The 49,042-nt window shown below is 72.7% G+C and carries 38 protein-coding genes and 7 pseudogenes (1 of these 45 only partly in view); 22 read left to right on the top strand and 23 right to left on the bottom strand.

Going from position 1 to position 49,042, the window contains the following annotated elements; genetic code table 11:
- From ACF07S_RS24645 to ACF07S_RS24625, 5 genes and pseudogenes are all read left to right on the top strand, one after another.
- Window positions 1–183 (top strand): annotated as a pseudogene (locus ACF07S_RS24645) (glucose-6-phosphate isomerase); the annotation flags it as partial.
- Window positions 184–189: 6 nt separating this feature from the next.
- Window positions 190–1,074: a phosphogluconate dehydrogenase (NAD(+)-dependent, decarboxylating) gene (gene gnd / locus ACF07S_RS24640; RefSeq protein ID WP_391975125.1), complete on the top strand. Its 885-nt coding sequence runs from the start codon at window positions 190–192 to the stop codon at window positions 1,072–1,074.
- Window positions 1,075–1,079: 5 nt separating this feature from the next.
- Window positions 1,080–1,664: a histidine phosphatase family protein gene (locus ACF07S_RS24635; protein WP_391975124.1), complete on the top strand. Its 585-nt coding sequence runs from the start codon at window positions 1,080–1,082 to the stop codon at window positions 1,662–1,664.
- An 82-nt stretch (window positions 1,665–1,746) separates the two neighbouring features.
- Window positions 1,747–1,959 (top strand): annotated as a pseudogene (locus tag ACF07S_RS24630) (MFS transporter); the annotation flags it as partial.
- A gap of 273 nt (window positions 1,960–2,232) precedes the next feature.
- Complete coding sequence (locus ACF07S_RS24625) at window positions 2,233–4,626, top strand: ATP-binding cassette domain-containing protein (RefSeq protein ID WP_391975123.1); 2,394 nt, start codon at window positions 2,233–2,235, stop codon at window positions 4,624–4,626.
- 4 nt (window positions 4,627–4,630) lie between these two features.
- On the opposite strand, the pseudogene ACF07S_RS24620 reads toward ACF07S_RS24625, so the two are convergent.
- A pseudogene (locus ACF07S_RS24620) lies at window positions 4,631–5,068 on the bottom strand (PPOX class F420-dependent oxidoreductase); the annotation flags it as partial.
- Window positions 5,069–5,187: 119 nt separating this feature from the next.
- Between ACF07S_RS24620 and ACF07S_RS24615 the strand changes: the two are divergent.
- Window positions 5,188–6,417 carry a serine hydrolase domain-containing protein gene (locus ACF07S_RS24615; RefSeq protein ID WP_391975122.1) on the top strand — a complete coding sequence of 410 codons (1,230 nt, stop codon included), beginning with the start codon at window positions 5,188–5,190 and terminating at the stop codon, window positions 6,415–6,417.
- A 7-nt stretch (window positions 6,418–6,424) separates the two neighbouring features.
- Here ACF07S_RS24615 and ribA read toward each other — a convergent pair whose 3' ends face one another.
- Window positions 6,425–7,084, bottom strand: a complete 660-nt coding sequence (gene ribA / locus ACF07S_RS24610; RefSeq protein WP_391965785.1) for a GTP cyclohydrolase II — start codon at window positions 7,082–7,084, stop codon at window positions 6,425–6,427.
- A 41-nt stretch (window positions 7,085–7,125) separates the two neighbouring features.
- Here ribA and ACF07S_RS24605 point away from each other — a divergent pair, with 41 nt between their 5' ends.
- Window positions 7,126–7,920: a creatininase family protein gene (locus tag ACF07S_RS24605; RefSeq protein WP_391975121.1), complete on the top strand. Its 795-nt coding sequence runs from the start codon at window positions 7,126–7,128 to the stop codon at window positions 7,918–7,920.
- A gap of 164 nt (window positions 7,921–8,084) precedes the next feature.
- On the opposite strand, the pseudogene ACF07S_RS24600 reads toward ACF07S_RS24605, so the two are convergent.
- The 5 genes and pseudogenes from ACF07S_RS24600 to ACF07S_RS24580 form a co-directional block, all read right to left on the bottom strand.
- Window positions 8,085–9,065: pseudogene (locus ACF07S_RS24600) on the bottom strand (lysylphosphatidylglycerol synthase transmembrane domain-containing protein); the annotation flags it as partial.
- A complete protein-coding gene (locus ACF07S_RS24595; RefSeq protein ID WP_391975120.1) occupies window positions 9,062–10,072 on the bottom strand; it encodes a hypothetical protein in 1,011 nt (336 codons plus the stop codon). The gene ACF07S_RS24595 and the pseudogene ACF07S_RS24600, both read right to left, overlap by 4 nt.
- Window positions 10,069–11,280 carry a glycosyltransferase family 4 protein gene (locus ACF07S_RS24590; RefSeq protein WP_391965782.1) on the bottom strand — a complete coding sequence of 404 codons (1,212 nt, stop codon included), beginning with the start codon at window positions 11,278–11,280 and terminating at the stop codon, window positions 10,069–10,071. Before ACF07S_RS24590 ends, ACF07S_RS24595 begins: the two co-directional genes overlap by 4 nt.
- Entirely contained in the window at window positions 11,277–11,675 is a 399-nt protein-coding gene (locus ACF07S_RS24585) for a 6-pyruvoyl tetrahydropterin synthase family protein (RefSeq protein ID WP_391975119.1), read from the bottom strand. Before ACF07S_RS24585 ends, ACF07S_RS24590 begins: the two co-directional genes overlap by 4 nt.
- Window positions 11,676–11,807: 132 nt before the next feature.
- Window positions 11,808–12,785 (bottom strand): zinc-binding alcohol dehydrogenase, encoded by a 978-nt coding sequence (locus tag ACF07S_RS24580; protein ID WP_391975118.1) that lies wholly within the window; start codon window positions 12,783–12,785, stop codon window positions 11,808–11,810.
- A gap of 107 nt (window positions 12,786–12,892) precedes the next feature.
- Here ACF07S_RS24580 and ACF07S_RS24575 point away from each other — a divergent pair, with 107 nt between their 5' ends.
- Complete coding sequence (locus ACF07S_RS24575; RefSeq protein WP_391975117.1) at window positions 12,893–13,654, top strand: CDP-alcohol phosphatidyltransferase family protein; 762 nt, start codon at window positions 12,893–12,895, stop codon at window positions 13,652–13,654.
- A 59-nt stretch (window positions 13,655–13,713) separates the two neighbouring features.
- On the opposite strand, the pseudogene ACF07S_RS24570 reads toward ACF07S_RS24575, so the two are convergent.
- Window positions 13,714–13,875 (bottom strand): annotated as a pseudogene (locus ACF07S_RS24570) (MFS transporter); the annotation flags it as partial.
- Between ACF07S_RS24570 and ACF07S_RS24565 the strand changes: the two are divergent.
- Window positions 13,874–14,317: pseudogene (locus ACF07S_RS24565) on the top strand (ATP-binding protein); the annotation flags it as partial. The pseudogenes ACF07S_RS24570 and ACF07S_RS24565 overlap by 2 nt on opposite strands.
- A 109-nt stretch (window positions 14,318–14,426) precedes the next feature.
- Here ACF07S_RS24565 and ACF07S_RS24560 read toward each other — a convergent pair.
- Window positions 14,427–14,969, bottom strand: coding sequence for a hypothetical protein (locus ACF07S_RS24560; RefSeq protein WP_391965778.1), 543 nt, complete (start codon window positions 14,967–14,969; stop codon window positions 14,427–14,429).
- Between the two features lie 218 nt (window positions 14,970–15,187).
- Between ACF07S_RS24560 and ACF07S_RS24555 the strand changes: the two genes are divergently transcribed.
- On the top strand, window positions 15,188–15,793 hold the full coding sequence (locus tag ACF07S_RS24555) for an HD domain-containing protein (protein ID WP_391965777.1): 606 nt from the start codon (window positions 15,188–15,190) through the stop codon (window positions 15,791–15,793).
- Window positions 15,794–15,828: 35 nt separating this feature from the next.
- Here ACF07S_RS24555 and ACF07S_RS24550 read toward each other — a convergent pair whose 3' ends face one another.
- Window positions 15,829–16,146, bottom strand: coding sequence for a hypothetical protein (locus ACF07S_RS24550; protein ID WP_391975116.1), 318 nt, complete (start codon window positions 16,144–16,146; stop codon window positions 15,829–15,831).
- A gap of 307 nt (window positions 16,147–16,453) precedes the next feature.
- On the opposite strand from ACF07S_RS24550, the gene ACF07S_RS24545 reads away from it, so the two are divergent.
- The 3 genes from ACF07S_RS24545 to ACF07S_RS24535 are packed head-to-tail and all read left to right on the top strand — an operon-like array spanning window position 16,454 to window position 19,016.
- Window positions 16,454–17,338, top strand: a complete 885-nt coding sequence (locus ACF07S_RS24545; protein ID WP_391965775.1) for an ABC transporter substrate-binding protein — start codon at window positions 16,454–16,456, stop codon at window positions 17,336–17,338.
- Entirely contained in the window at window positions 17,335–18,264 is a 930-nt protein-coding gene (locus ACF07S_RS24540) for an amino acid ABC transporter permease (RefSeq protein ID WP_391975115.1), read from the top strand. The genes ACF07S_RS24545 and ACF07S_RS24540 overlap by 4 nt, the downstream gene beginning before the upstream one ends.
- The gene (locus tag ACF07S_RS24535) at window positions 18,261–19,016 is read left to right on the top strand and encodes an amino acid ABC transporter ATP-binding protein (protein ID WP_391965773.1); all 756 of its coding nucleotides are present in this window, start codon (window positions 18,261–18,263) and stop codon (window positions 19,014–19,016) included. Before ACF07S_RS24540 ends, ACF07S_RS24535 begins: the two co-directional genes overlap by 4 nt.
- Window positions 19,017–19,153: 137 nt before the next feature.
- Here ACF07S_RS24535 and ACF07S_RS24530 read toward each other — a convergent pair whose 3' ends face one another.
- The 4 genes from ACF07S_RS24530 to ACF07S_RS24515 all read right to left on the bottom strand — a co-directional run bounded on the left by ACF07S_RS24530 (window position 19,154) and on the right by ACF07S_RS24515 (window position 25,810).
- Window positions 19,154–20,044 (bottom strand): NlpC/P60 family protein, encoded by an 891-nt coding sequence (locus tag ACF07S_RS24530; RefSeq protein WP_391975114.1) that lies wholly within the window; start codon window positions 20,042–20,044, stop codon window positions 19,154–19,156.
- Window positions 20,045–20,196: 152 nt separating this feature from the next.
- Window positions 20,197–24,102, bottom strand: coding sequence for a helix-turn-helix domain-containing protein (locus tag ACF07S_RS24525; RefSeq protein WP_391975113.1), 3,906 nt, complete (start codon window positions 24,100–24,102; stop codon window positions 20,197–20,199).
- 212 nt (window positions 24,103–24,314) lie between these two features.
- Entirely contained in the window at window positions 24,315–24,764 is a 450-nt protein-coding gene (locus tag ACF07S_RS24520; protein WP_391965770.1) for a hypothetical protein, read from the bottom strand.
- A gap of 125 nt (window positions 24,765–24,889) precedes the next feature.
- On the bottom strand, window positions 24,890–25,810 hold the full coding sequence (locus tag ACF07S_RS24515) for a hypothetical protein (RefSeq protein WP_391975112.1): 921 nt from the start codon (window positions 25,808–25,810) through the stop codon (window positions 24,890–24,892).
- Between the two features lie 839 nt (window positions 25,811–26,649).
- On the opposite strand from ACF07S_RS24515, the gene ACF07S_RS24510 reads away from it, so the two are divergent.
- A complete protein-coding gene (locus tag ACF07S_RS24510) occupies window positions 26,650–29,421 on the top strand; it encodes a glycosyl hydrolase (protein WP_391975111.1) in 2,772 nt (923 codons plus the stop codon).
- Window positions 29,422–29,829: 408 nt separating this feature from the next.
- On the opposite strand, the gene ACF07S_RS24505 is transcribed toward ACF07S_RS24510, so the two are convergent.
- The 3 genes and pseudogenes from ACF07S_RS24505 to ACF07S_RS24495 form a co-directional block, all read right to left on the bottom strand.
- Window positions 29,830–30,228 (bottom strand): hypothetical protein, encoded by a 399-nt coding sequence (locus ACF07S_RS24505; RefSeq protein WP_391965767.1) that lies wholly within the window; start codon window positions 30,226–30,228, stop codon window positions 29,830–29,832.
- 223 nt (window positions 30,229–30,451) lie between these two features.
- Window positions 30,452–30,580 (bottom strand): annotated as a pseudogene (locus ACF07S_RS24500) (esterase family protein); the annotation flags it as partial.
- 191 nt (window positions 30,581–30,771) lie between these two features.
- Window positions 30,772–31,206, bottom strand: coding sequence for a hypothetical protein (locus ACF07S_RS24495; protein WP_391965766.1), 435 nt, complete (start codon window positions 31,204–31,206; stop codon window positions 30,772–30,774).
- A 125-nt stretch (window positions 31,207–31,331) separates the two neighbouring features.
- Here ACF07S_RS24495 and ACF07S_RS24490 point away from each other — a divergent pair, with 125 nt between their 5' ends.
- The 5 genes from ACF07S_RS24490 (at window position 31,332) to ACF07S_RS24470 (ending at window position 38,821) form a co-directional block, all read left to right on the top strand.
- Window positions 31,332–31,850 (top strand): hypothetical protein, encoded by a 519-nt coding sequence (locus tag ACF07S_RS24490; RefSeq protein WP_391965765.1) that lies wholly within the window; start codon window positions 31,332–31,334, stop codon window positions 31,848–31,850.
- Window positions 31,820–33,247, top strand: coding sequence for a hypothetical protein (locus tag ACF07S_RS24485; RefSeq protein WP_391975110.1), 1,428 nt, complete (start codon window positions 31,820–31,822; stop codon window positions 33,245–33,247). The genes ACF07S_RS24490 and ACF07S_RS24485 overlap by 31 nt, the downstream gene beginning before the upstream one ends.
- Entirely contained in the window at window positions 33,244–34,668 is a 1,425-nt protein-coding gene (locus ACF07S_RS24480) for a VWA domain-containing protein (protein ID WP_391965763.1), read from the top strand. The genes ACF07S_RS24485 and ACF07S_RS24480 overlap by 4 nt, the downstream gene beginning before the upstream one ends.
- 86 nt (window positions 34,669–34,754) lie before the next feature.
- Window positions 34,755–35,879: an AAA family ATPase gene (locus ACF07S_RS24475; protein WP_391975109.1), complete on the top strand. Its 1,125-nt coding sequence runs from the start codon at window positions 34,755–34,757 to the stop codon at window positions 35,877–35,879.
- Entirely contained in the window at window positions 35,876–38,821 is a 2,946-nt protein-coding gene (locus ACF07S_RS24470) for a hypothetical protein (protein WP_391975108.1), read from the top strand. The genes ACF07S_RS24475 and ACF07S_RS24470 overlap by 4 nt, the downstream gene beginning before the upstream one ends.
- A 343-nt stretch (window positions 38,822–39,164) precedes the next feature.
- Here ACF07S_RS24470 and ACF07S_RS24465 read toward each other — a convergent pair whose 3' ends face one another.
- From ACF07S_RS24465 to ACF07S_RS24455, 3 genes are all read right to left on the bottom strand, one after another.
- Window positions 39,165–40,133, bottom strand: a complete 969-nt coding sequence (locus ACF07S_RS24465) for a hypothetical protein (protein WP_391975107.1) — start codon at window positions 40,131–40,133, stop codon at window positions 39,165–39,167.
- Entirely contained in the window at window positions 40,127–41,143 is a 1,017-nt protein-coding gene (locus tag ACF07S_RS24460) for a hypothetical protein (RefSeq protein WP_391975106.1), read from the bottom strand. Before ACF07S_RS24460 ends, ACF07S_RS24465 begins: the two co-directional genes overlap by 7 nt.
- A gap of 702 nt (window positions 41,144–41,845) precedes the next feature.
- Window positions 41,846–42,649: a MerR family transcriptional regulator gene (locus ACF07S_RS24455; RefSeq protein WP_391975105.1), complete on the bottom strand. Its 804-nt coding sequence runs from the start codon at window positions 42,647–42,649 to the stop codon at window positions 41,846–41,848.
- An 81-nt stretch (window positions 42,650–42,730) separates the two neighbouring features.
- Between ACF07S_RS24455 and ACF07S_RS24450 the strand changes: the two genes are divergently transcribed.
- From ACF07S_RS24450 to ACF07S_RS24440, 3 genes are all read left to right on the top strand, one after another.
- The gene (locus ACF07S_RS24450; protein WP_391965756.1) at window positions 42,731–43,525 is read left to right on the top strand and encodes an SDR family oxidoreductase; all 795 of its coding nucleotides are present in this window, start codon (window positions 42,731–42,733) and stop codon (window positions 43,523–43,525) included.
- A gap of 358 nt (window positions 43,526–43,883) precedes the next feature.
- Window positions 43,884–44,072, top strand: coding sequence for a hypothetical protein (locus ACF07S_RS24445; protein ID WP_391975104.1), 189 nt, complete (start codon window positions 43,884–43,886; stop codon window positions 44,070–44,072).
- A gap of 72 nt (window positions 44,073–44,144) precedes the next feature.
- On the top strand, window positions 44,145–44,717 hold the full coding sequence (locus ACF07S_RS24440) for a hypothetical protein (RefSeq protein ID WP_391975103.1): 573 nt from the start codon (window positions 44,145–44,147) through the stop codon (window positions 44,715–44,717).
- Here ACF07S_RS24440 and ACF07S_RS24435 read toward each other — a convergent pair.
- The 3 genes from ACF07S_RS24435 to brxD form a co-directional block, all read right to left on the bottom strand.
- Entirely contained in the window at window positions 44,683–46,362 is a 1,680-nt protein-coding gene (locus tag ACF07S_RS24435) for a competence protein CoiA family protein (protein WP_391975102.1), read from the bottom strand. The genes ACF07S_RS24440 and ACF07S_RS24435 overlap by 35 nt on opposite strands.
- A gap of 84 nt (window positions 46,363–46,446) precedes the next feature.
- Entirely contained in the window at window positions 46,447–48,654 is a 2,208-nt protein-coding gene (locus ACF07S_RS24430; protein ID WP_391975101.1) for a DEAD/DEAH box helicase, read from the bottom strand.
- On the bottom strand, window positions 48,654–49,042 hold the final stretch of the coding sequence (brxD, locus tag ACF07S_RS24425) for a BREX system ATP-binding protein BrxD (protein WP_391975100.1). The gene runs 961 nt beyond the window's last position; 389 of the gene's 1,350 nt are visible here — the last part of the coding sequence; its start codon lies beyond the right edge, outside the window; it ends in the stop codon at window positions 48,654–48,656. The genes ACF07S_RS24430 and brxD overlap by 1 nt, the downstream gene beginning before the upstream one ends.

The raw sequence follows: 49,042 nt of genomic DNA, 5'->3' as shown, positions 1-49,042 counted from the left end.
GAGCACAAGGTGTTCGTCCAGGGCGCGGTCTGGAACATCGACTCCTTCGACCAGTGGGGCGTCGAACTCGGCAAGGTACTCGCCAAACGCGTCGAGCCCGCCCTCACCCGGGATGCCGACGTCCCCGGCCTCGACCCGTCCACGGCCGCACTGGTGGCCGCCTACCGCGAACTCAGGAAGTGAACTGACATGCAGATCGGTCTTGTTGGTCTCGGCAAGATGGGCGGCAACATGCGCGAGCGCATCCGCAACGCCGGCCACACCGTCATCGGATACGACACCAACCCCGAACTCTCCGACGTCGACCACCTCTCCGATCTCGTCGACCGGCTCGACGGGCCGCGCGCGGTGTGGGTGATGGTCCCGGCCGGCGCCGTCACCCAGCACGTCGTCGACCAGCTCGCGAGCCTGCTCAAGCCCGGCGACACCGTCGTCGACGGCGGCAACTCCCGCTGGACGGACGACGAGAAGCACGCGAGGGAACTCGGCGCGCGTGGCATCGGCTTCGTCGACGCGGGCGTCTCCGGCGGCGTGTGGGGCCTGAAGAACGGCTACGCCCTCATGGTCGGCGGGGACGAGGAGCACGTGGACCGGCTGCGCCCGATCTTCGACGCGCTGAAGCCGGAGGGCCCGTACGGCTTCGTCCACGCGGGCAAGGTCGGTGCCGGGCACTTCGCGAAGATGGTCCACAACGGCATCGAGTACGCCATGATGCAGGCCTACGCCGAGGGCTGGGAGCTGCTGGAGAAGGCCGACTCGGTGACCGACACCCGGGAGGTGTTCCGCTCCTGGCAGGAGGGCACCGTCATCCGCTCCTGGCTGCTGGACCTCGCGGTCCACGCCCTCGACGAGGACGAGCACCTGGAGCGGCTGCGGGGCTACGCCGAGGACTCGGGCGAGGGCCGCTGGACCGTGGAGGCCGCCATCGACAACGCCGTGCCGCTGCCGGCGATCACCGCGTCCCTGTTCGCGCGGTTCGCCTCCCGCCAGGAGGACTCGCCGCAGATGAAGATGATCGCGGCGCTGCGCAAGCAGTTCGGCGGTCACGCCGTCGAGTCGGCGAAGAAGGCGTAACGGGCGTGGGGGATCTGATACTGGCCCGCCACGGCGAGACGGAGTGGAGCAGGGCGGGCCGGCACACCGGGCGCACCGACCTGCCGCTGACCCCGGGCGGCGAGGCCCAGGCCGGCTCGCTCGCCCCGCTGCTGACGGGCCGGACCTTCGGGCTGGTCCTCACCAGCCCGCTGGTCCGCGCCCGGCGCACCGCCGAGCTGGCGGGTCTGACCGGGGCCGTGCCGGAACCGGATCTGCGGGAGTGGGACTACGGCGGCTACGAGGGCATCACCACCGCCGAGATACACCGCACCCGGCCGGACTGGGACCTGTGGACCGACGGGGTGCCGCCCGGCCGGGAGTTCCCCGGCGAATCGCCCGAGCAGGTCGGGGAGCGCGCGGACCGGGTGCTCGCCCGGCTGGCCGGGGCGCTGGAGGAGGGGGACGTGATGCTGGTGGCCCACGGCCATCTGCTCCGGGTGCTGACGGCCCGCCGGCTGGGCCTTCCCCCCGCCGCCGGGCGGCTGTTCCGCCTGGAGACGGGCACCCTGAGCCGGCTGTCGCTGGAACACGGCAGGCCCGTGGTCGCGGAGTGGAACGCCCGCCCGTGAACCGCGGGCGTCAGCCGCCCGCGTGCGGCTGCGCCGCGTGCCGGGCGGCCAGGCGGACCGGGGCGTTGCGGGCGCCGTGGCCGCGGTGACCGGGGTCGCCGTCACGTTCGCGGCGCGGATCGCCGGCCCGGACGGCGACGACTGGTTCGCGGTGGCCCTGTTCACGGCGGCCCTGTGCGTGCCGCCGGTCCTCGCGGCGGTCACGGCCCGGGAGACCCGCCGTGTCCCCACCGAACGGCTCGGCGAGGGGACGCGCGGGAAAGCCGCGGCCCGCCCGGAGAAGGTGACGGCCTGACCCGCCGGACAGCGGGAACGACGCGGCGCGGCCGCCCGCGGGAGCGCGGGCGGCCGCGCCGCTCGCGCAAGCGGGCAGGAATGGAGAAGCGCGGGTGGCCGCCGCGCGCCTAGCCTGGCCCCGGTACGACGCCGCGGCCGGGCGTGTCCGCGTCGGGCGGACGGCGGCCGTGGCCACGCACCACGGCCGGACGCGGCAGCCGCGTCCGGCCGGACCGGACCGGGGAACGCCGGCGGCGACCGCGACGGCGGCCCGCCCGACGGATGGAGAACGATGAGCATGGCCACGAGGGCGGACCAGGAGCCGGCCGCGCCGCACGCCGCCGACAGCCACGATCTGATCCGCGTGCACGGCGCGCGCGAGAACAACCTCAAGGACGTCAGCGTCGAACTCCCCAAGCGCCGGCTGACCGTGTTCACCGGCGTGTCCGGCTCGGGCAAGAGCTCGCTCGTGTTCGACACGATCGCCGCCGAGTCGCAGCGGATGATCAACGAGACGTACAGCGCCTTCCTCCAGGGCTTCATGCCGACGCCGGCACGGCCCGACGTCGACGTGCTGGACGGGCTGACCACCGCGATCACCGTGGACCAGCAGCGAATGGGTGCCGACCCCCGCTCGACGGTCGGCACCGCCACCGACGCCAACGCGATGCTGCGCATCCTCTTCAGCAGGCTGGGCAAGCCCCACTTCGGCCCGCCCGGCGCGTTCTCCTTCAACGTCGCCTCGGTCCGGGCGAGCGGCGGGTTCACGGTCGACCGCGGTGCGGAGAGGACCAGGACCGAGAAGGTGTCCTTCAGCCGCACCGGCGGCATGTGCACGCACTGCGAGGGCCGGGGCACGGTCTCCGACATCGACCTCGCCCAGCTCTACGACGACTCCAGGTCGCTCTCGCAGGACCCGTTCACCATCCCCACCTACACCGGGGGCGGCTGGGTGGTGCGGGTCATCGCCGAGTCGGGCTTCTTCGACCCGGACAAGCCGATCCGCGAGTACACCGGGAAGGAGCGGCACGACTTCCTGTACCGCGAGCCGACCAAGGTGAGGATCAACGGGATCAACCTCACCTACGAGGGGCTCATCCCCAAGCTCCAGAAGTCGATGCTCAACAAGGACCGGGAGGCGATGCAGCCGCACATCCGGGCGTTCGTGGACCGCGCGGTCACCTTCACCACCTGCCCCGAGTGCGACGGCACCCGGCTCACCGCGGCGGCGCGGTCGTCGAAGATCGGGGAGATCTCCATCGCGGATGCCTGCGCGATGGAGATCAGGGACCTGGCGGAGTGGGTCCGCGGCCTCGGCGAACCGTCGGTGGCACCGCTGCTCACCGCGCTGCGGCACACCCTCGACTCGTTCGTGGAGATCGGCCTCGGCTATCTCTCGCTGGACCGGGCCTCGGGCACCCTGTCGGGCGGTGAGGCGCAGCGGGTCAAGATGATCCGTCACCTCGGCTCCTCGCTCACCGACGTCACCTACGTCTTCGACGAGCCCACCACCGGCCTGCACCCGCACGACATCCAGCGGATGAACAACCTGCTGCTGCGGCTGCGGGACAAGGGCAACACGGTGCTGGTCGTGGAGCACAAGCCGGAGGCGATCGCGATCGCCGACCACGTCGTCGACCTCGGTCCCGGCGCCGGTACGGCCGGCGGCACCGTCTGCTTCGAGGGCACCGTCGAGGAGCTGCGGGCCAGCGGCACCGTCACCGGCCGCCACTTCGACGACCGTGCCTCCCTCAAGGACACGGTGCGCGAGCCCACCGGCAAACTGCCGATCCGGGGCGCGACGGCGAACAACCTCCAGGGCGTCGACGTCGACATCCCGCTCGGCGTGCTCACCGTCGTCACCGGCGTGGCGGGCTCCGGCAAGAGCTCGCTGGTACACGGGTCCATCCCGGCCGACGAGGGGGTGGTCGCGGTCGACCAGACCCCGATCCGCGGCTCGCGGCGCAGCAACCCGGCGACGTACACCGGACTGCTCGACCCGATCCGCAAGGCGTTCGCCAAGGCCAACGGCGTGAAGCCGGCGCTGTTCAGCGCCAACTCCGAGGGCGCCTGCCCCACCTGCAACGGCGCCGGGGTCCTCTTCACCGACCTGGGGATGATGGCCGGTGTCTCCACCACCTGTGAGGACTGCGAGGGCAGGCGGTTCCAGGCGTCCGTGCTGGAGTACCGCCTCGGCGGCCGCGACATCAGCGAGGTCCTCGCGATGCCGGTGACCGAGGCCGGGGAGTTCTTCGGCACGGGGGACGCGCGGACGCCCGCCGCGCACCGGATCCTCGAGCGGCTGGCGGACGTCGGGCTCGGTTACCTCACCCTCGGCCAGCCGCTCACCACGCTGTCCGGCGGTGAACGGCAGCGGCTCAAGCTGGCCACCCACATGGGCGACAAGGGCGGTGTCTACGTCCTGGACGAGCCGACCACCGGTCTCCACCTCGCCGATGTCGAGCAGCTGCTCGGGCTGCTGGACCGGCTGGTCGACGCCGGCAAGTCGGTGATCGTCATCGAGCACCACCAGGCGGTGATGGCGCACGCCGACTGGATCATCGACCTGGGCCCCGGAGCCGGCCACGACGGCGGCCGGATCGTCTTCGAGGGCACCCCCGCCGACCTCGTCGCCGGCCGTTCCACCCTGACCGGCGAGCATCTCGCGGAGTACGTCGGCGGCTGAGGCACGCGCCGCGCGGGATGCCGTACGCCCGTTCCACCCGCAGCCGCAGCACCAGCCGCCGGTCGCGGACCATGGCGGCGCGGTAGTCGTCCCAGTCGGGGTGCTCGCCGTTGACGTCGCGGTACAGCCGGACGAGTTCCTCCACCGTCCCGTCGTGCGGATCTGCGGCCACGGGCGACAGCTCGGCGGTGCCCTCCGCCACCGTGTAGGCCCACCGGTCCCCGGTGGTGACGTGGTACGAGGCCCGGGAGTCCCGCCGCAGGTTGCGGGTCTTGGCCCGGTCGTCCGTGAGCGAGACCCGGATGATCCGCTCGTCCGGGTCGTAGGCGTGGACGACGTTCGACAGCTGGGGCCGTCCGTCGCGTTTCAGCGTGACGAGCACTCCGCCGCCCTCCTCCGAGAGCAGGCCGAGCAGTGCGTCCTGTGCGGCGTCCTGAGTCATGACAGGGTCAACAAGCCGTACCGGGCCGGCGTTCCCGATGCGCGCCGCGCGATGAGGTCTGAGACGGTTTCCCCTGGGTATGCCGGACTCAGCTCGACGAACGTGACCCGAGGAGAGCGATGGCAGTACTGCGGCAGGAGGCCGGTCCCGAGGAGGCCGGGCTGGACGCGGAGGCGCTGGGGCGTCTCGACCGGCATTTCGCCCGCCTGGTCGACGAGGGACGGCTGCCCGGCTTCCTCGTGGCCGTGGCCCGGGGCGGACGCGTCGCGCACCTCACGACGTACGGGGCGCGGGACGTCGCCGCCGGGCTGCCCGTGGAGAGCGACACCCTGTGGCGGATCTACTCCATGACCAAGCCGGTGACCGCCGTGGGCGCGCTGATGCTGGTGGAGGAGGGGCGGCTGTCGCTGGACGACCCGGTCGGCCGTCATCTGCCGGCGTTCGCGGAGCCGCGCGTGTACGAGAGCGGCTCGGGCGACCGGGTACGCACCCGTCCGGCCTCCGCCCCCCTGCTCGTACGGCATCTGATGACGCACACGGCCGGGCTGACGTTCGCCTTCTACCACGCCCATCCCGTCGACGCGCTGTACCGGGCGGCCGGGCTGGAGTCCTCGGTGGTGCCGGGGTCGGACCTGGCCGCCACCACCGAGGTGTACGCGAGTCTGCCCCTGCAGTTCGATCCGGGCACGCAGTGGAACTACTCGGTCGCCTCCAACGTGCTGGGGCGGATCATCGAGGTCGTGTCGGGGCAGCCGCTCGACGCCTACCTCACCGAGCGGATCTTCCGTCCGCTCGGGATGACGGACGCCGGGTTCGAGGTCGGCGACGAGCAGGCGGGGCGGCTCGCGCAGCTGTACGGGGAGACGGAGGGCGGCGGCATCGAGCCGATCGCGGGACTGCCGCTGCGGGGGCGGCCCCGGTTCCTGTCCGGCAGCGGCGGCATGGTGGCCTCCGCCCACGACTGGCACCGGTTCATGGAGGTGCTGCGCCGGCGCGGCGAACTCGACGGCACCCGCCTGCTCGCCCCGGGGACCGTGGATCTGATGACCCGCAACCACCTCCCGGGCGGCGCCGATCTGCGCGCCTTCGGGAGCCGGCCCGCACACGACGAACCCGGCAACGAGGGCGTCGGCTTCGGGCTCGGCGTGTCCGTCGTCATCGACCCCTCCCGCACCCAGGCCCCGTCGGCCCCGGGCAGTTACGGCTGGAGCGGGGTGGCCACCACCACCTTCTGGGTCGACCCGGGCCGCGACCTGACCGTGCAGTTCTGCACGCAGGTGCGGCCCCGGTCCTCCCACACCGTCTTCCGGGACCTCAAACGGCTGGTGCACGAGGCGGTGGTGCGCTGACAGGACGTCAGGACAGGTGCGCGACCGCGTCCAGGTGCGGCAGGTGGTGGTCGAGGCGCTCCCGCTTGGTGCGCAGATAGGTGATGTTGTTCTCGCACGGCGGGATGAGCAGCGGCACCTGCTCGGCGACCTGGACGCCGTGCCGCAGCAACGCCTCGCGCTTGCGCGGGTTGTTGGACATCAGCCGCACCGACCGTACGCCGAGGTCCTGGAGGATCCCGGCGGCGACACCGTAGTCGCGGGCGTCCACCGGCAGCCCGAGCGCGAGGTTGGCCTCGACCGTGTCCAGGCCCTCCGCCTGCAGGGCCATCGCGCGCAGTTTGCCGAGCAGGCCGATGCCCCGGCCCTCGTGCCCCCTCAGGTAGACGATCACGCCCGCCCCTTCGGCGACCACCGCGCGCAGCGCCGACGCCAGCTGGTCGCCGCACTCGCAGTGCCGGGAGCCGAAGGCGTCCCCGGTCAGGCACTCGGAGTGCAGCCGGGTCAGCACACCGTCCGTGCCGGGGTCGCCGTACACCAGGGCGACTTGTTCCTCACCACGGTCGTGGTCCAGGTAGCCGATCGCCTGGAACTTCCCGTACGCGGTGGGCAGCGGCGCGTTGACGACGCGTTCCACACCGGTCCGCCGCTGAGGCTTCCTGCCGAGTACGCCTATTTTTTCTGTCATGATTCCCGAGTTCCTAAGCAGAGACGAAAGGCCGTGAGGACATGGGTGGTTCACACGAGCGGTCGGCGGCATACGGCCCGGTGCACGGTCTGTTGCCGGCGGACACTACAGAGGATGTACGGAATCGGGGCGCCGGCGTCTCACGGCAGATCGCGGTCCTTCCCGTGGGGAGTTTCGAGCAGCACGGTCCCTTTCTGCCGCTGGCGACCGACACACTGGTCGCCTGCGCGATCGCGCGGGAGATCGCCGACGCCTATCCGGTGCACCTCCTCCCTCCGGTGACGATCTCCTGCTCGCACGAGCACGCGGCCTGGCCGGGGACCGTCTCCCTCTCCTCCGTGACCCTTCACGCGGTGATACGGGACATCGCCGACTCGCTGCGCCGGTCGGGTGTGGACACCCTGGTCCTGGTCAACGGGCACGGCGGAAACTACGTCCTGGGCAACGCCGTCCAGGAAGCCTCCGCGCGGGGTGAGCGGATGGCGCTGTTCCCGGCCCCCGAGGACTGGGAGACGGCGCGGGTGCGGGCGGGTGTGGTCACCTCGCTGCTCACCGACATGCACGCGGGTGAGATCGAGACCTCCATCCTTCTGCACGCGCATCCCGAATTGCTGCGACCCGGTTATGAGACCTCCGATCACATCGCCGACGACCGGCGTCATCTCCTCACCGTCGGCATGTCCGCCTATACCGATTCCGGTGTCATCGGCCGTCCTTCTCTGGGCTCGCCGGAAAAGGGCGGACGACTCCTGGAAACGCTCACCGATTCCTTCGGGACGTATTTCTCCCTGCTGACCTCACCGGGTACGCCCCCTCCCGGCCCGTCCGGCGTGTGAGGACGAGGCCGGGGGCCGACGGGAGGTCCGGGGGCAGCGCCCCCGGGGCCGGGAGGGGAAGGGGCGGCGGGAGCGAGAACGCCACGGCCCCCGGCCGGACGAGCGGACGCGGCCCGTACCCCCGCGTACCAGCGGCCGACGAGCACCACCGCTCCCGGCAGGCTCGCCACCAGGCTGAGCACGCCGTACACCACCGCCACCGTCAGCCCGCGCCCCGCGCCGAGCCCGGCCGCCCCGAACGCCCAGGCGGCGACGCCCTCCCGCGGCCCCCAGCCACCCACGTTCAGCGGCAGCCCCATCGCCAGCAGCGCCAGCACGGCGAGCGGAAGCAGCTCACCCACGGAAGCGTCGACTCCGCTGACACGCGCGGCGAGCACGAACGTCCCGGCGTACCCGGCCAGTACGACGGCGGAGGACACCACCACACCCGGCGCGTTGCGGCGGGAGAACAGTCCCTCCCGCGCCTCGGCGAGCATCCCGCGAGCCGCCACCCGCCCCCGCCGCGGCGACGGCGCCCGGTTCATGCGCAGCGCCAGCCCCACCGCACAGGCGCCCACCGCGGCGAGAGCGGCCACCGGGGCGGCCTGCCGTGCCTCGTCGAGCACCGGGGACGGCATGGTCAGCAGCACCACACCCCCGGCGGCGAACAGCGCGAGCTGCCCGGCGGTCCGCTCCAGCACCACCGCCCGCACCCCGCGTCCCAGGTCACCGGTGCTCCGCCCGTGGCGCACGGCCCGGTGGACGTCACCGAGGACGCCGCCCGGCAGGGCGGCGTTGAGGAACAGGGCCCGGTAGTAGTCGGCGACGGCCGGGCCGAGCGGCAGCCGGATCCCGAGCCCCCGGGCCACCAGCGCCCAGCGCCACGCGCTGAACACCGTGGTCGCCAGCCCGATCACCAGCGCCCAGAGCAGCGCCGGCCCGTCGATGCGGCGCAGACCGTCCAGGAAGACCCCGGTGCCCAGGCGCCGGAGCAGGACGGCGAGGATGACGACACCGGCGAGGGCGCCGAGGCGGGTGCGTACGGTACGGGTGTTGAGCCGGACCAGGAGACGGCGCGCGCCGGCCGCGTCCCGTTCGGTGCCCGGTAGGGGCGCCGGTGCCGCAGGGGCCGGTGCCGCGGGTGCCGTCACCGTGCGCGTGCTCATGCGGTCCCGTCGACCGGCCGGCACAGGGCGAGCAGATCGCTGTGGTGGACGACGACCCGCAACTCCCCGGCCCCACAGGCCTCCAGACGCTCGGCCAGATAGCGGTCGGCGTGCTCCGCCAGCTCCGGCCGCTCCTCCACCGCCGCGCCGACCCAGCCCCGCAGCCACTGCTCGGTCAGCGCGGCCTGTCCGAAGCCGAGACGCCAGGGACTCGGGTTCAGCCGCACCGTCGCGCCGTGTTCGGCGAAGGCCTCGGCGGCGAAGGCGGCCGCGTCCGGCCCGAGCAGGCCGTCCCGCCGCTGGTGGGCGTTGAAGGCTTCGGCGATCTCCTGGTCCAGCGGGTGGGGCGCGTCCAGTTCGACGCGTCCGGCCACGGAGAGCGTCAGCAGGGCCGGGCACCCGGCTCCCGCACAGGCGGTGACGAGGGCGCCGACCTCCTCGCGGGTCAGGACGTCGAGCAGCGCGGACGCGGTCACGAGGGAGGCGCCGGCGAGCGAGCGGGGGGTGAGCCGGGCGACGTCGCCGCGCCGGGTCTCGACGGTGACATGGCTGCCGTCGGCGGCGGAGCTCGGGGAGGCGACGGCGGCGAAGTGCAGCAGGCAGGGGTCGCGGTCGTGCAGGACCCAGTGCTGCGCGCCGTCGAGATGGGGGGCGAGCCAGCGGCCCATCGAGCCGGTGCCGCAGCCGATGTCGTGGACGACGAGACCGTCCGCCCGGCGCGGCGGGCCGGCGAGCCGGACGCGCAGCGGGTCGAGCAGGTCGCACGAGCGGGCGGCGGCGTCGGCCGGTTCGCGCAGCTGGAGCCACTGGGGGGCGTAACGGGGCGGTTCTTCGGCGCCGGTCTCCCGCAGCCGCAGGGTGGCCCGCTCTCCGGAGCGGGGCGCGGGGCCGGCGCCGGGGATGACGGACCGGCCGGCGGTGCCGGCCCCGGGTTCCACGGTGCTCCCCCGGGGGCCGGGCCGGGCCGGGACCGGGCCGCCGTGCCGGGTGGTCGCCGGTTCGGTCATGCGGCCCTCCGGGGTCCGGTGGGGAGCCCGCGCAGTACCGCCGCCAGGTTCTGTGCGGTGCTCGCCCAGCCGCCGAGCGCGGCGCGCCGGCCGCGGGCGGCCGTCTTCAGCCGGCGCCGCACATCCGCCTCGCCGAACCAGCCGCGGAGTCCGGCGGCGATGGCGGCGGGATCCTCCGGCGGGACGAGGATGCCGGGCACTCCGCCGTCGGGCGCGCGGCCGACCGCCTCGGGCACCCCGCCGACATCGGTCGCCAGCACCGGGATACCGCGCGCCAGCGCCTCGGTGACCGCCATGCCGTAGGTCTCGGCGTACGAGGTGAGCACCATGAGGTCGGCGGCGGCATAGCTGGCGTCGAGTGCGGCGCCGGTCCGCGGGCCGGCCAGTTCCAGCCGGTCCTGGAGGCCGTGCCCGCGGATGAGGTCCCGCAGGTGGGCGACGTACCCGGGGTCCTGGCCGAGCCCGCCGACGAGTGCGCAGCTCCAGGGCAGGTCGGCGACGGCCGCCAGTGCCTCCACGAGCCGGTGCTGTCCCTTGCGCGGGGTCACGGCGGCCACGCACAGCAGCCGGGACACCCCGTCCGTGCCGGGCGCGAGGGGCGCGATGTCGGCGCCGGGGGCGGCGACGTGGACGCGGTCGGGGGCCAGGCCGTGGTGGGAGACGAGGCGGCGCACCGCCCAGTCGCTGGTGGCGACGACGGCCGGGACGGCCCGCAGCACCGCCCGTTCGCGGGCGTCCAGTCGGGCTGCGACGGCCGCGTCCAGCCCGGTCTCGTCACCGAGCGGGAGATGGACGAGGACGGCCATCCGCAGCCGTTCCGCCTCGGGGACGACGGTCCCGGGCACCCCGCAGGCGACCAGCCCGTCGAGCAGGACGACGGCACCGTCCGGCAGTTCGCGCAGGGTGCGGGCGAGTTCCGCCCGGCCGGCGGCGTCCGGCCGGGGCCAGTCACCTGCCACGGCGTGCCGGTGCACCTGCCAGCCGAACCCGGGAAGGTCCAGGCACACGCGCCGGTCGTAGGCGTTGCCGCCGCTCGGCGCGGACGGGTCGTCGACACCGCCCGGCATCACGAAGTGCACGGAGCGCAGGGACATGGGGATGATCCCGCCGTTCCTCGGGGCGGAGGCCTGCCGGGGCACGTAGTCCAGGCGGGCGGTCCCGGCCCGGCCGACGGCCGTGCCGCTCGTCTCGACGGCCGTGCCGGTCACAGCGCGCGCTCGTAACTCGCCCAGGCGATGTGCGACTCGTGCAGCGTGACGGAGATCCCCGCGATGCCCTTGGCGCCCTCGCCGAGCGCGCCCCTGTGGATGCGTTCGGCGAGCCGGTCGGCGATGACCTTGGCCAGGTACTCCGTGGACGTGTTGACGCCGGCGAAGCCGGGCTCGTTGTCGAGGTTGCGGTAGTTCAGCTCCCCGACGACGGCTCCGAGTTCCTGTGTGGCCAGGCCCATGTCGACGACGATGTCGTCCTCGTCCAGCTGTTCGCGCCGGAACGTCGCGTCCACGAGGAACGTGGCCCCGTGCAGGCGCTGGGCCGGTCCGAAGACCTCGCCGTGGAAGCTGTGGGCGATCATGATGTGATCGCGGACGGTGATGCTGAACAACGGACGACCCTCCAGGTGCGGCGCGTCTGCTCCCCGGCCTGTCTCCGCCGGGGATGCCGTGTAGTACGGCCTGCCGCCTTCCCGTGTTCACCCCGCGTCACGTCTTTTCCGAGGTCGGGAATGCCGGTCGCGTCAGGGGGTGTCGTAGCGGACGCGGTGGCACAGTGCCGGGATCTCGCCGGAGGCGAGCGCCGGCATGACCTCGGGCAGGTCCTCGAAGGGGGACTCGCCGGTGACGAGGGCGTCGAGGGCGGGGTCGGCGAGCAGGCCGAGGGCGAGGGCGAGCCGGTCGGCGTGGCTGCGGTTCGCCCGGGCCGGGGAGACGGTGCCGACCTGGCTGCCGCGGATGACCAGCCGCCGGGAGTGGAACGCCTCGCCCAGCGGAAGGTTCACCTTCCGGTCGCCGTACCAGCTCAGTTCGACGACCGTGCCCTCGGCGCGGAGCAGTTCCAGTGCCCGGCCCAGTCCCTGCTCGGTGGCGCTGGCGTGCACGACCAGGTCGCAGGCGCCGAGCGCGTCCCCGGGCAGCGCGAAGCCGACCCCGAGCGCCTGTGCGGTCCTCGCCCGCGCGGGGTCCGCGTCGACGAGCTGGACGCGCACGCCCGGGAACCGCGCCAGCAGCGCGGCCACCGAGCAGCCGACCATGCCGCCGCCGACCACGGCGATGCGGTCGCCGACCAGCGGTGCCGCGTCCCACAGGGCGTTGACCGCGGTCTCCACGGTGCCGGCGAGCACGGCCCGGCCGGCGGGCACGTCGTCGGGCACGGGTGTGACGGCGCTCGCCGGGACGACGTAGCGCGTCTGGTGCGGATAGAGGCAGAACACCGTACGGCCGGTGAGCGCCTCGGGCCCCTCCTCCACCACCCCCACGTTGAGGTACCCGTACTTCACCGGCCCCGGGAAGTCGCCCTCCTGGAACGGGGCCCGCATCACCGCGTGCTGGCTCTCGGGCACGCCGCCGCGGAAGACGAGGGTCTCGGTGCCGCGGCTCACCCCGGAGCAGAGCGAGCGCACCAGCACCTCGTCCGGGCCGGGTGCGGGCAGCGCGACCTCCCGGATCTCCCCCCGGCCGGGCGCGGCGAGCCAGAACGCGAGGGCGGTGCGGTTCATCGGAGTCCTCCTGAACGATCGGGGAGCCGTACGCGTAACGAGTGGGCACAGGCCGCGCACAAGGCAGCGGCGTCGATCGACTCTGTCACACGGCCGGAGGGTGTTCGGTGGCCCTGAACAACAGGTACGACGCGAGGTCCGTACAGCAGGAGACCGCCGTGGGGGCGGGCGTACAGATCCTGCTGCTCGTGCCGCTCGGTACGGCGACCGGTATGGGTCCGGCGGGCTGGCTGACCGGTCTCGCGTTCGCCCTCGCCACCTGGGCGGTGCTCTCCCGGGCCCTGTACCGGTCCCGGCTGCGCTCCTTCGGCGCGGCCAACCGGGTCACCCTCGGCCGCGCCACCCTCGTCGGCGGGGTGACCGCGCTGGTCGCCGACTCCTTCCAGGACTCACCGCCCGTCCCGCTCCTCGTCGGTCTGACGGCCGTGGCCCTGCTCCTCGACGGCGTGGACGGCAAGGTGGCGCGCAGGACCGGCACGGCGACCCCGCTGGGCGCCCGCTTCGACATGGAGGTGGACGCCTTCCTGATCCTGGTGCTGAGCGTGTACGTGTCGATGGCGATGGGGCCCTGGGTGCTGCTGATCGGCTCGATGCGGTACGTCTTCGTTGCGGCGGCGCGCCTCTGGCCCTGGCTGACCGCCCCGCTGCCGCCGAGCACGGCCCGCAAGACGGTGGCCGCGCTCCAGGGAGTGCTGCTGCTGGTGGCGGGCGCGGATCTGCTGCCGGACGCGGTCGACACGGGGGTGGTGCTGCTGGCGCTCGGTCTGCTGGTGTGGTCGTTCGGCCGGGATGTGCTGTGGCTGTGGCGGACGCCGCGGGTGGCGACGGTTCCGGCCGGACGTGAGGTGCGGGAGCTGATCGCCGGCTGAGCCGAGCCGGTCGCCGGGTGGCACGCGGGGGCCGGGTGCCGGGGCGGTCACGGGCGTCTCGGCAGCAGTGCCGCCGCCACCGCCGTCACGGCGGCCACCGGGAGGGCGAGATACAGCTGGTTGTAGGCGAGCAGATAGGCGCCGTAGGCGCAACGCAGCGCCAGGAAGCGCCCGTTGCGCAGCAGCAGCCGCAGCCCGCCCCGGGCCGGTGTCCGGTCCTTCGACCTCACCTTCCTGGTGGCCGAACCCACCCGCAAGGGCGTCTCGGTCTACCGTCAGTACCGGGACCACGCCGAGCAGTTCGGCATCCGCATCGCGGTCGTCGGCAACAAGGTGACCGGCGAGGACGACCTGCTCTTCCTCAAGGAACAGGTGGGGGACGACCTGCTGACCCACCTGGTCCACTCCGACCGGGTGCGCGCCGCGGAACAGGGCCGGACCGGTTCGGAGACCCTTCACGCCCTGGAACCGCAGAACCGGCACGCGCTGAGCGTCCTGCGCGAGACGGTCGACGGGCACCACCGCGACTGGAACCGCCTCCACCGCCACGCCGTCGAGTTCCACCTCCGCAACGCCCGCGCCTGGGCGGACGAACGCACAGGCGAGGACCTGGCGGCCCAGGTGGACCCGGACTTCGTACCGGGGCCGGCGGCGCTGCCATGACCCGGGCACCGTCCGGCCCGGCGACGGCGGCCGGGTCCGCCCGGGTCCCGTTCCGGATCCGGTTCCGGCTCCGGGGGGACGTGCAGGTCCTGCCGAAGCACCCCGCCGGCTACTCGATCCCCGTCGCGTCGAGCAGCCGGACCACGTCCTTGCGCCCGTATCCGAGCAGGCGGGCCCGGTGGGCGGCCATCAGGACCAGGTGCGCGACGTTCTCCGCCGCGTATCCGTTCCCGCCGCCGGTGTCGAACCACTCATGGGGCTTCTCGATCCCCAGGCCGTTCATCACCAGCCCGTGCTCGCGGCGGATCTCCGCGACGGTGCCGGCAACCGCGTCCACCAGCGTCCTCCCCGGACGCTCGCACTGCAGGGCGAAACTCCCCCGGTCAACCGGTACACATCCTTCCGGCGGACGCACCCGCAGTCCCGCGTACCGCTCGTCCGCGAACCCGGCGGTCCGGAACGCGTCGTGCACCAGCGAGAACCGGTGGAGGCCGGGCGGCACCGGAGGTGGTGGAGGCGTGTACTCCCACCCCGCGTCCTCGTACAACTGCCGCTTCACCTCCTCTTCCTCGGCGTGCGTCACGGTGAACCCGTTGGCGTCGTTGCGCCCGGTCGTCGTGCCGTCGGGATTGCGGTGGACGTGCAGGCTCATGCGTACTCCCGCTGCGGTGATGAGGATGGACCGAACGCGGCCCCGTCGTTGGATCGAACGGGCGGCCGCGCCGACGCGTGCCCGCCCGACGGGACACCACCCGATCGTGTGATCGAGCCGCGGAGACGGCACCGGCGAGCCGCTGGACGCCAGGGAGTGTTCGATCAGGTGAGCGGTGACCGCGCGGAGGGGACCGTCCGCCTTGTTACGCTCACCCCGTGAGGATTCCGGGACCCGAAGAGATCCGTGCCCTGCACGAGAAGTACGCGCCCACCGTCGAGGCGTTCACCCTCGTCCACACGCACTGCGAGATCGTCTGGAGCGTCGCCGGGCAACTCCTCGCCGCGCCGCACCTGAGTCATCTCGACGGCGAACTGGTCCGGGCCGGCTGCCTCCTCCACGACATCGGCGTCTACCGCCTCTACGGCGACGACGGGCGACTGGACCACGCGAACTACATACGGCACGGGCTGCTCGGTCACGAGATCCTCGAGCAGGAGGGCTTCCCCGAGACCCTGCGCCGGTTCTGCTCCCATCACACCGGAGTGGGCGTCACGCGGCAGGACGTCCTGGACCAGGGCCTCCCCCTGCCTCCCGCCGACTACCTGGCGGAGACGGAGGAGGAGCGGCTGGTGATGTACGCGGACAAGTTCCACTCCAAGTCCAGGCCCGCCGCGTTCCTCTCCCCCGACGAGTACGCCGCCCACGTCCGCCGCTTCGGCGAGGACAAGGTCACCGCCTTCCGTGCGCTGCGCACGGAGTTCGGCGACCCGGTCCTCACCCTGCCGGCAGGGTACGTCGACGGCGCGTCCGTCCACCCCTGACCGGCGCCGAGCACGGTCACGGTCGCGGAAGCGGTTCAGGACAGGTTCCTCCGGAGAACATCCCAGCCGGATGAGCACAGCCCGCAGTTCGGACCGGCGAACTCGCCCCGCGCCGTGGTGTCACCCTTGAGCTGCCACTTCAGCCAGTTCACGCCGACCCGCCCGCCCGAGCCACCGGGTTCACCGTTGGCGATGACCAGGAAGCCGTGCGAGGCGAACTCGGTGAGGATGTTCCGGAACCACGTCCCGTCCGCCCGGCACGCCCCGTTCCCCCAGGCCACGATCGGCAGTCTCTCGTTCCCCGGCAGGGTGTCGGGCCGGTAGACGGTTGGGAATCCCCGTCGGTCGAGCAAGCCAGGGACCGGATCCGAGGGATGTCACCGGCGGCACCGGAAGACCGGCGAAAGTACCGATGGCGAGGCCCGACCCGCACGGTCCGATTCCGGCCAGGCGCGGCACCGCCCCCTCCCGGGCACGTCCCGGACCGATGCCGGACGCGGCAACGGCCTCCCCCACGTGCAGCGCCCTCCTGTACACACCCGCCCGCGCCGGGCCACCACCCCGACCACCCGTTCACGGGATTGCAACACCCGTTCCCACCATGCGGATTATCACGGGGTGCCCTCGACAAACCGGGGAAGCCGCTGACACTCTCCCGCCATGCCTCTCGCCCCTCGTGTTCCGCGCCGCGTCCTCGCCGGCGCCACCGTCGCCCTCCTCTGCACCGCGGTCGGCTGCGCCCCGCAGCCCGAGGCCGACGCGCCCGCCGGGTCCTCCGGTCCTGCCGGTTCCTCGTGCGCCAAGGGCAAGCTGCCCACGAAGACCTCCGGCAAGGTGACGATCGCCACCGACCAGCCCGCCTACGAGCCGTGGTTCAAGGACGACGACCCGTCCAGCGGCGAGGGCTTCGAGTCGGCCGTCGCGTACGCCGTGGCGGAGAGGCTGGGGTACGCCGAGGACGCCGTGGTCTGGCAGAGCGTGCCGTTCAACAAGGCCTTCGCCCCGGGCGAGAAGACCTTCGACTTCGACATCAACCAGGTCTCCGTCAGTGACGAGCGCAGGAAGGCCGTGGACTTCTCGTCCGGCTACTACGACGTGCGCCAGGCCGTCGTCGCGCTGAAGGACTCCCGGGCCGCGAAGGCGTCGGGCGTCGCGGACCTCAAGGGCCTGAAGCTGGGCGCCCAGGTGGGTACGACGAGCCTCGCCTCCATCGAGGACGTCGTGCGGCCGACCCGGGACGCCGCCGTCTACGGCAAGAACGACCAGGCCAAGTCCGCGCTGCGGAACGGCCAGGTCGACGCGATCGTGGTCGACCTGCCGACCGCGTTCTACATGACCGGCGCCGAGGTGACCGAGGCGGAGATCGTCGGCCAGTTCGAGCACCGGGGCGGTACCCCGGAGCAGTTCGGCCTGGTGCTGGACAAGGGCAGCGCGCTCACCCCCTGCGTGACCGGCGCCGTGGACGCGCTCCGCGAGGACGGCACCCTGGCGCAGCTCGAGCAGCGGTGGCTGGCCGACGCGGTCGACGTCCCGGTGCTCAGGTGACCGTCGTCAAGGGCGAGTCCGGCCGTGACGGCGCGGACGACGTGAACGACGGTGCGGCCGGCCCGCCCGGCGCCGCGGACCCGTACGTCCCGTCGTCGCGCCGGCTGGAGCGCGAGCGGTACCGGCGCGCCCGGGCCCGCCGCGCCACGGCGATCGCCGCGCTGTCGACCCTGGTCACCGGGGCCGCCCTCTACCTGCTCCTCGTCAGCGCGCCCGGCTGGCCGCGCACCAGGGAGACCTTCTTCGACCCGGAGTACGCGCGCGAGGCGTTCCCCAAGGTCCTGGAGGGCCTCTGGCTGAACCTGCGGCTGCTGCTGGTGTGCGGCGCCGCCGTGCTGGTCCTCGGCATGCTCATCGCCGTGGCCCGTACCCTGCGCGGCCCGGTGTTCTTCCCGCTGCGGGTGCTGGCGGCGGCGTACACGGACTTCTTCCGCGGGCTGCCGCTGATCATCAACCTGATGATCGTGGTCCTGGGCGTCCCCGCGCTGCGGCTCCAGGGCGTCACGGTCGACCCGGTGGTCCTCGGCGGCACGGCGCTGACGCTGACGTACTCGGCGTACGTCGCCGAGGTGTTCCGCGCGGGCATCGAGTCGGTGCACCCCTCGCAGCGCGCCGCGGCCCGCTCGCTGGGCCTGACCAACCGGCAGGCGCTTCGGTTCGTGGTGCTGCCGCAGGCGGTGCGCCGCCAGGTGCCGCCCCTGCTGAACGATCTGGTGTCCCTGCAGAAGGACACCGGTCTGGTGTCGATCGGCGGCGCGGTCGACGCCGTCCGCGCGGCGGACATCGTCGTGGGCCGCAGCCTCAACTACACGCCGTACATCGTGGCCGGGCTGGTGTTCGTCGCCCTGACCATCCCGATGACCCGCCTCACGGACTGGGTGACGGCCCGCACGGACCGCCGGCGGGCGCAAGGAGGAACGACATGAGCGACGACGTGCCGGTGCTGCGGATGGAGTCCGTCCGCAAGACCTTCGGCGGCTCGGTCGTCCTGCGGGACGTGGACCTGGAGGTCGCCCCGCACACGGTGACCGCGCTGATCGGCGCCTCCGGCTCCGGCAAGTCGACGCTGCTGCGGTGCGCCGGCCTCCTGGAGGAAATCGACGACGGCGTGATCCGGCTGGACGGCGAGGAGATCACCGATCCGCGCGCGGACCGGGACGCGGTGCGGCGCCGGATCGGCGTGGTCTTCCAGGCGTACAACCTGTTCCCGCACATGACGGTGCTGGAGAACATCACCCTCGCCCCGCGCCGGGTGCACCGCGTCCCGCGCGCCCGGGCCGAGGAGCAGGCCCGGGAGCTGCTGGAACGGCTCGGGCTGGGCGCCAGGGCGGGCGAGTACCCGGACCGGCTCAGCGGCGGCCAGCAGCAGCGGGTCGCGATCGCGCGCGCCCTCGCCGTGCGGCCCCGGCTGCTGCTGCTCGACGAGATCACCGCGGCCCTCGACCCGGAGCTGGTCGGCGAGGTGCTGGACGTCGTGCGCGGCCTCAAGGGCGACGGCATGACCATGGTGCTGGCGACGCACGAGATGGGCTTCGCCCGCGAGGTCGCCGACCAGGTCTGCTTCCTTGACGGCGGTGTGGTACTGGAACGCGGCACCGCCGAGCAGGTCTTCGGCGGCCCGCGGCAGGACCGCACGCGGCGCTTCCTGCGGCGGATCGTGGCGGCGGGCCGCCTGTGAGGGGCCCCTGCGGGCCGGGATGAGGGGCGTCGCCCCCGGTACGGGAGGACCGCCGCCCCCTGCGGGGCGGCGGTCGCACGCGTGCCGTCCGTGCTCCGGACACCGGCTCCTTCAGAGCGGGCCGTGGCGCCGGTCCGTCATGATGCCGGTGGCGTCGTCGTCGTCCCGCACTCGGGCACCCCGTCGAGCCACGCCGCTCCCTTGATGTAGATGTTGGTCATCCACGCCCTGTAGTCCGGCAGGTACGACCACACGTCGTTGGTGTAGCCCTCGGAGGTGACCCGTTCGGCGTGCTTCTGGCACTGGACGCGGATGGTGGTGGAGTACGGGAAGGCGTAGACGCGGGCGGCACTGACCGAAGGCTCGGCCTTGGTCCACACGTCGGTGCCCCACGTCTGGTGGATGTGACCGGTGACCGGCCCGGTGTTGACGCGGACGGCCCCGAAATAGTTCTTGAGGCGGACATCGCTGACCATGAGCCTGGTGCCGGATTCCTTGGCCTCGACCATCTTGCCCGCGCCCAGGTAGATGGCGATGTGGTGCAGGTCCTGCGAGGTGCCCCAGGCGAGCAGGTCGCCCGGGCGCAGCGGGGCCAGGCCCTGGGCGGCGGTGAAGCGGTCGGCGGCGCGGTGCGTGTAGTACTGCCGGCTGGCGACACCGTTGAGGATGTCGGAGCCCGCCGCCTTGGCGTAGGCGTGGCGGACCAGGCCCGAGCAGTCGAAGCCGAGGCGTTCGGGATCGTGCTCGCTGGCCGGGTCGGTCGGATCGACCTGGCCGTACGTGGCGCCCGGCTGGGCGCCGTGCCCGCCGCCCCACGTGTACCAGGTACCGGCCGCGACCTCGGCGCAGGCGGCGGCGATCGCGCGTTCGGCCGCCGCGGAGGCTCCGGGCGCGAGGACGCCGCAGGTGTCGGCGGCCGTACGCTGTGCCGCCGCCGCGGTGTCCGCGGCGGCGGCGGACACCGGCGCCCAGATGAGGAAGGCGAGCAATGCGATCAGTGTGCGGATGAGATCGGTCCGGCGGACCATGCCAGGACCCCCGTTTCCTGTAGGCATGGAGAGAAGTGGTCGCACAGCAGCCTGCTGGCCGTGACTCGCGCTTGTCGAGGTCCAGGTGTCGCCTCCTGCCGATGGGCAACGGGAAACACCCGGGAAACACCCTTCGAGCAGGTGAGTCTCCCTCACCCCCGGCCGTCGCAGGGCGTCCCGTCGGAGAGGGGGATGCCGGGCAGGAGCTTCGCGCGCGCGTCCGCACCGATGCCCGCGCACAGCCGGCAGATCTCCGCCAGCTGGGCCGCGGGATCGAGGTCCCACAGCCGTACGGTGCCGTCCGTGCCGGCGCTGGCCACCGTGCGCCCGCCGGGAGCGAAAGCCACGCTCCACACCGCGTCGGTGTGGCCCGTCAGCGTCGCCCACGGACGCCGTCCGGCGACGTCCCACAGGCGTACCGTACGGTCGTTGCCGCTGCTGGCGAGCGTACGGCCGTCGGGCGCGAAGGCGATGCCCCGGGTGGAGCCGATGTGACCGGTCAGGACGGCCTCGGAGCGGCGTTCGCGGACGTTCCACAGCCGTACGGTGCCGTCGTTGCCGCTGCTGGCCAGTGTCCGCCCGTCAGGGGTGAAGGTCACGCTGCGCACCGCGCCGGTGTGGCCTTTCAGCGTGCCGAGCGGGCGGTGCGAGGAGACGTCCCAGAGCCGTACGGTCAGGTCGTCGGCGGCGCTGGCCAGGATCCGGCCGTCGGGGCTGAAGGCGACGCCGTTGGCGAAGTCCCGGTGGCCGGCCAGCGTCACCAGCGGCGCGCGCTTCGTCACGTCCCACAGGCGCACCGTGCGGTCGGCGCCGGCCGAGGCGAGACTCCGGCCGTCGGGAGCGAAGGCGAGGGAGTAGACCTGCCCGGTGTGGCCGGCCAGCGTCGCCAGCGGAGCACGTGCGGCCACGTCCCACAGCCGGATCGTGCCGTCGGAGCCCGCCGAGGCCAGGGTCCGCCCGCCGGGTGCGAAGGACACCGAGAGGACCGCCTCGGTGTGTCCCCGGAGCGTCGCCAGGAGCCGGCGCCCGCCCACCTCCCACAGACGTACCGTGTGGTCGGCGTCGGCGGTGGCCAGCAGTCGCCCGTCGGGGCTGTACCGGGCCTGCCAGACCTGCGTGAACGGACGGGCCGTCAGCACCGGGCCGCTCAGGTTCCACAGGACCACGGACCGGTCGAAACCGGCCGTGGCGAGCAGGGCGCCGTCGGAGGTCACGGCCGCCCCCAGCACGTAGTCGGTGTGACCGGCGAACACGGCGGTCTGCCGACCGCTGCGGACGTCCCACAGTCTGGTCGTCCCGTCGCCGACCACGCCGACGACCGTGGCGGCATCGTGCGTGTACGCGACGGCGTTGATGTCGTCGCTGCTCCCGGACAACGTCGCGCCGAGCCGGCCCGCGCGCACGTCCCACAGCCGTACGGTCCGGTCGACGCCTCCGGTGGCCACCTCCCTGCCGTCCGGGGAGAACGCCGCGCCCAGCACTTCGTCGGTGTGACCCTCGAACACGGCGAGGGGCCGGGCCCGGTCGGTGTCCCACAGCCGCACGGCCCGGTCGGCTCCGGCGGAGACCAGGGTCCGGCCGTCGCGGGCATGGTCCAGGGCATTGACCATGCCCCTGTGCCCGCGCAGGGAGGCGGTGACGCGGGGCGTGCGCGCGGTGTCCCACAACTGGATCGTCCCCTGCGCGGTCGCGACGGCGAGCCGGCGCCCGCGGGGGTCGAAGGACAGCGCCCGGGCGCCCTTGGTGCTGTCGGCGAGCACGGCCTTCCTCCGGCGCTCGGTGACGTCCCAGAGGCTCACGGGCCCGCGCGTCGACGTCGCCGCGAGGATGCGGCCGTCGGGGCTGAAGGCGATCGAGCGGACGGGCCCGGACACGGCGAACGTGGCGGTCGTACGGCGGTCCGACAGCCGTCGCAGGGTCACCGTCCCGTCGGAACTGGCCGTCGCCAGGGACCGGTTGTCCGGCGCGAAGACCACCGCGTTGACCGGCCCCCGGTGACCGCTCAACCGGCCGGAGAAGGGCTGGGACTGCGTGCTCAGCAGCGCGCCGCGCGCCTCGGCGGTGGCGTGGGCCCGGTAGGCCTCCCCGGCCAGCAGCATCGACGCCTCCGGCCGGCCTCCGGCGAGCGACGCGGACCGCACGGCGAGTGCCTGGGAACGCGCGACGCGTTCCTGGCCGCGGGCGCTCTCGCGCTGCTGGTAGGCGAGGCCGCCGGCGGTCAGGGCGAGTCCCAGCAGGACGACGAGCGTGGCGAACATCGACTGCCGGAACCGGACCTGCCGTCTGGCCTGCCTCTCGTGACCTTCCTGCTCGGCCAGGCTCGCCCGGAGGAACGCTTCCTCCCCGGGGCCGAGCCGGCTCCAGCCGTCCAGTTCGTCGGCCCAGGAACGCACGGTGCTCAGCCGGGTGCCGCGGTACAGCGCGGACGGATCGCGGCCCTCGCGATCCCATTCGGCGGCGGCGTGCGCGAGTTGCTGGTGGAGGAGCAACCCGGCGCGGTCGGCGTGGATCCAGTCCCGCAGCCGTGGCCAGGCGTGCAGCAGGGCCTCGTGGGTGATCTCGACCGTGTCGCTGTCCATGGTGATCAGCCGGGCCCGTACGAAGGCGTCGAGCGCGGCGGCCGCGCCGTCCGCGCCGGCGAACTGCTCCATCAGGGCGGCCGTGTTCGTCCGGCGGCGGGTCGCCCCGCCGCCGTCCGCGACGTACACCAGCCGGGACAGGACGCGGCGGATCGTCTTCTGCTCGGCCGGGTACAGCCGGGCGAAGACGTTCTCGGCGGTCCGCGCGATCGCGCCCCGGATGCCGCCGGCCCGTTCGTACCCGGCGACGGTCAGCGCGGACCCCTCGCGCCGCTGCCAGGTGGCCAGCAGGGCGTGGGAGACGAGGGGGAGTACGCCGGAGGGTGTCGTGTCGGCTCCGGAACCGGCGTCCGTCCCGTTGCCCCGCGGTGGGCCGCCCTGCTCGTCGCGCAGCCCCGCGTCGCGCAGGAGCAGGGGCACCAGGCCCGGTTGGAGAACCAGTCCGGCGAGTTCCGCCGGCCGGGTGATGGACTCCCGCAGCTCCGCCACGGACATGGGCGGCAGCACGAACAGCCCGTCGGTGAGGACCGGGGCCAGTTCGGGAAGGTCGAGGCAGTCGCCGGTGAAGTCGGCCCGGACGCCGAGCACCACGACGGCGGGGCCGTGTGCGCTCCCCTCCGGCCGGGAGGCCGCCAGTCCGCAGAGCACCCGGACGAAGGAGCGCCGCTCGTCCTCGTCCGCGCAGAGGGTGAAGAGCTCCTCGAACTGGTCGACGATCAGCACCGGTCTGCAGGGCGGGGGCCGGCGTTCCCCGGGCGGTGCCGGCGGATCGTCCACCCTCGCGCGTACGGCGTCCAGCACCGCGTCGGGATTCTCGCGCACCTCCTCGACGGTGACGGTGAGGTCCCCGCCCACCGCTTTCGCGGTGCGCTCCAGGAGCTCGTCCAGGGGCCGTGAGGTGGGGGTGAACACCACCACCGGCCACCGGTCGGCGCCCGGCATGGGGAGGTCGCCACGCCGCAGGGCGGGCACCAGTCCGGCGTTGAGCAGGGACGACTTGCCCGCGCCAGAGGGGGCGACGAGCATCAGCGGGCCGCTTCCCACCCGTTCGAAGACGCGTTCCACCAGTGCGGCCGTCGCGCGTTCCCTGCCGAAGAACCAGTCCGCGTCCTGCGGGGTGAACGCCGACAGGCCGCGGTACGGACACGCCCCTTCGGACTGCCGCCCGGAAGCGGCGGCCTCGACGCCGCTCCCGCTGTCGACGGGCGGTCCCTCCTGTACGAGCCTGAGCAACTCCCCCTCGGCGCCCAGGACTCGGTCACAGACACGGGCGACGTCGGCGGTCGCCCGTTTCGTGCCGGTCTCGATCTTGCTGAGGTAGCCCTTGCTGTAATGCGTCTGCCGTGCCAGATCGGTCAGCGACAGACCGCGCGCCTGTCTGAGGCGTCTCAGCTGTGCGGGAAAGGAGTGCGTGGTCAGCGCGTTCCGATCCCGCCCGTTCCCGTGGTCAACTTCATGCCCGTGCTGCGGATCTCCCACGGAGTCCCCCAAGCGGTGCGGCCGTGAGACGGTGGACGCCCAGATTACTGCCGGGGTGGTAAGCGCGGGCAAACCTTTGCTGCGGTGTGGCGAAAACGTGAACGTCCGGAACCATGGGGCGGTTCCGGACGTTCGTCCCCCGTCGCACGCACACACGCACACACGCACACACGCACACACGGACGGGTCGGATCGGATCAGGTCAGGTCAGGTCAGGTCAGGAAGGCCCCGCAGGCGCTGCGGGCCACCCACTTGTGCGAGGAGATGGTGTCGTTCGCGTTGACCCCGTTGGTGAACCGGTTGTCGGTCAGGTTGTCGGCGTAGAGCTCGCCCGGCGCGAGGCAGGCGTGGCCGCCGCCGAAGCCGGAGTTCTCGTAGAACGCGACGTGGTCGAGGCCACCGGTGTAGCCGCGGTTCATGACGGACGTCGCCCTGTCCTGCGAGCCGACCCACCAGTCGCTGTTGCCCGCGGTGCTGATCAGCAGGGCGCCCGAGCAGTCCAGGTTCTCCCAGGCGTACATGTAGCCGTTGCGCGGGCCCCACTTGCTGTCGCAGCCCGGCCCGGCGACGGTGCTCCCGGCCGCCTGCGAGGTGGTGGCGGGTACGACGACGCCCAGGGCGGTGAGCCCGAGGAGGGCGGCCGTGACGGTGAACTTGCGCATGCTGTTTCCCTCGTTTTCCTTCGGTGACGTGGTGCGTTGGCGGTGGTGCGTCGGTGCCGGCGCACCGGGCCGGTGGCCCGGCGTGCCCTCACCGGGGGCGGTGGCCGCCCGGGAGCGGGAAGTGGTCAGTCCCGCTCCGGAACGATGCGCACCGCCCGGTCGTAGGCCCGCTGACCGAGGTGCCGGTAGGTGTCGATGTCCTTGCCGAACCGGTCGCGCAGGCGGTCCAGGTGGTACGTCTCCCGCGCCGTGGCCACGGCGCGCAGGGAGGTCTCGCGGGCGCAGGTCGCGTCGGCGACGGCGGTCCTCCGCTCGGCGGCGAACGCCTCGTCGGCGCGGGCCGCGCCCAGCCGGCCGGTGTTGACCCGGACGGCTTCGCGGGCCGCCCGGGGGTCCTCGTAGGGCCGGCCCGCCCTCTTCATGCACCGGGACCAGGCCCGTACCGCCGCGGTCAGGTGGCGGTCCTTCATCAGCTCCTCGCCGTAGAGGGCGCTGAGGCCGGTGGCGATCTTTCCGGTGCGGTACCACTCGGCCGGGTCGCCGTAGAGTGCGCGTTCGGCCTCCTGGGTGCAGCCGCCGAGGCGTTTGCGCGTCTCCCCGCCGCCCGGCAGCGATGCCGTGAGCATGCGGGCGCCGTCACCGCCGTCGAGCGCGGCGTCGAAGGCGGCGCGCCGGGACGGGGAGAGGCTCTGGCGGTAGGTCCCGTTGGGGTTGCGTTCGCGGACGCGCAGGCTCTTCGCTTCGATCCGGCCGCCGTACCCGTACGTACGGGCCCAGGCCACGTCGTCCTGCACGTAGCGCACCGGGCGGCTCTCCCGGAGCGTCAGGCCACGGTCCTCCCGGTAGGTGAAGCCCTGGCGGTTCATGCACTGCCTGGTCAGACGCTGTTGCGCGTCGGCGACGCGCAGTTCCTGTTGCCAGGTCAGCGCCCGGGGACGCGGACTCCGATCCTGTTGCGCCCGGCCGTCACCGCCGTCACCGCCATCGGCGCACCCGGTCGTGACGGCCGCCACGACCACGCACAAGGACACGAGTACACGTCTCATGAACCCCGCCCCCCTTCGCTGCCGCTTGCTGACGGATCCAGAGTTGCCCCACGGCCGGCGGAGGTCGACGGGTTTCCTGTTGCCCGCAGGGGCGGTCGACCGGGAAACAAGGCGTGAGCAGGGGAAACACGGGGAGGGAGGCAACGCGGTGGGGACGGTCGGAAGCGGTGCGGGTGAGGAGCGGCCCCCTTCACCGCGTCACGATGCCGTCCGCGTCGTCACAATGCGACCCGCGTCAGCCCCGGCCTGTCCGCAGCGGCCGCACCTGCTGCCCGGAGCAACGGAGGACGCCCGTCTCCCGCTCGCCACGGTGGTCCCGGTGGCGCCGCTCACGCCTGCGCCGTCCCGGTCGGACCACCCGCATGCCCGGGGTCCGAGGGCGGCCGGCAGGCCCCGGGGGGTACCGGGATCATGCTGATCGTACGACGACCTCCCTCGACGGCAGGCTCACCCGGAGACCTGCGGGGCGGCGCCGACGGCGTGCCGCGGCGCCGGGAACCGCTCCGCATCGCGCTCGACGTCCGGTGCCGGGTCGCTCGACTCCGGTACGACTGGACCACGACCGGACGACGTTGACGCCCGAGTGCGGATGGCTTGCTCCGGATCCCCGAACTCCCGGTGAGCACCGGCGGCCGGCGGATCGCCCCGTACAGGTGCCTCCCGTCATCGGGTCCGGCCGCAGGACGCTCACCTCGTCAAGACGCGAAGAGATAACGGATTCTGGGCTCGGCGACCACCCGCTGCGTTCAATCCATTGACACGTGCATTGCAGAGGCTTTACGTTCCGGCCACCTGAGAGCGCTCTCAGACTCCCCTCCCGTCATGACTTGAGGTGCCGCATGCCATCCCCCCGCACCAGACCGGCAGCCGTTCTGCTGCTGGCCTCAGCCCTCGTCGTCGTCGGCCTGGGACCGGCCGCCGGACCGGCGGCCGCCGCCACCGTCCCCGTGGGCTCCGGCAGTTACTCCGACACCCGGCCCTCCGGTACGTCGGGCCCCACCACCAACACGGGAGCGCCGGTCACGCCCAAGCTGACCGCCGCCGCCCGGAACCGGCCCGTGCCCACCAACGACTGGTGGTCCTCCCTCGCCTTCCAGCGCTACGGCGACAACCCGTACTCGACCCCCATGTACGGGCACCCCCTCACCTACCAGGCCACGGCCGGCGGGCTCGACGTCGGCTATCCGACGACTCCCGCGATCGTCGGTGACGGCCGCCAGTACGAGTACGCCCACAAGCGCGACCTCACCATCGGACTGACCGGCCTCAACTCGCCCGACGCCAAGGCCGACGACTGGTCGGACTGGACGGTCACCCCCTACTGGTCCGACGGCACCCGCACCCTGCGCACCACCATCGGCCACGGCTCACCGTTCGTCTACGCCAAGGGCTCCGGCGGCAACGCCCAGATCACCACCGCCGGCACGCCCGCCGTCTTCGCCGACCAGGGCAACGTCCTCGGCATCACCGTCGCCGGGCACCACTACGCCCTCTTCGCGCCGACCGGCAGCGACTGGAACGTCGCCGGCTCCACCGTCACCGCGGGTCTCGGTTCCAAGGACTACTTCTCCGTCGCCGTGCTGCCGTCCACCGGCGCGCTGGCGACCTTCAAGAAGTACGCCTACAGCTTCGTCACCGGCTCCAACGCCGCCTGGAGCTACACCGGCGGCACCGTCAAAGCCACCTACACGGTCACCACCGAGGCGAAGGAAGGCACCGAGCGCGGCACGCTCCAGGCCCTCTACCGCCACCAGTGGCTGAACACCACGGACCCCCTCACCTCCTACACCTACGTCTCGCCGCGCGGCACCATGAAGGTCCGCGAGTCGGCCTCCTTCACCACGAGCCAGAAGGCGTCGGCGGTACTGCCCGGGCTGCCCAAGTCGAACGGCGTGGACACCGCCAGACTGCGCGGCTACCTGAACGAGGTCGTGAACGCCTCCGACCCCTTCTCCGGGGCCTCCGACACCTACTGGACCGGCAAGGCCCTCGGCCGCCTCGCCCAGCTCGTCCCGGTGGCCGACCAGATCGGCGAGACCGGCACCCGCGACCGGCTGCTCGGCCTGATGAAGGGCAAGCTCCAGGACTGGTTCACGGCGGGAGGCGCGAACGAGTTCAGCTACGACAAGGACTGGAAGACCCTCACCGGCTACCCTGCCTCCTACGGCAGCGACACCGAGCTGAACGACCACCACTTCCACTACAGCTACTACGTCTACGCGGCGGCGATCGTCGCCCAGTACGACCCGGGATGGGCCGCCGACTCCGCCTGGGGCGGCATGGTCAAGGCCCTCGTGCGGGACGCCGCCAACCCCAGCCGCACCGACACCGCCTTCCCCTTCCTGCGCGGCTTCGACGTCTACGCGGGCCACAGCTGGGCCTCCGGCCACCAGGGCTTCGCCGCCGGCAACAACCAGGAGTCCTCCTCCGAGTCCACCAACCTCAGCGCGGCCCTCGTCCTGTGGGGCTCCGCCACCGGCGACACCTCGCTGCGTGACCTCGGCACCTTCCTGCTGACCACCGAGTCGGAGGCGATCGCCCAGTACTGGTTCGACGCCGACGAGCAGGTCTTCCCGTCCTCGTTCGGCCACGACACGGCCGGCATGGTGTGGGGCAGCGGTGCCGCCTATTCCACCTGGTGGACCGCCAACCCCGAGGAGATCCACGGCATCAACGTCCTGCCCGTGACCGGCGGTTCGCTCCACCTCGGCGGTGAGAAGGCCGCGATCCGGCGCAACATCGCCGAGATGGAACGGGAGAACGGCGGCCCGGCCGTCGAATGGCGGGACATCCTCTGGGAGTTCCAGTCCTTCGCCGACCCCGGTTCGGCCAAGGCGAAGTGGGACGCGGGGCATGCCGGCTACACCCCCGAGCAGGGGGAGTCGAAGGCGCACACCTACCACTGGATCAACACCCTCGACACCCTCGGCGCCCCGGACGCCACCGTGACCGGTGACATCCCCACCTCCGCGGTCTTCACCAAGGGAACGACCCGCACCTACGCCGCCCACAACCACGGATCGACGGCCCGTACCGTCACCTTCTCCGACGGCAAGACGCTCGTCGTGCCGGCCCGTTCCACCGCGAGCGGCACCGGGACCGGTTCGGGCGACCCCGACCCGGAACCGCCGACCGGCAACACCTTCCAGCTGCGCAGCGGTGGCGCACTGACCACGGCGACCGGCGGCACGGCGGGCAGCGACACCATCGCCTCCGGCGGCGGCGCCAACCACGACGGCACCCCGTACCAGCCCCTCGTCTACGAGGTACGCGGCGTCAACGGCACGCTCGCCCCGGGCGCGCAGACCGCCTTCCGGCTCCAGGTGGACGCGGGCACCACGGTCGGGCTGGGCCAGCAGGCCCGGATCAGCTACGACTTCACCGGCGACGGCAGCTTCGACCGGACCGAGACGTACCGCTACTTCGCGACCGACCCGGTCACCGGATGGGAGGAGTACACGCAGGCACGCGGTCTCCAGGCGGCCGCGGGCACACCGCGCGACCTCGCCGGCGGCACCGTACGCCTCGAGGTGTGGAACGCCATCGGCAACGGCACCTCGAAGCTCCAGACGGGCACGGACAAGTCCGTGCTGGTGATCCCCTACAGCTGAACCGGCGAACCGGCGAAGGCCGGCGGCGGGCACCGGCATCCGGCCGGTGCCCGCCGCACCGGCACGGCCGGGGCTGCCGACAGCCAGCGGGCAGCGGCCAGCGGGCAGCCGACGCAGTACGGGAACCGCTCCGGCACCGATGGCCGTGAAAGGCCCAGGCACTGACGCCGGGGGAGGTTCAGCAGCGGCTCGGGGACCGGGAGGCGGCCGCCGCCGCTCGTCCCCCTCGCCGAGGCGGCCCTGGCGTGCGGGGCCGCGGCTCCGCCGGGACCGGCCGGACACGGCGCCCTGCTCGACCTGCCGCCTGCTCCCTGACCCGACCGGGCCGCCGCGGCGCCACACCGGGGCGGTTACGGCAGGTCGTCGGCCGTGCACACGCCCACCGGGGACGTGCGGACACGGCAACGGTCAGAGGCCCGCCCGCGCCAGCAGCCCCGGCAGGGCCTCCGGTTTCACCTTCTGCACCGACCGTACCTGCCCCATGCCCAGTTCCTCACGGCCCACCGGATCGCGGTGCAGCGCCTTCGTCGCCCCGGTCAGCAGCGTCACGGCGACCAGGTAGGGGACGTCGGGGTCATCGTGGTTCTCCCGCGGCTCCTCGTCGACCTCGGCCACCGCGGCGACGGCCGACTCCGGCCGTGCGAAGAAGAACCAGAGGCGGTCGCCCGGCCGCATGCGGCTGCGGCGGCCGAGCCAGAGATCCAGCTCCGGTTCCTCCTCCGCCAGTTGACGCATCGTCTCCTTGTCGGACGGTTCCCCGTCCAGCGTGTCCTTGCGCGGATCGAGGATGTAGATCCAGTCCGCCATGGGATCCCCTTCGGTCAGGACACTCGGCCCGCGAAAGACACATACGCGCAGCGGCCCATGGTGCCAGACCTCCAGAACTCATGCGTACACGTTTTCGGGGCGTCTTCGGTGCGCGGGGGCCGGGCCGGGTCCCGTACCCGCCCCGGCCGCCGGTCCCCGGGAGGACGGATCGCGATCGCCGGAGCGACGGTCGGGCACCGGCCGCCGGGACCGGACCTCGGTCGTCGGCTCGCAGAGCCCTCGGCGGCATCGGCAACGAAGCGTGCAGTTCACGTTCCCCGTACGCCCGGGCGTGGGTGCCCGGCCCGTGGAAGTGGGTGGTGGGGTGCCTGGCTCCGACGCGCTCCAGCTGCGGTCACGGGCACGGACACGGCGGCTCCCTGCGGTGCGGTGCGTCGCTGCGTGGACGGTCCGGCGGGGCCGGGGCGGTCAGGTGCTGCGGAGCCGGATCGAACGACTGGTTCCGCCTCACGTCAGTACCCGGGGCCACGGCCGCCGCGCCGGTGCCGGGGCGGGCCGGACCGTCCGCGCCACGGCCGTGGTTCAGGTGTGGGGGTACTTCTCGGACGCCACCTCGACGACCTCCGCCACCCGCAGGAAGGCGCAGCTCACCGTCCCGGATCGGGCGATCAGCATGTCGGGCACGTGCGACTCGTGGAAGCGCAGGTATCCGATGGGGCCCGAGGTCGTCGTCCGGGCGCCGAGCCACTGCACGATCCGGCGCAGATCGTGGAAGCCGTCGGGATGCGCCTCCTGCCGGACGGTCAGTGCCCAGCCCCCGCCGGCCGGACGCAGCTCCGCGACGTGCAGCCCCCCGATGTGCCGTGCCGGACCTCGGCCGTCCCACAGGGGGTGTTCATAGCCCTCGTCCTGACGGCCGCCGTCTTCTCCCAAGTGCCAGCGGAGCAGTTCGACTTCGCGGGAGGTGAGGGAGCCCGGCAGGTCCAGCGCCAGCTGGAGTTCGTAGGTGTCAGCCATGACCGAAGGCTACGGAGCGGCCGGGTGCGGCCGGGCGCCGCACCGGGCGGACCGGCGTTGTCAGTGGCCGCCGATAGATTTTCTTCCGTTCCGCCGCTCTGGCGTGAACACCCCCTTTCGCATGCATGGGAGATGGTGCGTTGTCGGTCTGGGAGAAGTCGAGCACGGCGCGGGTGGTGCCGTCCGCGCGGCCGCGGAAGCTCGCCAAGGTGCCGTTCGTCGAGTTGGCGGACGGGCGGCTGCAGGGTGTGGTGTCCAGCGGGTCGGACATCGGCCGGGTGTACGTGTCGTCGGTCGAGGCGGGGACGTACGCGTTCGCGTGCAGCACCAACAACAACCGTCCCTGCGGCGGGGCGCACGGCTGGTTCTGCAACCACATAGGCGCGATGATCGGTGAGGCCGTGCTGCAGTACGGCGTCGAGCGCGTGGCCCGGTACCTGAAGGTCGAGGTGCCCGGCGACGCAGCCGACGCGGGCGCCCTCACGCACGCCATGACCTCCACGCGGCCCGCCCAGGGGGACAGGTCGGCGGCGGCCCAGGTGTTCAGCCGGTTCCTGCGGCACCTCGCCTATCTCGAACTCGAGCCCGCCACCACGCCGTTGCCCGAGATGCAGTGGTTCCCGACGACGAGGGCGGTGGCCTGATGCGTGCCGACCTGCTGACCGACGCGGTCGACGGGCTCGACGAGGCCCTCGTCGCCGTGGACGGATTCGACGAGGTGCTCGTCGGCGGGCTGCTGCGCCCGCAGCCGGCTCAGGCCGGCCGACTGGCCGGGCTCGCCGAGGCCGTCGCCGGGTCACCGCTGGCCGCGCGGGTCGCCGAGGCCGCCGAGAAGGCGGCTGCCGGGGCCGCGGGCGAGGAGCACTTCATCGCGCTCGCCGCCGCGCGCACCGCCCTGCTCGGCTCCGTGCACGACGCCCTCGTCGTCCGTGTGGAGGAGGCCCTCGGGCGGTCGGGCGAGGCTGGGGAGGCCGCCGGCACGGCCGGGGACCCGGAGCACGCGGTCAACCTGCACGCCGCCGCCCGCAACTGGCTGTGCGATCTCGCGCGGTCCGGCTGGCAGGGCATCGACCACGAGCTGGTCGCCGGGGCCGCGCCCGTCGTCTCGGCGATGCTGCCCGACCCGGCGCTGCGCCGCCTGGCCACCCTGCTGGACGGCTTCGCCGCGGAACTCGCCGCGTCCTGCCCCGGTGCGACCCTGGAGCGCGTCCCGGTACGCCGCTGGGCCGACCTGTGGTCGCGTGCCGTGCTGCTCACGCTGCCCGGCGCCGCCTCCGCTCCCGCCGTCGCCGAGGTCACCGGCCGCCTGCTGCCCCTCGGCGTCGACGTGCAGGAGCACGCCACCGCCGTACAGGCCCAGGTGCACGCCGTGTTCGAGCCGGCGGACGGCGGCGGGGCCCGGCTGGTGCGGGCGTCGGTGTCCGCGCCGAAGCCGGACACGGTCGTCGGAGCGGGACTGTGGCAGTTGCTGCGGCCGCACATGTCCCTGCTGGCCGCCGTCGGCGAGGGGCGTGCCGTGGAGATCGACGCGATGCCGGTGACCACCGGGGGCGACCTCCTCTGGGACGACACCCGCGCCCGGACGGGCGAGCCGGCCGAGGTGTTCGCCACCGCGCGGGTCGCGCTCCCCGCGGCATCCGCGTACGCGGTCCCGCCGCTGGACCGGCATCCGGCCCGCATCGCGGTGCCCGTGCTGCTGGAGGGATACACCGTGGAGGAGGGAGAGGAGGGCGGGACGGCCTTCGTGATCGCCGGACAGCGCTTCGCCGTCGACGTGGTCCGGGTACCGGCCGCCGGCCCGTTGACTCCGGAGGTGATCGCCTCGTCCGGCGCGTGCGTCGCGCTGCTGCGCTGGGACGCCGGGGAATTCCTGTTCCAGCCGCTCGCCGTGGAGCGGACCGTGCGCAAGAAGGCCGTCGCCGTGCACGCCGGGGCCTGGGCCGGGGGGACGACCGACAAGGCGGGCGTGCGGGCCGAGAAGGCGGCGACCGACGCCGTCAAGGTGCTGCGCGAGCGCGCCGGAAAGCTGCTGCGGAAATGAACGAGCAGCCCGCACGGACCGCGGGGCAGGGCCCCGCACCCGACCCGGACGAGAACCGGCGGCAGGTGCTGTACTGGCGGCTGCTGGCCCGGCTCTTCGACCCGGAGGAGCAGGCGTCCCTGGAGTCGGCCGCTCTCGCCGTGGTCGAGGACATCGGCCTGCCCGCCGCGCTGCTCGACCCGGGTGCGTCCGTCGACTCCGTCGTGCAGCGGCATCCGGAGCTGGCGCCCGAGTTCGAGGGTCTGATGGTTCCCGAGCCGGCCGAGGACGGCGGGCGGGACCGGGCCGCCGAGGTGCGGCGCGCGGCGCTCGCCTCGAAGGTGCTGCTGAACGTCTTCGCACCCACCTCCGGTACGGTCAGCGCCGGACAGCTGGCCCGCTGGCAGTCCGACGCGGGCTGGCTGGAGCGGGCACTGGGCTGCCGGCCCGGCGGACTGCGCGGCGGCGGCAGCCGTCCGGGGGCCGGCCGGGGCGTCAGCCCGACCGGTACGGGCGTCGGCGGACCCGCTCCCGACCTCAGCCGGCTGATCCCCGCGATCGGGCCGGAACTCGGTTCGATCGAGGCCGGGCTCGTCCAGCGGATGCACCTGCGCGAAGTGCTGTCGGACCCCGCGCTCGCGTCCCGGCTGACGCCGAGCATGTCCCTCATCGAGCAGTTGCTGCGCGACAAGGACAACCTCTCCGGTGTGGCCCTGGCCAACGCCAAGGCGCTGATCCGCCGTTACGTCGACGAGGTGGCCCAGGTGCTGCGCTCCCAGGTGGAGAAGTCGACGGTCGGCGACATCGACCGGTCCGTCCCGCCCAAGCGGGTCTTCCGCAACCTCGACCTCGACCGCACCATCTGGAAGAACCTCACCAACTGGGACCCGGAGGAGGAACGGCTCTACGTCGACCGCCTCTACTACCGGCACACCACCCGCAAGACGACGCCGCAGCGGCTGATCGTGGTCGTGGACCAGTCGGGTTCCATGGTCGACTCGATGGTCAACTGCACCATCCTGGCGTCCATCTTCGCCGGGCTGCCGAAGGTGGACGTCCACCTCATCGCCTACGACACCCAGGCGCTGGACCTCACGCCCTGGTCGCACGACCCGTTCGAGACGCTGCTGCGCACCAAGCTGGGCGGCGGCACCGACGGCACCGTCGCCATGACGCTCGCCCAGCCGAAGATCGCCGAGCCGCGCAACACCGTGGTGGTCTGGATCTCCGACTTCTACGAATGGCGGAGCGAGGAGCTGTTCGAGAGCATGGCCGCCGTCCACCGCTCGGGGGCGAAGTTCATCCCGGTGGGCTCGGTGACCAGCGGCGGCCGCGGCAGCGTCAACCCGTGGTTCCGGGAGAAGTTCAAGGACCTCGGTACGCCGGTGATCTCCGGCCACATCAAGAAGCTCGTGCACGAACTCAAGACGTTTCTCACCTGATCTCACCTGATCTCACCTGATCGAAGAACACGCCCGTCAGGCACGCGTCCGTCTCTTCACCGATCACCGTACGAAAGGCCTTCCCCATGTCCGACCTGCTGCGCGCTCCCGCCGAGATCAAGTACGCCGAGGAGCTCGACTGGCTGGAGTCGATCGACGACGGTCCCAAGCCGTTCTCGTGGCGTCTGTCGCCGAAGATGGTCCGCCTGTTCATCTCCGGCTCCGAGCGGTCCGACGGCCTGGACCGGGAGATCTCGCAGAAGTGGTTCGGCGACCGCAGTATCGTGGAGCGTTCGATCGTGACGCTCGCCTCCGACCGCGGTCTGCTGCTGATCGGTGACCCCGGCACGGGCAAGAGCTGGCTGGCCGAGCTGCTGGCCGCGGCGATCTGCCGCAACTCCACCCAGGTGGTGCAGGGTACGGCCGGCACGACCGAGGACCACATCAAGTACTCGTGGAACGTGTCGATGGTCATCGCCAAGGGCCAGTCGCGGGAGTCGATGATCCCCTCGCCGATCATGACCGCGATGGAGGCCGGCTCCATCGGCCGTTTCGAGGAGCTGACCCGGTCCACCAGTGACGTGCAGGACGCGCTGATCTCGATCCTCTCGGAGAAGTACATCTCCGTGCCCGAGCTGAAGAGCGGCAGCGGTGACGACAACATCGTCTTCGCCAAGCCCGGCTTCTCGGTCATCGCCACGGCCAACAGCCGTGACCGGGGTGTCAACGACCTGTCGTCCGCGCTCAAGCGCCGCTTCAACTTCGTCCGCATCCCGGTGGTGACGAACAAGAAGAGCGAGGCGGAGATCGTCCGCTTCCGCACCGAGGAGCTGCTGCGCCGGCACGCGATCGAGCTGGACGTGCCGCCGACCCTCCTCGACGTCCTGCTGCAGAGCTTCGCCGACCTGCGCGCGTCCGCCGCGGCGGCCGGCAGTGACGACGAGAAGCTGGAGTCCGCGCTGTCGACGGCCGAGCAGATCGGCGTGCTGGAGGACGCCGTCCTGCACAGCAACTTCTTCGGCGAGCGCGCCCTCACCGCGCGCACCCTCGCCTCCTCGCTGGTCGGCTCGCTCACCCGGCGCGAGCCGGAGGACCTGGCCATCCTCAACAAGTACCTGCACGGCGTGGTCGAACCGCGGAGCAGGGAAGAGGGCGGCTCCTGGCCCGAGTTCCTGGAGGGCGGCCGCGACGCGATCGCCACGCTGTCATGAGCGGGTCCCACGAGAGCGGCGGGTTCGCGGCGCTGCGCGGCCGGCTCCAGGACGCGGCGGCCACGTTCGCGGGCGGGCCGGACGCCCTGGAGGGCATCCTGCTCGGCATGGTCGACGACGTCGACCGCGCGGCGCGCGAGCCGCTGGAGATCTTCCCCGTCTGCCACCACTCCCCCGCCTCCGCGCTCGCCATGGCCCGCCGGCTGCGCGAGAAGCAGCCCAAGGTCGTGTACCTGGAGCTGTGCGAGGACATGGCGCCGCTCCTGACCGAGCTGCGCAACTGCCGGCTTCCGGTGGCGGTGCAGGCGTTCGCCGGCGAGCTCGACGGCTTTCCCGCGGAGTGGGCGCCGCTGTCGGTCGTCGCACCGATCACGGAGGCGTCCGCCGAGTACCAGGCCATCGCGTACGCGCTCGACACCCCCGGTGTCGAACTGGTGCTGGTCGACCGGTCGTCGGACCACGTCTTCCAGTGGGACCGGCGCGGCGAACGCGCGCAGCAGTCCCCGGCGGACGACGACGCGGCCCCGCCCGCCGAGGGGGAGGCCGGGCTGCACGGCGAGGCCGTCGGCGTCGAGATCGGCGACCTGCGGCCGCGCTTCGCCGAACTGGAGGAGCACCTGCTGCGGCACGGCAAGGTGCGGCACTGGTCGGAGTGGTGGCACCAGTTCGTCGAGGTGCCGCTCGGCGACAGCGACCACGACACCTACCGCCAGGTGATGTTCCTCATCGGCAGCCTGTTCCGGCGGCTCGCCCCCGGCGACGGCGACCGGGTCCGGGTGGACGAGGACCGCGAGCGGTACATGTGGACCCGGATGCGCGAGCACCTGGCGGCGACCGGTACGGACCCGGAGGACTGCCTGTACGTGTGCGGGGCGTTCCACGCGGCCAGCCGCGTCGAGGAGTTCGGCGTGCACGGCGGCACGGACACGTTCACGATCTCCCCGCGCACCGCCACCACCTGGCGGTACGGGCTGATCCCGTCCAGTCACGCGGCGATCGAGGCGCAGTTCGGGCTCGCCTCCGGCTCGGTGTCGATCGCCGCGACGGAATGGGCGAAGAGCCTGAAGCGCACCCGTGTCCAGCCGTACCGGCTGGCCGGCCAGGCGGGCGGGAAGAAGACCCCGGCGAAGAAGACGGCGGGGCGCAGGACGGCGGCCGCGGTGGTCACCGTCCCGGAGCCGGAACAGCCGGGCGCGGACCGGCTGTCGGGCTTCCTGCGCAGGCCACCCGTGCTCGACCGGCTGGACGAGGCCGAACTGCTCGGCTGGTCCGTGGACATCGTGCGCGCGGCCCGCCGCAACGGCTACCTCGCCTCCACCGCCGACGCCATCGCCGTCTTCGAGACGTCGATCCTGCTCGCCGGCATGCGCGACCGGGCCAAGCCGACGCCGTACGACTTCCAGGACGCGGCGGTCACCTGCATCGAGAAGGACAGCGTGCCCGGGCGGCGGGACGTGCGGCGGCTCGTCGAGATCATGATGGGCGGCGACCGGATCGGCCAGGTGGGCTACGAGTCGCTGCCGCCGCTCGCCCGCGACGTGTACGACCGGCTGGCACCGCTGGAGCTGAAGCTGCAGCAGCGCGGTGTGCAGCGGGCCCTGCTGGATCTGGCCTCGCGGCCGGAACTGCGGGCGTGCTCCGACCTGTTGTGGATGCTGCGGCGTCTGCTGCCGCACGGCGCCGCGCGGCCGATCATGGGCGAACGACGGCTGGGCGAGCGGTCGATCCAGGAGTCCTGGGACCTGGCGCTCGGCACCCACCAGCGGGCGCTGATCGAGCTCGGCTACGAGGGCGTCAGCATCGAGCAGGTGCTGGAGCAGCGGCTGCGGCGCGAGGCGTACGCGCCGCAGGCGACGACCGCGACCGTGCTGGCCGCGGTGGAGGACGCGACCCTGTACCTGGACAGCCGCCGCCTGGCCGACGAACTCGGCACGCACGCGCTGAAGGTGCTGGCCACGGAGCGCAGTGTGGACGGCGCCCCGGAGGTACTGCGCCGGGTGCGCGGGCTGCTGGCGTACTACCGCACCCACGAGCCGGTGCTGCCGCAGTGGATCGAGGCGTTCACCAAGGCCGGTTACGCCCACTACTGCACGCTGCTGCCGACCGCGTTCCGGGACGAGGACGCGACGGTGGGGCAGGTCGCGGCCATGCTCGGGTTCCTGTTCGGCATGGAGAGCCTGGCGCTGTCACTGGGCTGCGACCGGACCCAGCTGGAGCTGGCCGTCGCCCAGTCGCACCCCGACGACCCGTCGAAGACGGCACTGCTGTGGGCGGCGCAGGTGCAGCTCGGCACGCTGTCCCGGGCGGAACTGCGGGCGCGGTGCGCCGGGCTGCTGGACAACCCGCTGGTGGTGCCCGCCTATCCGCGCTACCTCAGCGGCTTCGTGCACGCGCTGGAGCCGGTGCCGGGGCTGGCGGACGTGGTGGTGGAAGCGGTGTCGAACGCGTTCGGCCGGCTGCCGGACGAGGTGCTCCTGCCCTGGCTCCCCCTCCTGATCACCACCCTGCGTTCCGGCGCGGCGGACCTCGCCCCGCTGCTGATCCGCGAGGCCGGCCGGATCTTCCCGGCCCGGCTGGCGGCACTGGACGCGTGGGTACCGCCGTGGCGGGCCCCGCAGACGGACCCGTTCGCCGCCCGCCGTTCCCGGCCGGAGCCGGACGGCCCCCGGGGTGCCGCGCTGCTCCCGTCCCATCCGGCGACGTGCGACGCGGTGGCGGAACTGCTGGGCTGCACGGAGGGCTGGTCCGCCGCCGGCGCCGCGCCGGTCCCGCCGGGCGTCGCGCTGCTGACCGCGCATCCGGCGGCGTGCGACGCGGTGGCGGGACTGCTGGGGTGCGACGGTGAATGGGCGGCGGCCGGACCTTCCTCGCCGGGTACGGCGCTCACCGTCAGGCATCCGGTGACGGCCAGGGCCCTGGAGTCGCTGCTCGCCGGCGCGTGACGGCGGCGGCCGGATCCCGGCTCGCCCGGGTTCGGCAGCGTCCGGCCCCCGGGCGAGCCGCTCCTCGCGGTCACCGGTCCCGGTGGTCTCCACGGAAACCACCGGGACCTCCACGCACGTCCTGGCCTGCAGTTCCCCCACTCACCCAGGACGAGGACCCGGTCGGCACCGGCAAGCAGGTGACCGGCGACCTCATGAAGGACCCCTACGAGGGCTTCGGCCGGCTGCTGCCCGACGGCGTGCAGCGCAGAGGGCGGGGAGTCGAAGTGTCCCCCTCCCGGCGAGCAGGAGGCCGTCCCGTTCGGGGTCGGGTGCTGATTGCCCGGCCGCTCGTCCCACCCGGTCATTCCTCCACGGCCGTGCCGCCGTAGCACCGTGCGACCTCGTGGAACGCTTCCTTGGGCCTGCGCGCACCGTCGCCGGTCACCGCCATGACCCCGAAGCCGGCCTTGTCGAGGTCGAGACGAGGATCGCCGTGATGCGGGAAGCCGGGCATGGCGAAGGTGAACACGAAGCAGCCGTGCACGCCCTCCAGGTCGTACAGGTCGATGAGTTCACGGAGGTAGCGGGCCTGGACGGCCTCGTCGCGGGGATGGTCGCCGCGGATGCGCGGGGGTACGGCGAACCAGTTGACGATCCAGAAGGAACCGGCTCCCCGCCGGTCGGCTCCGGTGAAGGCACCGCACTCGAACTCGGTGATGACGACGGGCTTGTCGTTGTCGCGGACCAGGCCGCGCAGACGGTCCGCGTAGGTGGGCTGGTTGCGGCCGGAGCGGTAGAGGCTGACGCCGACCAGGTCGAACAGCGACCAGTCGACCTGTTCCCACCCGGCCGCGGAGTAGGTGACCGGCCCGCCGAAGCGGCGCCGCGCGGTGGTCACGGCGGTGGTGAGCAGCCTGTGGAGCCGCCGGTCGATCGTGCGCCGCAGCACGCGGTGGAAACGCACGATGAGCTTCAGGCGGAGGAACGAGCGAGGTCCGGGGACGATGCCGGGCGCGGTGTGGGAGAACTCGCTGCCGACCAGGAGCGTCACCCGGTCCGGGTGTTCACGGCGGAGTTCCTCGGCCGCCTCGGCGACGGCGTCCAGGTGCTCCAGCAGCTTCGGCTGCGGCAGTTCGGGAACGCTGGGCCGGATGTAGACGCCGAGACCGGTCCGGAGGGCGGTGCGTGCGGCATCGATCAACCGCTCTCCGTCCCCGATGAGCATCACCGTGGTGCAGTGCAGTTCCCGGGCGATGACCTCCAGGTCCCGCCGTACGTCGTCGGTGCTCGCCTCGCCGACCAGGTAGGAGATGCCGCGGACGGTCAGCACGCGCTCGGCTCCCGTCGGCGCACACAGTGGGCGGCCATGAGGAGAAGGGCGGCGACACCACCGAGCATCGTGGCGTTGACCGCGTACTTCACCGTGCTGTCCACGTCGTCGCCGAGCGGTTCGACCAGGAAGGACAGCCCGGCGCGGACGACGAGGGCACTGCCCGCGACGGCCAGTACGTGCCGGCGGCCCCAGCCCCGGCGGCGCGACCAGTGCAGCAGCAGCCAGGCGAGTGCGACCACGGCGACCACGTTCACCGTCACCCCCGCCCAGGTCGCCGGCAGCAGCTGATGGGCGCACCACACCACCCCCGTGACACCGCCGGCCAGCCACCACGACGGCGCCCTCCCGGATGACGGGGCCTTCGCGGGCCGAACGGTGAACGCGGCGGCGATCAGGGCGACGGCGACCACTGCGGCGCCGATCAGCTGCGCCGGGCCGGCGGTGGAGTCCGCTGCCGTGTCGTTGAAGACCAGCGCTGCGCTCAGCACCCACAGCGAAACCATGACGCCGACGCCGACCGGGCCCAGCCACCGTCGGCTCGCGATGCGCGGGGCACAGGATTCGACCACCGCGATCGGAGCGGCGAAACTCCAGATCACATGCCCCCCGACATAGTTCAGCAGGCTCGCCGCGTCGACCCCCAGACCCGGGATGAGCGTGACCAGCGCCTGGGTTGCCCAGTCGGGGCCGTCGGCGTCGACCTCGTTGTCGAACAGGGACTGGTCGACCAAGCCGGCCTGGACCACCCCGAAGGCCGCGCTCAACAGCAGGATCGTCGGCCAGCCACGACCGGTGCGCCGAGTGGTCTCGCGGATGAGCACCGCGACGGTTCCGTAGAGCGGCGCGAGGATGAGCAGGCCCGCCAGCAGTTCCAGCGGCCGACCGGTGCTTTCGCCGTAGCCGATGAGGTACTCCGCGCTGATCGGGGACAGCACCAGCAGGCCGGCCACGGCCGCCCAGCGGTGCCGGACCCGCGTCGGCGCGGCAGGGGTGGATGGTAAGGGCATGGGAATCCTTCGCGTGGTGGTCAGGGATCCGATTCGTCATCGGTCCGGTCGACACTGCCGACGCTAGAGAGACAGCCGGCGGTCGGGCATCGGTCTTCCCTCCAGGAGCGCGCGACTTCCGTCTACAAGTGAGTGACCTTCCGGCCGTGCGCGGCCTGCTGTCCGTTCGTCCCCGACCCCACGGCGATCCCGCGCGGCCGCGGCCACCCCTGCGTGGAGACGGGCCACTGGCGGCCGCTGTCGGCCTCCGGCGGCACGCTCGCTCATGACGGTGGTCAGCCCTCGGCCACGTCAGCGAATTCCGACGTGTGTCCGGCATGCCGGAGGCCCGGCAGGCGTCTGCCCGCTCGCCGGCCCCGGCGGGCACGGCCGGTGATCCTGGCAGGCCGTGGCCGGCGGTCCACGGCAGTCATCGGACCCGGAGGACCTCCGGGCGTACCCGGCCGCGACCGCGCATTCCGGCTTCTCCCCGGCCGCAGAGGGGCGTGGATGGCCAGGTGCCGGCAATGGCGTCGACAGGCCCGAACCCGTCGCCCTACGGGCCGTGGCCGGCCGGGCTCGGGCTCTCGGGCTCTCGGGCTCTCGGGCTCTCGGGCTCTCGGGCTCTCGGGCTCTCGAGTCTTCAGAGGCGATCGAGCGAGCCTTCCGACGGGGCGGCCCGGACGCGGAAGTGACTGTGCCCCAGGCGTGGACGGCGTCCGTTCACACCGCGCCGGTGACGCGGAACACCGGCCAGCCGATCTCCGTCCGCCAGTGGGCCGCGGCCGGGGTGTCGCGCGGGCCGACGAGGTAGGTCTCGCGTACCGGCCCGGCCACGGCGAGAGCGTGGTCCGCCACCCACCTGCCGAGCTCGCCGTAGGTCACGTCGATCGTGTCGTGGGCGCCCTCGTGCACGGTGACTGCGAGTTCCGCCCTCGGCAGCTCGGTGCTGCGGACCCGTCCCACGGCCGGTACGGGCGCGGCGATCGGGACGTGCACGAGGACGTTCCCCCGCCCGTGGCTGAACAGCGCGTTGGCGTAGAGTCCGCCAGCAGGCCCCGCCGGTTCGCGGACGACCGCGTCGAGCTCGGCCATCGCGCCCGCGTACCAGGCGAGCACGTCCGCGTGGGCGACGGTGGCTTCCACCGCGGCCACGAGCTGCGGGGACACCTGCCGCAGCTCGACGGCGACGTCGGCCGGCTCCGGGCTCAGCAGCCGCTGCAGGGAGGCGACGGCCGCCTGGGTGCGCGCCAGTTGTTCCTCCAGCCGTCGGAGGTGTTCGGCCACGAGCGCCGCGCGCGCGGCCGGGTCCTGTGTGAGCAGGATCTGCCGGACGTTCGCCAGCGGCACATCGAGCTCCCGCAGTCTGAAGATCACCTGCGCGTCGGGGATCTGGGCGGCGTCGTAGTACCGGTAGCCGCTCGACGGGTGCACATGGGCCGGTTCCAGCAGCCCCGCCTCGTGGTAGCGGCGCAGAGTCCGGACGCTCAGGTGGGTCATCCGCGCGAATTCGCCGATCGTCAGCACACGTCCTACTGTGCACCCTCCCGCAGGGAGAGGGTCGAGGAGCTTGACCCTCCTGTCGTGGGAAGCCGCACGATCACCCGCATGACCAGCACCACACCTCCCTCCCCCGACCTCAAGGGCCGTCTCGCCCTCGTCACCGGCGCCGGCAGAGGCACCGGCGCCGCGATCGCGGCACGCCTTCGCGCGGCCGGCGCCACCGTGCTCGCCACGGCGCGTTCGGCGCCCGCGGCCGCCGGCCACGAGCACTCCTTCGTCACTGCCGACCTGACGTCGCACGAGGGCATCGACACCCTCGTCACAGCCGTGCACGAGCGGCTCGGCACCCTCGACGTCCTCGTGCACACCCTCGGCGGATCGCACTCGCCCGCCGGAGGGTTCGCCGCCCTCACCGAGGAGCACTGGCAGGACGAGCTCGCCCTGAACCTGCTGGCCGCGGTCCGCCTGGACCGCGCGCTGCTGCCGGCGATGCGCCGGGCCGGCTCCGGCGCCGTCATCCACGTGTCCTCCATCCAGCGCCGGCTGCCGCTCTTCGACGCCACGCTCGGCTACGCCGCCGCCAAGGCAGCGCTGACCACCTACAGCAAAGGGCTCGCCCGTGAGCTCGCCCCGCACGGAGTGCGCGTCAACGTCGTCTCCCCGGGCGCGATCGAGACCGAAGCGGCTACGGCCCTCGTCGACCGCATCGCCCGGTCCCAGGCCATCGACCGCACCGCGGCCTGGGAGCAGGTCCTGGCGGCCCTCGGCGGAATCCCCCTCGGCCGCCCCGCGCGCCCCGAGGAGGTGGCCGAACTCGTCGCCTTCCTCGTCTCCGACCGGGCCGGTGCCATCACCGGCGCCGAGCACACGATCGACGGCGGCACCGTCCCCACCGTCTAGCCCCGCCCACACCGGCGGTAATCCCCGAGGAGAAGATGACTGCGACCCCGGCCGGTCTCCGGCACCTGCCGGGTGTCGTCCGGGCCCACCTCGACGCGCACACCCGGGGTGACGTCCCAGCAGCGGCCGAGTGCTTCACCCCGACCGCGGTGGTCGTGGACGACGGCAGCGCCCACCGTGTCCGCGAGGAGGTCCGCGGCCGGTTCGGACGCCTGACTCCGTTCCGCCGGGGCCCGCGAGATGTCGAGCCGTTACGAACCGGAGGGCTTGCCGGCGCGGCCCGCGGACCGTGAGGTGCCGGCGCCGCTGTTCCCGGTGGCTGTGAACGCACTGTCCTGCGTCCCTGGTGGAGCACCAGTTGACAACCGACACCCGTCTCGCGACGGTACGGGCCACCGCCCGCGACCAGTTGGTGGAGCGCTGCCGTCGGCTGGACCGCGAGCCGGTGCAGGCCGCGATCGACAGCCGAGCGATGAGGGAACGTCGTCCCTTCCTCGATCCGGCGGCGACCCGAACGCTTGATCCCCACTGCGGTGTTCCGCGATGACAGCAAACACGGTGTGGCGGTGCAGGATGCCCGGGAAAATGCCGGGAGATCGGTGAGCAAGGAGGCTGAGTGATGGGTACGGCGTTAGTGGCGCTTGCGGCTGCGGTGATCGGGGGTGGGGTCTCACTGGCGTCGGTGTTCCTCACACAGCGCGGTGCGGAACGTGGCTGGGTCCGTGATCATGAGCGCATCGAGCGACATCGCCGGGAGGACCAGGTACGCCAGTGGGACAGCCGCTTGCTCGAGGAACGGCGCGCCGCGTACTCGCGGTTGCACGCCACAGCGCGAGCAGCCCGGGACGCCCTGGCGGCATGCATGCACGATCTGCGCCGGGCCGGTGCCTTGGAAGAGGGGCGGAGAGTGGAACTGGAGGAGCGTTGGAGCGCCTACGTCGTCCAGCACGCGGAGTCCCACATGATCGTGTCCGATGCCGTATTACCTCTCCTGGGAGCCGCCAACGGTTCCCTCCGGCAGATCTACGGTCTGGTGAAGCGCCTGGACACGGGGCAGTCGAGGCAGGACGAGAGCGTCGAAATGTTGAGCCGACGGATGGACGACCTTTGGGCACGGCTCACCGATCTACGCGATGAGATGCGCCGTGACCTCGGCATTACCGCACGCGTGGAGCCACCGGTGGCGGAATGACGCAGCTGGGTACGCAGTCGCGCGTCACTGAGGCGCCGACTCCAGCCCGGGACGCGTCAACTCGTCCGACGGCATACTGCGGGCTCGGGGTCTCCCGGTGGCGTCCCAGGTCCCCCTCCCAGGCGGCCTGTGCGTCGCGCGGGTGGGGGACCACACGGTCCAGATGGTCGAGCACGTGTGCGTACAGCGGATGCACCCTTCGGCCCCGTCCGGCCACCAGAGCCGACAGGAGCGGCAGGTCGGGGCGTGTCGGCCGGTCGACCTCCACCAGTAGTGCCACCTTGTCGTCCGGGTGGAGGGCGGGCAGTCCGTGGTCGAGGCGGGCGCCCAACTCCGCCCATGTCATGGGCCGTGCGGTGCGGGCAGCCATGGCCAGCAGCGGCCGCACGGCGTCGGCGTGAGCGCAGATCCTCCGGAAGGACGGACGAGCCAGCAGCATCTCCGCGTGGGCCTGCCAGCCACGGATGCGTGTGCGCACCACCGGGACCGGACCGCGCCACATCGCCCTTTCGCGGACCGTGAGGTCGCGGAGGACTGTCTGCATCTGGTCGAGGTGCAGTTCATCCCCTACGCGGTCGAGGTAATCGAGCAGGAGGATCATTCCTTCGGTGACCTCCTTGTCGTAGTGCGCCTGGATCTCCTGCAGGGAGACAGGAACCGGCGAGGAGGGGGGAGCGCTCGGGCTCTGCCCGCCGCCTGAGGCCGTCCCCTGTGCCACGGACGCGTCTTCCCCGACCCGGGGTTGCTGCGGGTACGCCGGTGACGGCCGCCGGTCCGGCTCGCTTGTCCCGAGCACGGCTGCGGGCGGCGGAGATCCTGCTCGGGGACGAGACCCATCGATGCGCCCCGTCGGCCGATCGGCTTGCGGCGTCGGGAGGGACCGGGGGGCCGGGGGCGGGTTCCGTCTGCCGAGCGGCGCGATACCAGCGGAAGGGGGCTCGTGCCCTGGAAGCCGGATGCCGTGGGCGGTCATGTGGCACTCGGTCAGCGGAACCCAGTCGATGGGGGTGTCCGGGTACTGCACGCCGACCTCTACGACGCGTGTGATTCCGGCCGGGCGGCACTGGATGCGCAGGGCGTATCCTCGTCGGTCGATCTCCCAGTTGGCGAGCATGCTGTCCGGGCCGAACAGCCACTCGACACCCGCCCATCGCTCCCGGAGGTGGGCATCGGTCTCCTCCCACTCGGACTTCGACCTCCTGGCGAGCTGGACGCGCACCAGTCGCTCCCGTCGTTCCTCGCGGTGCAGGTACCGGACGTCGACGAAGTCGCGCAGGTCCTGCTTGCCCTTCTCCTTGTAACGCGGCTGGACATGCCCGTACTTCTGTTGCTTCAGCCAGGCTGCGACGGCCCGCCCCATATAGAGGTGGTCGGCGCTGGCCTCGTTCGTCGAGAGGCGACGACAGGTACCCGAGGCGACGTGCGCGAAGTGGCACTTCTTGTCGCGGTACTTACGAGCGGAGAGTTTCTTGCCGCAGCCGCCGAGGAGTGTCCCGCAGTAGAACTCCCGGGTCGGGTACTCACGTATGAAACGGTCGTACTCGACCGCGTCCATCGGCAGGTAGACCGGGCGGTCGGTGGCAGGGGATCCCGCGACGGCCGTCTGGACCTTGCGGGTGTCTTCCTCCGCTGCGGGCACAAGCATGGTCGGGCTCCGGGCGTGGGCGGGCGAGTGAACGGTCCCGCAGGGGTTCGCTTCACACCTCGCGGGTCACCTGTCTGTCGGTTCTCAGGCGGAACCGCCTAAGTCCACGAGACGCACGGGTTCCGACAACACCGCGCGGGCGCTTCCGAAGTCGGCCAGGCGGGCAGCCACCGTGGCGACGGCGAGGCGGTCCGGGAGGGCGGCGGAGAACTTCAGGCCGCGTACGGCCCGGGGGTCCACGTCGGGCAGGACCAGGTTCTCGCCGACGCTCTCGCGGGCCGCGCGCCAGTCGGCCGGGGTGAGGTCCTCGCGCAGGCGCAGCCAGCAGTCGGCGGGGCGTTGCAAGGGATCAGTGACCGACTGGAGGGCAGCCCCCAGGGTGGCGTTGGCGCGGTAGCCGGCCCAGGTCCACCAGCGCACGTCGCGGCCGGCACGAGTGATCAGTGTGCCGCCCGGGTGCACGGTGTCGGGGGCGTCGGTCTCGCGCTGTTCGACCAGACACGCCTCGGCGCGCCGGGTGAGGGAGACGGGCGGGTCCGTGCCCAGCAGCACTTCGCGCATGGCGCGCGTCAGGGCGTACGACAGCCCGGTGATGCCGCCGTTCATCCACTTGGCGACGCCACCGCCGTCGACGGGTTCGACGAAGACGCGTTTGCGCAGCCAGTCGATGTAGGTGACCTGCCAACTGCGTCCGCCGAGCAGTAGGCGCCGCGGGCCGGGGCGTTCCTCGGTGAGCACGCTCGGGTCGGTGCGGCCGATCTCCATACGTCCGGACAGGACGGTGAACTGCGGTGGCGCGGTGAAGGACGCGGTGAGTTCGATGAAGTGCCTCTTGCCGAAACGGCGTTCCGCCTCGGGGCCGACGAACAGCATGCCGCCGTCACTGTCGAGGAAGCCCTCGTCTGTGAGGTGGCGCAGGATCGGGGCGGCGGAACGGTCGAAAGGGGCAAGGCCGTTCCACTGCCGGTCCCACAACTGGTCGCCGAGCTTGTGCTGTTGCAGGGTGACGGCGAGGAGCTGCTGGGCCACGAGGTGGCGCGGCTCGGGCGGTGGGAGGACCGGTTCGACCCAGCCGCGCGACCACAGCAGGAGTAGTCCCGCCGCCTGCAGCAGGGTGTCTTTGCGGGTGGTGAGGAACAGGCAGTTGCGTACGGTTCCCGGGCGCCGGCCGGTGCGGCCGATGCGCTGCAGGAAGGAGGCGACGGAGGCCGGGGAGTCGATCTGGATGACTCGGTCCAGGTCTCCGACGTCGATGCCGAGTTCGAGGGTGGAGGTGGAGACGATGACGCAGTCGCGCGCTTCGGCGAAGGCATGCTCGGAGCGGGTGCGTTCGTCGACGGAGAGGGAGGCGTGGGACAGGAAGACGGTTACTTCGCGGGCGCGCAGGGCGGCGCCCAGTTCCTCGACCTGGCGGCGCGAGTCGCAGAAGACGAGACGCTTCTCTCCACGGTGCAGGGCGGCGATGAGTTTGGCGGCGTTGTCGAGGGAGCCCACGTAGTCCAGTTCCACCTCGCCCGCGGGCCTGCGGGAGGGGTCCTCCGCGGCCTGCTCCCCGTGCCCGGCCGCGCCGGTGGCGGGCAGGTGGACGCCCGGGGCGACGACCTGCCCGGTGCGGCTCCCGGCACCGGCCCCCTGCAGCCAGCGCAGCAGCTGCTCGGGGTTGCCGACGGTCGCCGAGAGTCCGACGCGCTGGATGGGGCGGCCGGTGACCCGCTCCAGCCGTTCGAGCACGGCCAGCAGGTGCCAGCCCCGGTCGTCGCCCGCGAAGGCGTGCACCTCGTCGACGACGACGGTCCGTACGCTCCCCAGCAGCCGCGAGTGGTCGGTCTTGACGCCGATCAGCATCGCCTCGAGCGACTCGGGCGTCGTGAGCAGGATGTCCGGCGCCTCGGTGCGGATGCGCTGCCGCTGCGATTCCTTGGTGTCGCCGTGCCAGAGGGCGGCGCGCCGCCCCAGCCACTGGGCGTAGGTGTCGATGCGGCCGACCAGGTTGTTGAGGAGCGCCTTGAGCGGACACAAGTAGAGCACCGACGTGCCGGTCCACCGTTGCCCGGCCATCGCCGACAGCAGCGGGAAGCAGGCCGCCTCGGTCTTGCCGCCGGCCGTCGGCGCCAGCAGGACTGCGTCCTCGCCGTCCGTGAGCGGGGGGATCGCCGCTCGCTGCAGGGGGCGCAGGTCGGGCCAGCCGAGGGTGTTGACGATGTGGTGCAGGACGACGGGGTCGAGCCGGTCGAGCACGTCGGCCCCTCCCCCTGCCGGGTCCGCCCCGGCCGGGCTGTCGGCGTCCGCCATCACAGCTCCAGGTCGATGTCGTCGGCGGACGCGGAACCGCCGGTGACCGTGGCGGCCACGTTCCGCTCCACGTCGGTGAGTTCGCTGCTCGCGACGGTCAGCTTGTAGTGCCGGCGGGGGTCGAAGTCGTCGAACTGGTCCACCCGGTCGAGGACGTCCCCGACGAGCTTCTTCAGGAACAGCCGCGGTGCCACTCCGACCTTCCCTCCCAGCGCTCCGCCGACGGCCCGCGCGAGGTCCGCGACGTACGTGTCGTCGATGACCGTCCGCACGCGCTCGGGTGACGCGGCGGCGTCCGCGTACAGGTCCCGGATGGTGACGCCGAGGCCGACCAGGGACTCCTGGGTGAAGCCGGGCAACCGGATCTGCACGGCGCGGGGGTTGTCGA

Source organism: Streptomyces sp. NPDC016640, assembly GCF_043076215.1.
In the GTDB taxonomy this organism is placed as follows: Bacteria; Actinomycetota; Actinomycetes; order Streptomycetales; family Streptomycetaceae; genus Streptomyces.
Note: the sequence above shows the minus strand (reverse complement) of the source record. Positions and strands in the feature narration are given on the sequence as shown.

Coding starts and splice junctions, on each gene's coding strand:
- ACF07S_RS24490 (WP_391965765.1), top strand. CDS start 31,332: ATGGGAGATGGTGCGTTGTCGGTCTGGGAGAAGTCGAGCACGGCGCGG.
- ACF07S_RS24470 (WP_391975108.1), top strand. CDS start 35,876: ATGAGCGGGTCCCACGAGAGCGGCGGGTTCGCGGCGCTGCGCGGCCGG.
- ACF07S_RS24520 (WP_391965770.1), bottom strand. CDS start 24,764: ATGCGCAAGTTCACCGTCACGGCCGCCCTCCTCGGGCTCACCGCCCTG.
- ACF07S_RS24460 (WP_391975106.1), bottom strand. CDS start 41,143: ATGCCCTTACCATCCACCCCTGCCGCGCCGACGCGGGTCCGGCACCGC.
- ACF07S_RS24535 (WP_391965773.1), top strand. CDS start 18,261: ATGAGCGACGACGTGCCGGTGCTGCGGATGGAGTCCGTCCGCAAGACC.
- ACF07S_RS24530 (WP_391975114.1), bottom strand. CDS start 20,044: ATGGTCCGCCGGACCGATCTCATCCGCACACTGATCGCATTGCTCGCC.
- ACF07S_RS24495 (WP_391965766.1), bottom strand. CDS start 31,206: ATGGCTGACACCTACGAACTCCAGCTGGCGCTGGACCTGCCGGGCTCC.
- ACF07S_RS24475 (WP_391975109.1), top strand. CDS start 34,755: ATGTCCGACCTGCTGCGCGCTCCCGCCGAGATCAAGTACGCCGAGGAG.
- ACF07S_RS24560 (WP_391965778.1), bottom strand. CDS start 14,969: ATGAGCCTGCACGTCCACCGCAATCCCGACGGCACGACGACCGGGCGC.
- ACF07S_RS24450 (WP_391965756.1), top strand. CDS start 42,731: ATGACCAGCACCACACCTCCCTCCCCCGACCTCAAGGGCCGTCTCGCC.
- ACF07S_RS24615 (WP_391975122.1), top strand. CDS start 5,188: ATGGCAGTACTGCGGCAGGAGGCCGGTCCCGAGGAGGCCGGGCTGGAC.
- ACF07S_RS24435 (WP_391975102.1), bottom strand. CDS start 46,362: ATGCTTGTGCCCGCAGCGGAGGAAGACACCCGCAAGGTCCAGACGGCC.
- ACF07S_RS24580 (WP_391975118.1), bottom strand. CDS start 12,785: ATGAACCGCACCGCCCTCGCGTTCTGGCTCGCCGCGCCCGGCCGGGGG.
- ACF07S_RS24440 (WP_391975103.1), top strand. CDS start 44,145: ATGGGTACGGCGTTAGTGGCGCTTGCGGCTGCGGTGATCGGGGGTGGG.
- ACF07S_RS24545 (WP_391965775.1), top strand. CDS start 16,454: ATGCCTCTCGCCCCTCGTGTTCCGCGCCGCGTCCTCGCCGGCGCCACC.
- ACF07S_RS24480 (WP_391965763.1), top strand. CDS start 33,244: ATGAACGAGCAGCCCGCACGGACCGCGGGGCAGGGCCCCGCACCCGAC.
- ACF07S_RS24510 (WP_391975111.1), top strand. CDS start 26,650: ATGCCATCCCCCCGCACCAGACCGGCAGCCGTTCTGCTGCTGGCCTCA.
- ACF07S_RS24595 (WP_391975120.1), bottom strand. CDS start 10,072: ATGACCGAACCGGCGACCACCCGGCACGGCGGCCCGGTCCCGGCCCGG.
- ACF07S_RS24625 (WP_391975123.1), top strand. CDS start 2,233: ATGAGCATGGCCACGAGGGCGGACCAGGAGCCGGCCGCGCCGCACGCC.
- ACF07S_RS24515 (WP_391975112.1), bottom strand. CDS start 25,810: ATGAGACGTGTACTCGTGTCCTTGTGCGTGGTCGTGGCGGCCGTCACG.
- ACF07S_RS24505 (WP_391965767.1), bottom strand. CDS start 30,228: ATGGCGGACTGGATCTACATCCTCGATCCGCGCAAGGACACGCTGGAC.
- ACF07S_RS24605 (WP_391975121.1), top strand. CDS start 7,126: ATGGGTGGTTCACACGAGCGGTCGGCGGCATACGGCCCGGTGCACGGT.
- ACF07S_RS24430 (WP_391975101.1), bottom strand. CDS start 48,654: ATGGCGGACGCCGACAGCCCGGCCGGGGCGGACCCGGCAGGGGGAGGG.
- gnd (WP_391975125.1), top strand. CDS start 190: ATGCAGATCGGTCTTGTTGGTCTCGGCAAGATGGGCGGCAACATGCGC.
- ribA (WP_391965785.1), bottom strand. CDS start 7,084: ATGACAGAAAAAATAGGCGTACTCGGCAGGAAGCCTCAGCGGCGGACC.